Source organism: Tessaracoccus pujii (genome assembly GCF_055326215.1).
This window is the reverse complement of record NZ_JBUZNP010000004.1, coordinates 1-53,744: the sequence shown is the minus strand read 5'-3', so window position 1 is coordinate 53,744 and position 53,744 is coordinate 1. Positions and strand designations below refer to the sequence as shown.

Sequence of the window (53,744 nt, the reverse complement as noted above, 5' to 3'; positions counted from 1 at the left end):
ACCAGGCCAGGCCGACGCGCCAGTCGGTCAGCAGGTGCTTGGTCACGTAGCTGGCGGCGATCATCCGCACGCGGTTGTGCATCCGGCCGGTGGCGAACAGCTCACGCATGCCCGCGTCCACCATGTCCACGCCGGTGCGGCCGCGGCGCCAGAGTTCCGCGGACTCGCCGTCGCCGTCCCAGGGGAAGGACTCCCATTCGGGCCGCCAGCACCGCTCCCCGAGCGTGGGTGCCTCGGCGAGGAGGTCGCGGGCGAACTCGCGCCACGCCAGCTCGGAGAGGAAGGACTCCACCCCCGGCGCGCCGGCGCGCCACGCGGGCAGCGACGTGTGCCAGATCCGGCGGGCGCTGATCTCGCCGACGGCGAGGGCGTCGGAGAGCCCGGAGGTGGCGGTGCGCCACGGCTCGTCGCGCTGCACCGGGTAGTCGGTCACCGGCCCGTCGAGGAAATCGACGAGGCGACGCATCGCGGGCCCCTCGCCGGGCTCCACGGCGGCGGCCACGACGTCCCACCCGCGTCGCATGGCCTGGCGGGCCTCGGGCCAGTCCGGCCCCTCCGATGACGGCCAGTCGTCGGGGGAGGCGAGCTCCGGGGCTTCCAGGGGCGCGGTGATCGGGACCTGCTTGAGCGCCTTGAAGAACGGCGAGTAGACGCGGAACACGCCGCCGGACCCGGTGCGCACGGAGCCGCGGGGCACGAGGTCGGCCGCCGGGTGCAGGTGCAGGCGCGCACCGGACTGCCGCGCCGCGTCCTCGAGGCCATCGTCTGAGGAGAACGGGAAGCCGTGTGTGGTGTGGACCGATGACGCGCCGACCTCGCGGACGACGGCGCCGAGAACATCGTCGGGCCGTCCCCGGCGCACGATGAGCCGGCTGCCGCGGCGACGGAGTTCGGCGTCCAGGACGGGCAGGCTCATCACCTGCCGCTGGGCGGAGGCGGGGTGGGCGGCAGCCTCCTCCGGGTCGAGGATCACCAACGGCACCACGACGCCCTCCCCGGCGGCGGCCACCAGCGCCGGATGATCGTCGAGGCGCAGCACGCGCCGGAACCAGCAGATGGTGCTCATGAGGGCTCCTCGGCAGCCCGCCCGGACGGCGGGACGGTGGGGTCGGTGGGACTGTGGGGGTTCACGAGAGGCGCAGGAGGTGGCCGAGATCCCTGACCCCCAGCTCCTGGGCGAGCGCCAGGTACAGCTCGGCACAGGCCAGGGCGTCGACGACGGCGTCATGGCCGCGGTAGCGCGGGAGGCCCGCGCGGGATCGCAGCTTCCACAGGCGCAGGGCGTCGCGCGGGTGGTCCTCGTCGAACCCGAGGGCGCGGTGGCCCAGCACCATCGTGTCCACCGCGGGCACGTCGATGCTGACGCCGTGGAGCCGCCGCACCGCCGCGGTGAGGAAGCCCACCTCGATGGCCGCGTGGTGGGCCAGCAGGACCCGTCCGGTGAGCCGGTCGAAGATGGCCTCCACCGCCTCTGCGCTGGTTACGGCGTCGGCGAGTTCGTCGTCGGTGATCTGGTGGATGACGGCGGATTGGCCCACCTCCTGGCCTGGGTTGACGTAGAAGTTGGTGGCGGTTCCCATCGGGATGCTGAGTCCGGTCACGTCCACCATGCCCACAGAGAGCAGGTGATCCGTGCCGGGCGTGAGGCCGGTGGTCTCGAAATCCATGGCCAGCAGTGCCACCTCGGCCAGCGGCGTGTGGCGCGGCTGCGGCTCGGTGGTGAGGAAGCGGCGCAGCGCGCCCTCGGGCACCTTGGCCGCCGCGGCGGCGTTGGTGCGCCGGAACGGCCAGATCATGAGATGAACTGGGTCTGGAAGGTCACGGTGAGGGCGGACTGGGCCTTGCCGACGATGGAGAACGCGTCGCGCAGGTGGCGGCGTTCGAAGTCGGAGAGGTCCTCGGGGTCGATGTGGTTGTCGGGCTCCTGGCCGGCGGCCACCTGCCGGCCCTGGTGCTTGAGGCGCGTGTAGCCGAGGAACTCGTAGGCGTCGAGCAGATTGTCCACCTGGGCGCCGTGCTCGGCGGCCGCGAGGAGCCGCCCCCGGGTCGAGACCTGTGGCAGGCCCTTGTGGAGCGCGTGGATGCGGGCGACGTCGACGATGGGGTTGATGCCCCCGAGCTTGATGTCGAGCCGGGCGCGGTGCTGGCCCTTCTTCTCGACGACGAGGCCGCGCAGGAAGCCGATGGGCACCTCGGCGTCGTTGACGTGCTTGGCGAGGTGACCGAGGAAGCGCGTGGACGACGGCGCGGTCCGCAGGACGCGGTGCTGGAGCGCTGCGTAGAGGGTGTGGTCGCCGTGCACGGGCCGCATGTCGAAGAAGATCGACGAGTTCAGCACGGCCTCCGACGTGGGCGAGGCCAGCCAGGTGCCGAACTCACGGCTCCACGCCCCCAGCGTCTTGCGCCAGCGAGGGTTGGTGGCCATGGCCTCTCCCTTGCAGCGCGGGAAGCCGCATTCGACGAGCGCCGAGGTGACGAACTCGGCCAGCTGCCCGAAGTACCCGGAGTGCTCGTCGCGATAGTCGTCGCTGAGGATCAGCGCGTGGTCCTGGTCCGAGGCGAGCGCCTGCTCACCGCGCGCCAGCGAGCCGAGCGCCACCCAGCAGTAGGGAACGGGCGGCGGGCCGAGCCGCTCCTGGCCGAGGTCCAGCAGGCGCTGCCACAGCGCCTCGGTGGTCCGGCTGACGATGCGGGTGATGTCCTCGGCGGTGGCGTCCTGACGAAGCCGCCGGCCCACCAGTTTCGGCACGCGGGCCATGACCCGCGCCAGCCCGGCCGGGTCCGACTGTCGGGCGAGGTCGCCCACCACGTAGAGAGGGCTCGAGCGCTCGAGGCGCATGAGGTCGCCGGAGGTGACCATCCCGAGGATGGTGTCTCCGTCCATCACGGGCAGGTGGTGGATCCGGTGTTCCACCAGGTTCAGCAGCACGTCGAGCGCGAGGGCGTCGTGCGCGATGGTGTGCGGGGCCGTGGACATGGTCTCCGCGAGGGGTGAGGACGGCGGGACGGCCCGTGCCACCACCCGGCGCAGGTCCCGGTCCGTGAGGATCCCGACCAGCCGTTCCTCCTCGGTGACGAGGATCGCCGACACCCGGGCCTCGTCCATCGCCTGGGCGGCATCGCCCACGGTGGCGCCGGAGTGGATGGTGACGGGGGAGCGGGTGAGCATATCGGCCACCGGCATCTGCAGTACGGGGCCGCCCTCGGGGACCTGGCGGGTGACGTCGCTGAGCCGGGACTCGGTGAAGTACCGCCGCACCTCCGGCACGGCGACGAGTTCGCGCACCACGTCCGGGGCGAACGCCCAGAGCAGGGTGTCCTCGAGTGCGGTGAAGGTGAAGCGCGAGGGACGCTCCTCGATGATGGACGACTGGCCGAAGCAGGCGCCCTGCTCGTCGTGGTCGACGAGGTTGCCGCCGGCGTCGAGGATCTCGACGGCGCCCGAGCGGACCAGGAACATGGCGGTGGGCGCCGCGCCGGCGGCGAGTACCACGGTGCCGCGGCGGACGTAGCGTCCCTCGGCCCGCTGCGCGAAGGCGGCGATGCGCCCGGGTGGTAGGAGCGACCATGGCTCGCGGGCGGCGAGGAACGCGGTGATGTCGGCGAGCTCGGACACGGCGGATCCCCCTTGATCGGTCGGTGTCCGCAGCCTACCCCGGCTTGCGGTGGAGACCTCCGGTCTGTGGATAGGGTGAGGGGGCAGTCGAGCAGTGGAGGCAGAGAAGTGTCGGAGATCGTGTCGTTCTCACCTGGGTCGGGGAACCGGGTCCAGCCGCGGTCGCGGATCGCCTCGGATGCCCCCGAGATCGACCTGAGCGGCCGGTGGCGGTTCCGCTTCTCGCCGAGGCCGGATGCGGCCCCGCGGGGTGCCGCCGGCGTGGACTTCGACGACTCCGGGTGGGACGAGATCCCGGTGCCCAGCCACTGGGTGCTGCAGGGCCGAGACGACTGGGGCAGGCCCGCGTACACCAACGTCGACTTCCCGTTCCCCGTCGAGCCGCCGTTCGTGCCCGACGACAACCCGACGGGCGACTACCGGGTCGAGTTCGAGCTTCCGGCGGGCTTCGGCGAGCGCGTCCACCTCCGCTTCGACGGCGTCGAGTCGCTCGCCATCGCCTCGCTGAACGGGGAGCAGGTGGGCGTGGTGCGCGGCAGCCGCCTGGCGCAGGAGCTCGACGTCACCGCCCAGGCGAGGCCCGGGCGCAACGTGCTGCACGTGCGGGTGCACCAATGGTCGGCCGCGAGCTATGTCGAGGATCAGGACCAGTGGTGGCTGCCGGGCATCTTCCGGCCCGTGACCGTACTGGCCCGTCCCTCGGCCGGCGTCGACGACGTGTGGCTGCGCGCCGATGTCGACCCCGCCACGGGCGAGGGCCGCCTGATCCCCGAACTCCGCGCCTCCGCCGCGGCCTACCCGATCACCGTCACCGTCAAGGAGCTCGGCCTCGCCGCGACCTTCGCGTCCCAAGCCGACGTCGCCCCGATCCCGGCCGGGATCGTCGACCCGTGGAGCGCGGACCGCCCCCGCCTCTACGACGCCCAGGTGAGCAACGCCGCCGAGACCCGGACGCTGCGCGTGGGGTTCCGGCGGATCGAGATCGTGGGCCACGAGTGGCGCGTCAACGGCCGCAAGCTGCGCATCCGCGGCGTCAACCGCCACGAGTACGACCCGGATCACGGCCGCGTGTTCGACAAGGACTCGGTGCGCGCGCAGCTGCACCTCATGAAGCGGCACAACATCAACGCCGTGCGCACCTCGCACTATCCGCCGCACCCGGACTTCTTCGACCTCACCGACGAGATCGGGCTGTGGGTGATCGACGAGTGCGACCTCGAGACCCACGGCTTCGAGCGCGGCGGCTGGGTGGACAACCCCACCGACGACCCCCGCTGGCGAGACGCGCTGCTGGACCGGGCCGAGCGGATGTTCGAGCGCGACAAGAACCACCCGTCGATCGTCGCCTGGTCGCTGGGCAACGAGTCGGGGACCGGTGCCAACGCCGCGGCCATGGCCTCCTGGCTGCACCGCCGCGACCCCGAGCGCCCCGTCCACTACGAGGCGGACTTCGAGGGCCGCTACACCGACATGGTCTCGCGTATGTACGCCACCGTGGAGGAGATGGAGGACATGTCGGCCGGCATCGGGCGCAACCTGCACGGCTCGCCAGGACGCATGGCCGAGCTGGCCTCCCGGCCGATGATCCTGTGCGAGTACCTGCACGCCATGGGCAACGGCGCGGGCGCCGTCGTCGACTACGAGGAGCGCTTCGACACCCTCCCGCAGTGGCACGGCGGCTTCGTGTGGGAGTGGCGGGACCACGGGCTGCGCACCGCCACCGCCGACGGCACCCCGTACTTCGGCTACGGCGGGGACTTCGGTGAGGAGCTGCACGACGGGTCCTTCGTCTGCGACGGCATGGTGCTGGCCGACGGCACCCCCACCACGATGCTGGCGGAGTACGCCGCCGTCGTGACGCCGGTCAAGCTCACCATCACCGACGAGGAACTGGGTGTGGAGAACCGCCGACACGACGGCGACACCGCGGACCTGCGCATCGTGTGGCGCGACGAGGTGGACGGCCGCGAGGTCGCGTCCGGCGAGGTGGACATCCGCCCCGTCGCGCCCGGCGAGCTGGTGTGCGTGGAGCTGCCCCCGTTCCACCCGCCGGCGGCGGGCGAGTTGTGGCGCACCGTCGAGGCAGTCACCGCCGAGGACGGGCCGTGGGCCGGCGCCGGGCACGTGGTCAGCCGGGTCCAGTCGCTGCTCGCGGAGGCGCCCCGCGTTCCCCGCGCCCCGGTGACGGGCGAGCCGCCCGCTGCCGTCGAGGGTGTCTACGCGCTCGGGGCCGCCCGCTTCGACGCGCGTACGGGCGACCTCGTGGAGCTGGCAGGCCGCGACGTCCGGGGCCCCAGGCTGGAGCTGTGGCGCGCCCCTACCGAGAACGACTCGCTGACCGGGTTCAACTCCTACGTCGACGTCGAGGCCACCGCCTCCCGCGGCGTCGGAGCCCCGGCGCCCGCGTGGCTCGAGCAGTGGCGGGCGGCCGGCCTGGACCGCCTGCACCGCCGCGTGCTCTCGGTGACCCCCGGCCCGGGGCGCCTGACGGTGCTGCAGCGATACGCCCCGGCAGCCACCCGCCAGGCGGTGACACTGCAGCTCATCTGGAGCCTCGACGGCGACGCCCTGCGCCTCGACGCCTCCGCGGAGCCGACGCAGGGCTGGACGGGCACATGGCCGCGGATCGGGCTGCACTTCGAGCTGCCCGCCGGCCTCAGCCAGGCCGCCTGGTTCGGCACGGGGCCGCACGAGAGCTACGTGGATTCGGCCACCGCTGCGTACGTGGGCCGCTTCCAGTCCAGCGTCGCGGACCTCGTCGTCACCTACGCCGTGCCGCAGGAGAGCGGCCACAGGATGGACCTGCGCGAGCTTGCGCTGCCGGAACTCGGGCTCAGCATCCATGCGGACCGAGCGGCGGGCGAGCTGCCCGGCTTCACGCTGCGCGAGCACGACGCCCACCAGGTCACCGCGGCCAGGCATCCGCACGAGCTGCCGGCGTCCACCGCCACGCATCTGTATCTCGACGCGCAGCAGCACGGGCTGGGGTCACGGTCCTGCGGCCCGGACGTGCGACCCGAATACATGCTCCGGCCGAGGGCCGCAGCCTGGTCCGTGGGGTTCGTCGTCGGGTAGGTCGGACCAACGAGGGGGCGGGGTCGCGGCGGTTCCTACGAGGAGTAGTATCAATTCCATCGTTGGCGACACCGCGGTGGCCGGCTCCTGGACGGAACCGCCCGGTGGTCGGTCCGCGGTGCTGCCGCTCAGACACAACCGTCCGATATCTGGGAGCACCATGACGGCCTCGGCCACCCTCCACGCCACCACCTCCGCCGGCGATGCCTGGCGCGGATTCCAGCCGGGGGACTGGCAGCGCTCAGTCGACGTGCGCGGCTTCATCCTGGCCAACTTCACCCCCTACCTCGGGGACGCGAGCTTCCTGTCCGGCCCCACGGCGAAGACGCTCACGGTGTGGGAGACCCTGCAGCGCGACTACCTGAGCGTGGAGCGCGCCCGCCGCGTCTACGACGTGGAGACCCACATCCCCGGAGACGTCGACGCCTTCCCGGCGGGCTACATCTGCGCAGACGACGACGTCATCGTCGGCCTGCAGACCGATGTTCCCCTCAAGCGGCCCATGATGCCGGCCGGAGGGTGGCGGATGGTCGAGACCGCCATCAAGGAGGCGGGGCTCGAGCCGGATCAGCGGATCAAGGAGATCTTCACCCGCTACCGCAAGACGCACAACGAGGCCGTCTTCGACATCTACACCCCCCGCATCCGCAAGGCCCGCAGCGCCCACCTCATCACCGGGCTGCCGGACGCCTACGGCCGCGGGCGCATCATCGGTGACTACCGCCGCGTGGCCCTCTACGGGCTCGACCGGCTCATCGAGGCCAAGCGCATCGACCTCGACTCCGTCGCGGACCAGCCCTTCTCGGAGAACTGGGCGCGCTACCGCGAGGAGCACGCCGAGCAGATCAAGGCACTGAAGAAGCTGGGTAACCTCGGCGCCAGCTACGGCATCGACCTGGCACGCCCCGCGGCGACGTTCCTGGAGGCCGTCCAGTGGACGTACCTGGCCTATCTGGCCTCCGTGAAGAGCCAGGACGGTGCCGCCATGAGCATCGGGCGCCTCTCGGGCTTCTTCGACGTCTACGCCGAGCGCGACCTCGCCGCCGGCGCGCTGACCGAGGAGGGGGCGCAGGAGATCATCGACGCGCTGGTCACGAAGCTGCGCATCGTCCGGTTCCTGCGGACCGAGGACTACGATCAGATCTTCTCCGGAGACCCGTACTGGGCCACCTGGTCCGACGGCGGGTTCGCCGACGACGGCCGCACCCTGGTGACGAAGACGTCGTTCCGGCTGCTGCAGACGCTGCGCAACCTCGGCCCCGCGCCCGAGCCGAACATCACCATCTACTGGGACGCCGCGCTCCCGGCAGGCTACAAGGACTTCTGCTCGCTGATCTCCATCGAGACCTCGGCCCTCCAGTACGAGTCCGACGCCGAGATCCGGTGCCACTGGGGCGACGACACCGCCATCGCGTGCTGCGTCTCACCCATGGCCATCGGCAAGCAGATGCAGTTCTTCGGTGCGCGGCTCAACACCGCCAAGGCGTTCCTCTACGCCATCAACGGCGGGCGCGACGAGATGACCGGCGCGCGGGTGGTGGAGGGCTACGCACCGATCACCGGAGACGCGCCGCTGGACTTCGACACCGTCTGGGCGCGCTACGACGAGATGCTCACCTGGGCCGTCGAGACCTACGTCGAGGCGCTCAACATCATCCACTACTCCCACGACAGATACGCCTACGAGGCGATGGAGATGGCCCTGCACGACGATGAGATCGTCCGCACGCTGGGCTGCGGCATCGCCGGTCTCTCGATCGTCGCGGACTCGCTGGCGGCCATCCGGTACGCCACGGTCACGCCCGTGCGCGACGAGACGGGACTGGTGATCGACTACCTGACGGAGGGTGATTTCCCGCGCTACGGCAACGACGACGACCGGGCCGACGAGCTGGCCCAGCTCGTGGTGTCGACGGTGATGGACAAGATCCGCCGTATCCGGCTGTACCGCGACGCCGTGCCCACCCAGTCCGTGCTCACCATCACGTCCAACGTGGTCTACGGCAAGGCCACCGGCGCGTTCCCCTGCGGGCACGCGGCCGGCACCCCGTTCGCGCCCGGCGCCAACCCGGAGAACGGGGCGGACACCCACGGAATGCTCGCCTCCATGATGAGCGTCGGCAAGCTGTCCTACGACGACGCCCTCGACGGCATCTCGCTCACCAACACCATCACGCCCCAGGCGTTGGGCCGCACCGAGGCCGAGCGCGTGGCCAATCTCGTCGGCATCCTCGACGCCGGCATGGGGGAGGGGCTCTACCACGCCAACATCAACGTGCTCAACCGCGAGACCCTCCTCGACGCCATGGAGCACCCGGAGAACTACCCGCAGCTCACCATCCGCGTGTCCGGGTACGCGGTGAACTTCGTGCGTCTCTCGCGCGAGCAGCAGCTCGACGTGCTGTCGCGGACCTTCCACGAGGCCCTGTGACGCTGACCCTGACGGTCCCGGGATCCGTGGGCCCGAGGGTCGCGGCTCCGGTCGAACGGCGGCCGCGGGCGTCGGCGATGCTCGGCGGCATTCCGGTGGCGCACCACCTCACCCGCTCCGAGCTCCTGGCCGCCCAGCGGTCGGGGGAGGTGGGGTCCGTGCACTCGTGGGAGCTGGTCACCGCCGTCGACGGCCCGGGCACCCGGATGACCACGTTCCTGGCCGGGTGCCCGCTGCGCTGCCTCTACTGCCACAACCCGGACACGATGGCCGCCTCGCGCGGGCTGCCGGTGCTGGCCACCGACCTGCTGGCGCGGTTCCGGCGGTACCGCGGGGTGTTCCGGGCCGCCGGTGGCGGCATCACCCTCTCGGGCGGGGAGGTCCTGCAGCAGCCGGCCTTCGCCGCCCGGCTCCTGAGGGGGGCACGGGAGATGGGCATCCATACGGCGCTGGACACCTCGGGCTTCCTCGGCCGGCGCGCCACGGACTCGATGCTGGCGGACGTGGACCTGGTCCTCCTGGACGTCAAAGCCGGTGACGACGCCACCCACCGTCGGGTCACCGGACGCGAACTGGCTCCCACGCTCGAGTTCGGCCGGCGCCTGTCCGATCTGGGGATCGAGACCTGGATCCGGTTCGTCCTGGTCCCAGGGCTGACCGACGACCCCGTCACGATCGCCGGGGTCGCCGACTACGCGGCCACGCTCCGTGGCCTCACGCGGGTCGAGGTCCTGCCCTTCCACCAGATGGGCCGGGACAAGTGGGCGGAGCTGGGCATGGTCTACGCTCTCAGCGACACGCGCCCACCGTCGCCGGAGGACGTGGACGCGGCGCGGGCCGTCTTCCGGTCCCGCGGGCTCCTGGCCTACTGAGTCCCGGCGCGCGGCACGCCCCGATTTGGCAGCCCGCCCGGGCCGTGCCAGAATGGTCCGGTTGCTCCGCGAGGGGTCGGTGTCCTGTGACGCCATGCCCCACGAGCGAGGTCGAGCAGACGCCCAAGCGCGAGATGTGACCTTCCCACCCGGAAGGTGTACCTCAACTTGTGGCCGAGGCCCCGACACTCCCGACCTCGGGGGTTGGAGTGACAAGGGGTTATACCCCGCAGGAACGTGAAATTTCCACAGGGCTAGAGAAGAAGGAACGACGTGGCTGGACAAAAGATCCGCATCAGACTGCGGGCCTATGACCATGAGGTCATCGACAGCTCGGCGCGCAAGATCGTCGACACCGTGACTCGCACGGGCGCCAAGGTGGCCGGCCCGGTGCCGCTGCCGACGGAGAAGAACGTGTTCTGCGTGATCCGTTCGCCCCACAAGTACAAGGACAGCCGCGAGCACTTCGAGATGCGTACGCACAAGCGCCTGATCGACATCCTCGATCCGACGCCGAAGACCGTCGATTCGCTGATGCGTCTCGACCTGCCTGCCGGCGTTGATATCGAGATCAAGCTCCCGTGAGGTCTGAAGTGATGAGTGAACGAATTGTGAAGGGCATCCTGGGCACCAAGCTCGGCATGACCCAGCTGTGGGACGAGAACAACAAGATCGTCCCCGTGACCGTGATCCAGGCCGGTCCCTGCGTCGTGACGCAGGTCCGCACGCCGGACACGGACGGCTACTCAGCCGTCCAGCTCGGCTTCGGCGCGATCAAGGCCAAGAAGGTGACCAAGCCGTCCGCGGGACACTTCGCCAAGGCCGACGTGACCCCCCGCAAGCACCTCGTCGAGCTCCGCACCGCCGATGCGTCGGAGTTCACCCTCGGCCAGGAGCTGACCGCTGAGCTCTTCGCCGACGGCGAGATCGTCGACGTGACCGGCACCACCAAGGGCAAGGGCACCGCGGGCGTCATGAAGCGCCACGGCTTCCACGGCCTCAAGGCCTCGCACGGTGTGCACCGCAAGCACCGCTCGCCGGGCTCCATCGGTGGCTGCTCCACCCCCGGCAAGGTGTTCAAGGGGATGAAGATGGCCGGCCGGATGGGCAACGCGAAGGTCACCATCCAGAACCTCAAGGTCCACGCCGTCGACGCGGAGCGTGGACTGCTGCTGGTCCGCGGCGCCATCCCGGGTAACAACGGGTCGCTCGTCGTCGTCCGCAGCGCAGCCAAGAAGGGTGTCGTCTCATGAGCGACCTGACCGTTGACGTCGTCGACGCCAAGGGCAAGAAGGCCGGCAAGGCCGATCTCCCCGCCGCGCTGTTCGACACGCAGACCAACATTCCCCTGATCCACCAGGTGGTCGTGGCCCAGCTGGCCGCGGCCCGTCAGGGCACGCACTCCACCAAGACCCGCGCCCAGGTGCGCGGCGGTGGCATCAAGCCCTGGCGCCAGAAGGGCACCGGCCGCGCCCGTCAGGGTTCGCGCCGCGCCCCGCAGTGGGCCGGTGGCGGTGTGGTCCACGGACCGCAGCCCCGCAGCTACGACCAGCGCACCCCCAAGAAGATGATCGCGGCCGCCCTCCGTGGCGCGCTGTCGGACCGGGCCCGCGAAGGGGCCGTGTTCGTCATCTCCGAGATCGTCGCGGGCGAGACGCCCTCGACGAAGGGTGCCATCGCGGCGCTGACCGGTGTGGCCGGTGACCTGTCCAAGGTGCTCGTCGTGCTCGACCGTTTCGAGGACGTCGCCTGGCTGAGCCTGCGTAACGTCCCCACGGTGCACGCGCTCGCCGTCGATCAGCTCAACACCTACGACGTGCTCGCCAACGACAAGGTGGTCTTCACCTCCGCAGCCCTGGCCGCCTTCACCGCCGGTTCGCCGACGGGGAAGTCCGTCAAGGCCGTGGCGACCGAGTCCGAGGCCGCAGCCGAGGAGAGCCAGGCCGACGAGGCCCCCAAGGCCACCAAGAAGACTGAGGAGAAGGACCAGTGACGACATCGCTGAAGATCCGCGATCACCGCGACGTCATCCTGCGTCCCGTGGTGAGCGAGAAGAGCTACAACCTGCTCGATGACGGGAAGTACACCTTCATCGTCTCCCCGGACGCCAACAAGACCGAGATCAAGATCGCCATCGAGGCCATCTTCGACGTCAAGGTCACCTCCGTGAACACCCTCAACCGCACCGGCAAGCGTCGCCGCACGAAGTACGGGTACGGCAAGAAGGTCGACACCAAGCGTGCGATCATCACCGTCGCTGAGGGCCAGAGCATCGACATCTTCGGAGGCCCGGTCTCCTGACCGGCGAGCCACTGAGAGAAGGAACGAAAACTCATGGGTATCCGTAAGTACAAGCCGACCACGCCGGGCCGCCGCGGCTCCAGCGTGTCAGACTTCGTCGAACTCACGCGCTCCACGCCGGAGAAGTCGCTGCTCGCGCCGAAGCCGAAGACCGGTGGCCGCAACAACACCGGACGCATCACCACGCGTCACATCGGTGGCGGCCACAAGCAGGCCTACCGCATCATCGACTTCAAGCGCTATGACAAGGACGGCGTGCCGGCCAAGGTCGCTCACATCGAGTACGACCCCAACCGCACCGCCCGCATCGCGCTGCTGCACTACGCCGACGGCGAGAAGCGCTACATCATCGCGCCGAACGGCCTGACTCAGGGCACCGTCGTCACCGCCGGTGAGGGCTCGGACATCAAGCCGGGCAACAACCTCGAGCTGCGCCAGATCCCCGTCGGCACCACGGTGCACGCGGTGGAGATGCGCCCCGGCGGCGGCGCCAAGCTCGGCCGCTCGGCCGGCGCCGCCATCCAGCTCGTCGCCCGCGAAGGCAAGTTCGCCACCCTGCGCATGCCCTCGGGCGAAATGCGCCTGGTGGACATCCGCTGCCGCGCGTCGATCGGGACGGTCGGCAACGCCGAGCAGTCCAACATCAACTGGGGCAAGGCCGGCCGCAACCGCTGGAAGGGCATCCGCCCGACCGTCCGCGGCGTCGTGATGAACCCCGTCGACCACCCGCACGGTGGTGGCGAGGGCCGCACGTCCGGTGGCCGTCACCCCGTGTCGCCGTGGGGCAAGCCCGAGGGCCGCACCCGCGACAAGAACAAGGCGAGCAGTCGCCTGATCGTCCGCCGTCGCAAGACCGGTAAGAAGCGCTGATAGGGAGCCTGAGGAAAAATGCCACGCAGCTTGAAGAAGGGCCCCTTCGTCGACGACCACCTGCAGAAGAAGGTGGATGTTCAGAACGACAAGGGCACCAAGAACGTCATCAAGACCTGGTCACGTCGCTCGATGATCATCCCCGACATGCTCGGGCACACCATCGCAGTGCACGACGGCCGCAAGCACATCCCGGTGTTCGTCACGGAGGCGATGATCGGTCACAAGTTGGGCGAGTTCGCTCCCACGCGCACCTTCCGGGGTCACGTGAAGGACGACAAAAAGGCCCGTCGCCGCTGAGGCGCGAGATAAGGAACTGAATCAACTATGAGCAACGAAAACGGCAACAGCCGTCGTCGCGAGAACCTGCTCGGTGATCGTCCTGGCTCGTACGCCATCGCGCGCCACGTCCGGATGAGCCCCACCAAGGTGCGTCGCGTCGTCGACCTGGTCCGCGGCATGAGCGTCAAGGACGCCCTGGTCGCCCTCAAGTTCGCACCGCAGGCGGCTTCCGAGCCGGTCTACAAGGTTGTGGCTTCGGCCGTGGCCAATGCGGAGAGCGCCGAGGCACTGCGGTCCGACGACCTGTACATCTCCAAGGCGTTCGTCGACGAGGGCGTGACCCTGCGGCGAATCCGCCCCCGAGCGAAGGGTTCGGCCAGCCGCATCCTCAAGCGCGGTGCGCACATCACCGTGGTCGTCGAACCCCGCGAGACGAAGGGAGCCTGATTATGGGCCAAAAGATCAACCCGATTGGCTTCCGCCTCGGCATCACCACCGATCACACGAGCCGCTGGTACAGCGACAAGCAGTACTCGGAGTTCGTGGGTGAGGATGTCAAGATCCGCGGTTACCTCACCAAGACCCTCGAGCGCGCAGGGGTCTCGTCCATCGAGATCGAGCGTCGCTCGGAGCGCGTCACCATCTTCCTGCACGCCGCACGCCCGGGCATCGTCATCGGCCGTAACGGCGCCGAGGCGGAGCGGGTGCGCGCCGAGCTGGAGAAGCTGACCGGCAAGCAGGTCCAGCTGAACATCCTCGAGGTCAAGAACCCCGAGATCGATGCGCAGCTCGTGGCCCAGGGCGTCGCCGAGCAGCTCGGTGCCCGCGTGGCCTTCCGCCGCGCGATGCGCAAGGCTCAGCAGACCGCCATGCGCTCCGGCGCGATGGGCATCAAGATCAAGTGCTCCGGCCGTCTCGGTGGCGCGGAAATGTCTCGCTCCGAGGGGTACCGCGAGGGTCGCGTGCCGCTGCACACGCTGCGCGCCGACATCGACTACGGCTTCTTCGAGGCCCGCACCACGTTCGGCCGGATCGGCGTCAAGGTGTGGATCTACAAGGGCGACGTCGTGGGTACCCGCGCCGAGCGTGCTGCCCAGAAGGCCGCCCGCAACAACGCCCCCGGTGGCCGTCAGCAGCGTCCGGGCCGTCGCCCGGCTCGCGGCGAGGCTCGTGGGGATCGTCCCGAGCGCGGCGGTCGCCGTCGCGCCGACGCAGCCCAGGTTGAGGCCCCGGCTGCGCCCGCCACCGAGAACGCAGGAGCCTGATCATGCTGATTCCTCGTCGCGTGAAGTTCCGTAAGCAGCACCACCCCACGCGTGACGGTGCGGCCAAGGGCGGCACCAAGCTCGCCTTCGGTGAGTACGGCATTCAGGCGCTCGAGTCCTCGTACCTGACCAACCGTCAGATCGAGGCCGCTCGTATCGCCATGACCCGCCACATCAAGCGTGGCGGCAAGGTCTGGATCAACGTGTACCCGGACCGCCCCCTGACCAAGAAGCCTGCCGAGACCCGCATGGGTTCCGGCAAGGGTTCCCCCGAGTGGTGGATCGCCAACATCAAGCCCGGACGCGTGTTGTTCGAGCTCTCCGGCGTGCCGGAGGACGTGGCCCGCGAGGCGCTGCGTCTGGCCATCCACAAGCTGCCCTTCAAGGCACGCTTCATCAAGCGCGAAGCAGGTGACATCTGATGAGTAACTCTCTCGCCGCACACGACCTGCGTGGTCTGTCGCGTGATCAACTCAACGCCAAGGTCGTTGAGTTGAAGGAGGAGCTGTTCGGCCTTCGTTTCCAGGCTGCCACCGGCCAGCTGGAGTCGAGCAGCCGGATGCGCAACGTCCGCAAGGACATCGCACGCATCTACACCGTTCTGCAGGAGCGCAACCTCGGCATCGTCGACGAGCCGGTTGTTGAGGAGAAGTGAATATGAGCGAAGACATCACCACCACTGAACAGCGCGGCGCCCGCAAGGTCGTGCAGGGCGTCGTCGTGTCCGACAAGATGGACAAGACGATCGTGGTCCTCGTCGAGGACCGTGTGAAGCACCCGCTGTACGGCAAGGTCATGACGAAGTCCTCGCGCCTCAAGGCGCACGACGAGGAGAACTCGGCCGGCATCGGCGACCGGGTCCGTGTCATGGAGACCCGTCCGCTGTCCGCGCAGAAGCGCTGGCGCCTGGTCGAGATCATCGAGCGCGCCAAGTAAGTCAAGCGCACGCACAGATCGGCCCGTCCCCGTGGGGGCGGGCCGATCCGTGTGTCCGGAGGCTGCCGAGCTGCCGGTCGGTCAGTGCGGCACCAGCGCGAGCCCGTTGCTCACCACCCCGTCGATGGCAGCCCAGGCCGGGACTGCGGCGTCGTGACCGGTACCGGCAGTGTGGGCGTCGGAGCGGGCGTCGGGCTGGGCTGGGGTGGCGCGGTGATCAGCAGGGTCTGCGTGGGATGGCCGAGCTCATGGCGCACGACGATGGGGGCCCGGCTCGTGTGGGTGAGGGTGACCGTGGCCTCGGCGGAGTAGCAACCTGGTTCGGTCAGGTGGGCTCGCGCGAGCCCGGTGGTCACCGCCGTCTCCAGGGGACGTGCGTCATAACTCGCCACCGTCGGCGCCTGTGACCACTCCACCGCCTCACAGCTGGTGGACGCCCCCGCCAAGCGCGGTGCCACCGGGCCGACCAGGCGGCCGCTGGCGACGATGGTCACCTCGGACGAATCCGGAACCGTCCTCCCCGGCACCCCGTCGAGGCGCAGTGCGTCCGAGGCCTCCACACCCGCCTCAGCGGTCCCGTGGGGGCTCAGTTCCGTGGTGACCGACGGCGCGAGCACCAGACTCGTCTCGGGCTGCTGCGGCCACCCGGGTGCCGGGGGAGGGGCCACGAACTCGGCCGGGGCGAGCGCTTCTGCCCAGTGGTAGTACCCGGCCTCGGGAAAGGACAGGGACGTGGAGGCGACCTCCGCTGAGCCGTCCTCGCCGTAGCGCCCGGAGAAATGTGCTTCGCCCACCCGCCGCTCGTCGCTGGGCGTGGCAGCGGCGAGGTCGTCGAGGGATGTGAACGGGCCGTAGAGGGTGGTGGTGCCGGAGAACCGTGCACCGGGGCGACCACCGGTCAGGGTCACGATGTCCACGGCGGCCTCGCCGGCCAGGGCGACCACGTTGCGGGTGCGCGTGCTGACCGTGGGTGTGAAGCGTGGCGAGAGCGACGCCTCTGCGCCGGCCGCCACCGACACCCGGGCGGGCGCGAGCAGCAGACGCTGGACGGTCCGTTCGGAGGGCACGAAGACACGCGGGGCTGCGCCTGCGAGCCCGGAGAACGTGACGGTGACCCCGCCGTCGACGGGGTCCGACCCTGGCAGGGGCATCGTCACGCCGAACCTCGCAACGCCGGAGCCATCGGTGACGGACGGGGGTGCCGACACAGTGACCGCCCCGGTGCCGGCCACCGACACCGTGATGCCGGGCACAGCGACCCCGGAGCGGGAGGTCACCGATGCCCGCAGCAGCCCACTGGGCTCCGTGAGCGTCGGGCGCTCCACCCATTCCAGGTGGGCCGTGTACGGTCCCGCGAATCTGGCCGCCTCGCGTGTCAGCCTCTCGAACTCCGTGCGCGCCCCAGGATGGGCCGCGGTCACCGCCGACCAGCGCTCGGTTTCGCGGGCTGTCTGCTCGGCGCCGTCGACCGTGCGGAGCCGGACGAAGTGCTCGACGGCGGCACCGGTGTCCGCGGCGGGACTCTGCCCGGTGTGGGTGAGGACCCAGGCGAGGTCCGCCGCCTCCGCGTCAGAGACGGTCGTGGTGCCGTTCCCGTGGGGGACCGGGGCGCCGCCGGCAACCCCCGACTGCTTGGTCAGCGGCGTGCCGGCAGGCAGCTCGGTCCATCCGGTGGCGCGCCGCGGCGGCGCGGACATCAGGTCAGCGCAGTAGGCGGTGACCTGCCCCAGGTGGTAGGCGCCGTACCAGTCCCGCCCCGTGCGCGGCATGGACACGGTGTGCCCGGCGCCGGCCAACGGGCCGTCCTGGGGCCGGGCATCGGCCGGGGCGGGCGCGACGAGCAGGGTGAGGATGACGGTGATGAGCAGGACGAGGGCGGGGCGTGGTCTCATGATCAGGGGGCTTCCTGGTTGCGGTGGGGTTCGCACCACTCTTGGTGAGAGCACCGCGCCTTTCCCAGGTCAAGCCCGGCCTGTGGAGAACGGTCCGGCCGCCGTCCCTCGGGCTCAGGAGCCCTCGGGCCAGGAGTCCGGAGTGGGCTGGTTCGTGTCCTCCCCCGCCGGGGAGTGGTCCGTCCACGAGTCCCTGGGACGGTAGCCCAGCTCCAGCATGGTGTTGGTGAGATCCCAGCGACGGTTGGGGTTGTCCGAGACGGCGTAGTAGAGACCGAAGCGGACCGGTGCCTCGATGGCGCACCGCACCACCTCGACGGTGTCGTCCTCGCTCAACCACATCGCGCGCAGCAGATCGAGATCCGTGCCGAGGGTGTCCTTCGTGCTCCAGCCGATCCGCAGCGAGATGAAGTCCATGCCGTGCTGGTCGTGGTAAAAGCGGCCGAGCGCCTCGCCGAACACCTTCGACACCCCGTAGAGCGAGTCCGGGCGGGGGAGCATGTGTGGATACACGGGCCACTGCTCGTCGCGGTCGTACATCCCCATCGCGTGGTTGGACGAGGCGAAGACGAAGCGCCGCACCCCGGCCTCACGGGCGGCCTCCAGCGCGTTGCGCAGGCCTATGATGTTGGCGCTCAGCACGGCGTCCCACGTCGACTCGGGCGACGCCGCGCCCGCCATGTGGACGACGGTGTCCACCCCCTCCATGAGCGCGAGGGTGGCGTCGTAGTCCGTGAGGTCGGCGATGCGGATGGTGTCCGGGTCGTCGTCGTCGGGGTGGCGCCCCTGGAGGACGAGGTCGTACTCGCCGCGCAACCGGCGCGCCAGGAGCGCCCCGATCCCGCCGGTGGCGCCAGTGATGAGGAGTCTGCGCGGTGCCATGACGTCCATCCTGCCAGCGGGGACGACGCACGATGCGGCCTCTGCGGAACGCGTGGGGTAGAGTGATCCTCAGCACTCGGATCGTTCTGCTCTGAGTCCCCGAGCTTTTCTTTTCCTGATGCCATCGCGCTGCGGACGCCTAGTCCGCGCCGGGCAGAACCGCTGCATCACCCCCACACGGGAGTTTTTCTCATGTCTTCACTGTCTTTCGGCGCGCTCGGCGTGCCCTCCACGCTCGCCACCGTCCTCGCGGACCGCGACATCACCCTTCCCACGCCCATCCAAGCCGCGACGCTGCCTGACTCCCTGGCGGGCCGCGACGTGCTGGGCCGTGGCCGCACCGGATCGGGCAAGACCTACGCGTTCCTGCTGCCGCTGGTGGCGCGGCTCGCCGCGTCCGGGACGCGCCGCACCCCGAAGCGTCCCCGGGCGCTCATCCTGGCTCCCACCCGCGAGCTCGCCCTGCAGATCGATGAGGCGCTCGCGCCCCTGGCGGCCACTGCCGGACTCACGTCGCGCACCATCTTCGGCGGTGTCAACCAGAAGCCGCAGGCCCTCGCGCTGACCAGGGGCGTCGACGTGATCGTCGCCTGCCCCGGACGCCTCGAGGACCTCATTTCGCAGGGCGTCGCCTCCATGGGGGGCATCGAGATCACCATCATCGACGAGGCCGACCACATGGCGGACCTCGGGTTCCTGCCGTCCGTCAGGCGCCTCCTGTCGCAGACGCCGAAGGCTGGGCAGCGCATGCTGTTCTCGGCCACGCTCGACAAGGCGGTGGGCACGCTGGTCGACCAGTTCATGCACAACCCCGTCGTCCACGAGGCGGACTCGGCCGAGTCGCCTGTCTCCACCATGACGCACCACGTCCTGCACGTGGCCGACGACCGGCACCTACCGGTCCTCATCGACCTCACCGCGGCCCCCGGGCGCTCGGTCGTGTTCACGCGCACCAAGCACCGCGCCAAGAAGATCGCCAAGCAGCTCAACGCGGCCGGAATCCCGGCCGTGGAACTGCAAGGCAACATGAGCCAGAGCGCCCGCGAGCGCTCGATGGCCGCATTCCACGCAGGCACCGCGCAGACGCTCGTGGCCACGGACGTCGCCGCCCGCGGGATCCACGTCGACGACGTCGGCCTGGTCATCCACGCCGACCCGCCGGTGGAGCACAAGGCCTACACGCACCGCTCGGGCCGCACCGCCCGCGCCGGCGCCGAGGGCACCGTCGTCACGCTCATGCTCGACGCGCAGCGCAACGATGTCCGCGACCTCACCCGCAAGGCCGGCGTCAAGCCCACCGTCACCAGGGCCGACGAGCGGCACCCGGTGCTGCGTGAAATCGCCCCGGGGGAGCGCTCCTTCCCCGGCGGGATCATCAAGGCGGAGGCGCCGGCCCCCCAGGGCGGCGGCCGTCGGCGCGAGCCGGCCCGCGAGGGTCGCGGCAGGGGTGGCGAGCGTGGTCAGAACCCCCGTGCGGCGGGTCCCCGGGTCAACTCGGACGGCCGCCCGGCCCGCCCGGCGCGCCCCTCCGGATCCCGGACGAGCAACGGCCAAAGCGCCTCCGGAGGCGCTGCCGCCTTCTCCACGGCCACCGGCCGCGGGCGTCGTCGGGGCTGATTTCTCCCGTGGGGCACCACGGGGCTAGACTGTTCAAGTTGCCTTGGGTCTGTGCCCTTTCGAGGGGACCTTTCCCGGGTTCACATCGCTTCCTCTCTCTCGAGTTGGATGCCGCCTCCTGGCAAAATCCAGGGGGTTCGTTTCTAGTTCCACCAGGCCTCATGCATGGGAACCGGTGGATCAAGGAGAAGTCAATGATCCAGCAGGAGTCGCGACTGAAAGTCGCCGACAACACTGGTGCCAAGGAGATCTTGTGCATCCGTGTGCTCGGCGGCTCCAAGCGCCGCTACGCCTATCTCGGTGACACCATCGTCGCCACCGTCAAGGACGCGATCCCCGGCGGTAACGTCAAGAAGGGCGACGTGGTCAAGGCCGTCGTCGTCCGTACCGTCAAGGAGCGTCGTCGCGCCGACGGTTCCTACATCAAGTTCGACGAGAACGCCGCCGTCATCCTGAAGAACGACGGGGAGCCCCGCGGCACCCGCATCTTCGGCCCGGTGGCGCGCGAACTGCGTGAGAAGAAGTTCATGCGCATCGTCTCGCTCGCTCCGGAGGTGATCTGACATGGCATCGCTCAGCATCAAGAAGGGTGACCGCGTCAAGGTCCTCTCGGGCAAGGACAAGGGCGTCATCGCCGAAGTCATCGCCGTCGATCCGGCCACCGAGCGCGTCACCGTGCAGGGTGTCAACCTCGTGAAGAAGCACCGTCGCGAGTCGCAGACCGCGGCCGGCCGCAAGGTCGAGGGCGGCATCATCACCGTCGAGGCGCCGATCCACGTGTCGAACGTGCAGCTGGTGGTCAAGGTTGACGGCAAGGAGGTCGTGACGCGCATCGGTTACAAGCGCGTCGAGGTCACCAAGCGCCGTCCCGACGGCTCCGAATACACCAAGGAGCGCTCCGTGCGCATCGCCCGCAAGACCGGTGAGGAGATCTGATGACCGCCACCGTAACCCCCACCGCGATTCCGCGCCTCAAGGCCAAGTACCGCGAGACCATCGTCCCGGCGCTCCAGGAGGAGTTCCAGTTCGACAACGTCATGCAGATCCCCGGTCTGGTCAAGATCGTGGTCAACATGGGTGTCGGCGAGGCCGCGCGCGACTCGAAGATCATCGAGGGCGCCATCAAGGACCTCACCGCCATCACCGGCCAGAAGCCTTCCGTGACGAAGGCCCGCAAGTCGATCGCCCAGTTCAAGTTGCGTGAGGGTCAGCCCATCGGCTGCCACGTCACGCTGCGCGGCGACCGGATGTGGGAGTTCGCGGACCGGCTGCTGACGCTGGCCCTGCCCCGAATCCGCGACTTCCGTGGCCTCAACGGCCGCCAGTTCGACGGCAACGGCAACTACACCTTCGGTCTCTCGGAGCAGGTCATGTTCCTCGAGATCGACCAGGACCGGATCGACCGGGTCCGCGGCATGGACATCACGTTCGTCACCTCGGCCACCAACGACGTGGAGGGTCGCGCGCTGCTCAAGCTGCTCGGCTTCCCGTTCAAGGCCACCGACGATCCGACGAAGCAGAAGTCGAAGCGCGGCCCCGCGTTCTACGCCAAGAAGAAGAAGTGAGCTGACCCATGGCAAAGACAGCACTCAAGGTCAAGCAGTCCCGCAAGCCGAAGTTCGGTGTGCGCGCCTACTCCCGCTGCCAGAAGTGCGGCAGGCCCCATTCGGTCTACCGCAAGTTCGGGCTCTGCCGCATCTGCCTGCGCGACCTCGCGCACGCGGGCGAGCTGCCCGGCGTGACCAAGTCGTCCTGGTGACCGGACACACTTCCACCACGATTCCAAGTTGCGACAGGTCCGGGTCCCCGGAAACCGGCGCGAGAAAGAGGCAATAAGTCATGACGATGACTGATCCGATCGCTGACATGCTGACGCGTGTCCGCAACGCCAATCAGGCGTTCCTGGACTCGACGTCCATGCCGTCGTCGAAGATCAAGGTGGGTATCGCCGAGATCCTCAAGACCAACGGTTACATCGCGAGCTACGAACTGGCAGATGTCGAAGGCCAGGTCGGCAAGACGCTCAAGGTGACCCTCAAGTACGGCGATTCCCGCGAGCGTTCCATTGTGGGACTGCGTCGCATCAGCAAGCCCGGCCTGCGTGTCTACGCCAAGGCCACCGAGCTGCCGAAGGTGTTGGGCGGTCTGGGTATCGCCATCATCTCGACCTCCCAGGGGCTTCTGACGGACCGTGAAGCAAACGCCAAAGCCGTAGGCGGCGAAGTCCTCGCCTACGTCTGGTGACCGGGCGAAGGTAAGGAGAGAAACAGTTATGTCTCGCATTGGCAGACTCCCCATCGCCATCCCGTCCGGTGTCGACGTGTCGCTCGATGGCCGCAACGTCGGTGTCAAGGGCCCCAAGGGTGCCCTGACGCTGACCGTGGCCGAGCCGATCACGATCGACAGGAACGAAGAGGGCCTACTCGAGGTCGCGCGTCCCAACGACGAGCGCGAGAGCAGGTCCCTCCATGGCCTCACCCGCACCCTGGTCAGCAACATGATCGTCGGGGTGACCGAGGGCTACGAGAAGAAGCTCGAGATCGTCGGCGTCGGTTATCGCGTCATGGCCAAGGGCCCGCAGCAGCTCGAGTTCGCTCTCGGCTTCTCGCATCCCGTCGTCGTGAACGCCCCTGAGGGCGTCACGTTCGTCGTCGAGACCCCCACGCGCTTCAGCGTCCAGGGCATCGACAAGCAGCTTGTTGGCGAAACCGCGGCCAACATCCGCAAGCTCCGCAAGCCTGAGCCCTACAAGGGCAAGGGCGTCCGCTACGCGGGCGAGCACGTCCGCCGCAAGGCCGGAAAGGCTGGTAAGTAATGGCCATCTCGCTCAGCAACCGCAAGGGGCTGGCTCCCAAGACGGCGTCCCGCGCCCGTCGGCAGCTGCGTGCGCGCAAGAAGATCAACGGTTCGGCCGAGCGTCCCCGTCTCGTCGTCAGCCGGTCGTCGCGACACCTGTTCGTTCAGGTGATCGACGACGTCCAGGGCACGACGCTGGCGTCCGCGTCCACCATGGAGGCCGACCTGCGCGGCGTCGAGGCGGACAAGTCGGAGAAGGCGCGCAAGGTCGGCACACTGATCGCCGAACGCGCCAAGGCCGCCGGAGTCGAGCAGGTCGTCTTCGACCGTGCAGGTAACAAGTACCACGGTCGGATTGCGGCTCTGGCCGATGCCGCCCGCGAGGCCGGGCTCGGCTTCTAACTCGACGAAAGGAAAGGTTTTTCACGATGAGTGAGACCCAACAGCGCCGCGGTGGCGGCGCGACCGGTGAGCGTCGTGGCCGTGACGATCGTCGTGGCCAGGCTCCCAAGGAAGAAAGCAAGTACCTCGAGCGCGTTGTCACCATCAACCGCGTGTCGAAGGTCGTCCAGGGTGGTCGTCGCTTCAGCTTCACCGCACTGGTCGTCGTCGGCGACGGCGAGGGCATGGTCGGTGTCGGCTACGGCAAGGCGAAGGAGGTGCCGGCCGCTATCGCCAAGGGTGTGGAAGAGGCCAAGAAGCACTTCTTCCGCGTGCCGCTGATCCAGCGCACCATCCCGCACCCGGTCCAGGGCGAGAAGGCCGCCGGCGTGGTCATGCTGCGCCCGGCGTCCCCGGGTACCGGCGTCATCGCCGGTGGCTCGGCCCGCGCCGTGCTCGAGTGTGCGGGCGTGCACGACGTGCTCGCCAAGTCGCTCGGGTCGTCGAACGCCCTCAACGTGGTGCACGCCACGGTGGAGGCGCTCAAGCAGCTCGAAGAGCCGCAGGCCGTGGCGAATCGTCGCGGCATGCGGGTCGAGGACGTCGCCCCGGCGGCGCTCCTCCGCGCTGCCAGGGAAGGGGTGACTCACTGATGGCTGAGTTGAAGATCACCCAGGCAAAGTCTGGGGTGGGCGGCAAGCAGAACCAGCGTGACACGCTGCGGACGCTCGGGCTGAATCGCATCGGCGCCTCGGTGGTCCGCGAGGACCGCCCCGAGGTGCTCGGCATGATCCGCACCGTGGCCCACCTCGTTACCGTGGAAGAGGTGAAGTGATGACGCTCAAGCTGCATCACCTGCGTCCGGCACCGGGCGCCAAGACGGCGAAGACCCGTGTCGGCCGTGGTGAGGGATCCAAGGGCAAGACCGCCGGTCGCGGCACGAAGGGCACCGGTGCACGCAAGAACGTGCCGGCGAACTTCGAGGGTGGCCAGATGCCGTTGCACATGCGCCTCCCGAAGCTGAAGGGGTTCAAGAACCCCTTCCGGGTGGAGTTCCAGATCGTCAATGTCGGCCGTCTCGCCGAGCTGTTCCCCGAGGGCGGCTCCGTGGGCATCGAGGACCTGGTGGACGCCGGCGCAGTGCGCTCCGGCAACCTCGTCAAGGTGCTCGGCAACGGTGACGTGGACGTGGCGCTCGACGTGACCGCCCACGCGTTCTCCGGCTCCGCCAAGGCGAAGCTCGAGGCCGCCGGCGGCTCGGTGACCGAACTCTGAATCGGTTCCACCGCATATTCACCACCGACGGGGTGGGCTCGGACTCTCCGGGCCCACCCCGTCGGCCTTGTTCCCGAGCTGCTCACCGCGGCCTCCGGCGTTTTGGCGCCCGTGGCCCGCTTGATAGGCTTCCCTGGTTGCCGTGCCTCCTGCGCACTGTGCCGTGTTGTCAACGAACCGAAAGTAGGGCCGGATGATCTCCGCCTTGGCCAACGCGCTGAAGACCCCGGATCTTCGCAAGAAGATCCTCTTCACGCTGGGCATCATCGTCGTGTTCCGTCTGGGATCGACCATCCCGTCGCCCAATGTGAACATCTCGCGCATCGACCAGTGCCTGGCGCTGGCCGAGCAGGGGGACTCCGCCGGCATCTATTCGATGATCAACCTGTTCTCGGGCGGCGCGCTACTGCAGCTGACGATCTTTGCGCTCGGCATCATGCCCTACATCACGGCGTCGATCATCCTCCAGCTCCTGACGGTGGTGATCCCGAAGCTCGAGGCCCTCAAGAAGGAGGGCGGCACCGGTCAGCAGAAGATCACCGAGTACACCCGTTACCTCACCCTCGTGCTGGCCGTCCTCAACGCGACGGCGTTCGTCACGCTCGCCCGCACGGGGCAGCTGTTCCAGGGCTGTGACGGGATCCTCTACACCGATGAGCTCCTGCCCCTCATCACCATGGTCCTCGTGATGACAGCCGGCACCGGCATCATCATGTGGATGGGTGAGCTGATCACCGAGCGCGGCATCGGCAACGGCATGTCCATCATGATCTTCACGCAGATCGCGGCCAGCTTCCCCTCCGGCCTGTGGTCCATCAAGCAGAGCCACGAGGGCGTCACGGGCTGGTTCCTGTTCTTCCTCGTCATCGGCATCGGCCTGCTGGTCATGCTGGGCATCATCTGGGTGGAGCAGGGTCAGCGGCGGATCCCGGTGCAGTACGCCAAGCGCATGGTGGGCCGTCGCCTCGTGGGTGGGTCCACCACCTACATCCCGCTGAAGGTCAACCAGTCCGGCGTCATTCCGGTCATCTTCGCCTCCTCCATGCTGTACCTCCCGGTCCTGTACTCGACCTTCAGGCCCGACGGCGTCGTGTCTCAGTGGATCCAGGCGAACTTCACCGGCCAGGGTGCGCAGTCCTGGGTGTACAACCTGACGCAGTTCTTCCTGATCATCGCGTTCTGCTACTTCTACGTCTCCATCACCTTCAACCCGGAGGAGGTCTCGGACAACATGAAGAAGTACGGCGGCTTCATCCCGGGCATCCGTGCGGGGAAGCCCACGGAGCGGTACCTGGCCTATGTCCTGTCTCGGCTGACGGCTCCCGGCTCGCTCTACCTCGCCACCATCGCTCTGATCCCCACCATCGCGTTCATGGCGGTGGGTGCGCAGCAGAACTTCCCGTTCGGCGGCACCTCCATCCTCATCATCGTCGGCGTGGCCCTGGACACCGTCAAGAAGATCGAGAGCCAGTTGCAGCAGCGCAACTACGAGGGGTTCCTGCGATGAGGCTGCTGATCATGGGCGCCCCCGGTGCAGGGAAGGGGACCCAGGCCACGGCACTCGCCGAGCGCTACGGCGTCCCCGCCATCTCGACGGGCGACATTTTCAGGCATCACATCAAGACCCAGACGCCGCTGGGGATCAAGGTCAAGGAGATCATCGACGCGGGGGAGTACGTGCCCGACGATGTGACCGAGGAGATCGTCGCGGACCGGCTCGGCGACGCGGACTGCGAGCCGGGCTTCCTGCTCGACGGCTTCCCGCGCACGATGCACCAGGTGTACTTCCTGGACCGCTACCTCGCCGGCCGCGGCGAGCAGCTCGACGCCGTCGTCTCGCTGCACGTGGAGCCCGAGGCCCTGGTGCAGCGCCTGCTCGCGCGCGCGGAGAAGGAGGGCCGGGCGGACGACAACGCGGACACCATCCGCCGCCGCATGGAGGTCTACGCCGGCCAGACGGCGCCCCTGCTCTTCCACTACGAGAACAAGAACCTGCTCGTCGACGTCGAGGGCACCGGCACGGTCGACGAGGTGCAGCAGCGCATGTTCGACATGGTCGACGCCCACACCGGTACCACGCCGTGAGCATCGAGCTGAAGTCTGCCGCGGAGCTGCGCCTGATGCGTAAGGCCGGTCTGGTGGTCGCCGCTGGGCTGGAGGCCATGTGCGGCGCCGCTGACGTCGGCATCACCACGGGTGAACTGGACGCCATCGGCCGCGACGTCCTGGCCCGCAACAACGCGGAGTCCTCGTTCCTGGACTACGGCTCGGACTGGGGTAACGGGTTCCCCGGGGTGGCCTGCATCTCCGTCAACGACGTGCTCGTCCACGGTATCCCGGGCGAGCGGGTGCTCGCAGACGGCGACGTCGTGTCCATCGACTTCGGCGCGATCGTGGAGGGCTGGCACGGTGACGCGGCCCGCACCGTCGTCGTCGGCGCGCCGGCCCCGGAGGACGTCGCGCTGATCGAGGCCACCCGCGAGGCGATGTGGGCGGGAGCCCGCGCCATGCGGGCCGGTGGGCGGGTGGGTGACGTCTCGCGCGCCATCGAGGACTACGTCAAGACGCTGCCCGTGCGCTACGGCACGCTGCGCGAGTACACGGGCCACGGCATCGGCTCGGAGATGCACATGGAACCCGACGTGCCGAACTGGCACCGCCGCCGCCCCACCCCGAAGCTGGCGGTGGGGATGGCTCTGGCCATCGAGCCGATGCTCACCACCGGTCTGCATCAGACGCTGGAGCTGGACGACGGCTGGACCGTGGTGAGCAGGGATGCGTCGCGGGGTTCCCACTGGGAGAACACGGTGGCGCTCACGGAGCACGGCCTCTGGGTGCTGACCGAACCCGACGGCGGTGCCGAGCGGCTGGGCGACCTGTTCGGGCCGCTGGCGGACTGAGCGCCCCACCCCGTCGGACGCGGGCCCGGTGCTTGCGGCGCGGCCTATGATGGCCCCATGGCGCTCCCTCCGTCCTCCAAGTACCTGCAGCGGGCAGCGGACCCCGTCGACGAGCGGGAACGCGAGTCGCTGACCGCTCGCCTCAACGGTGCGTTCGCGGACGGGCGCATCACCCATGAGCAGTACGCCGAGGCGATGGATGTGGTCTACGCCGCCCACTCGCTGGGGGACCTCGTGCCGGTCATCGAACGGCTGCCCGCCGCCGTCGCCGAGGTGCCGGCCATCGTGGCGCGGGGCGGCAGCACTCCGGCGGGGCGGGTCTCCGAGTCCCGGAACCTCCTTCCTCTGGCCGTCGGTGTCGGTGTCGTCGGGGTGGCGCTGGTGAGCATCCTCGTGCTGCTGCTGATGGTCGCCTTCCTCTGAGCAGGTGCCGTGACGCAGGAATGGCATCACGAGCCGCCCGAGCCGGGCATGACGCCGGCGATGAAGGTGGGGGTCGCGGCACTGGCCGTGACGGTCGCCGCCGCGCTCACCGTCGCGGGTTTCACCGTCGCGTCCCGCTCGTGGCCCTCGACGGACGCGGCACCTGCCGCCACGTCGCCGTCGGCGACCGTGATCGCGTCCCCCGCCCCGCTGCCCGGAGCAGCCGAGTGGATGTTGCCCGACCGGTCCTGGGCGCCCCTGCCACCCGCGGACCCCGCGTCCCCCTGGGCGGCGGCGCAGCGGACCGCCCTCGATGACGTGCGGCCCGCGACCTTGATCGGATGCCCACCGCCGGGTGTCGCGGCGTCGCGGGAGGCCTGGCAGGCCGCCGTCAGGAGCCAGTGGGAGTGCCTCCACGCCGCGTGGCAGCCCACCCTCCGGCAGATCGGCTGGCCCGACGCGCAGCCGGCCCTGGAGTTCTTCGACGGCGCCGGCACGGCCAGCGACTGCGGCTACCTGGAGGCCCCGGCCTTCTACTGCTCCACCGGCGAGGGGACCGTCCACTTCGGAGACGGCCACTTCCACATGGCCCAGACCTGGGATCTGGCCGTCAACGAGATGGTCAACCACGAGTACGGGCACCATCTGCAGCACCTCGCTGGGATCACGGCCGTGAAGATCAGCCTCGATCCGTCGGCCGAGATGGAGCGCCGCGCGGAGCTCCAGGCCACCTGCTGGTCGGCCCTGATGACCATCCACAACCCGGCGGTGCCCTTCAACGACGTGACTCTGGCGTCCTGGCAGGCCCGGCTGGACACCATGCTCGTGGACGGGGTCCACGGCAGCCGGGACTCGATGCGGCACTGGGGGGCCCGGGGGCTCTATGCCGAGACGCTCGGAGACTGCAACACGTGGGTCGCGGCGCCGGAGCTGGTGTCGTGACGCCCGGAGGGTGGCCACCGCCGCAGCCCCGACGGTCCCGCACCGGCGGGGTGCTGGTGGTGGTGCTCCTTGTGTTCGCCGGGGTGGGTCTGCTGGCGGTCGCGTCCGTGATGGGGGCCCTGTCGGATCTCGTCTCGGCGCGGCCTCCCTCGGCGGTGCAGTCGGATCCTCCCGAAGAGCCCCCGCCGCCCAGCGCGGCGCCCACCGTCGCACCGTCGCAGCCCGACGAACGCGGCCTACCCGCCCGGGAGTGGCCGCAGCTGCCCGCCCCCGATTCGACGGACCCGGACTGGGTCACGCTGCAGCAGAACCCGTTGTACGCGACAGCGGTTCCCCCGATGCGCGGGTGCCCCGAACCCTCCAGCGTGACCACCATGACGGCACTGGAGGAGGCGGCGGTGGCCCAGATGGACTGCATCCAGGCGGCATGGAGGCCCGCGATGGCCTCCCTCGGCCACAGCACGGGCGATGTTCCGGTCTACTTCTACGGCGGCGACACCGTGGACACGCCCTGTGGTGAGGTATCCGCCCCGGCCCTCTACTGCTCCGCCCAGGGCGGCGCCATCTACTTCGGCGAGGCCACCCTGAACGGGGCCAGCTGGCACGACTTCGGGGTCAAGGACATGGCCGGCCATGAGTACGGGCACCACCTGCAGTCAGAGGCGGGGATGTTCGTCGCCGAAGTCAATGTGGCCGGTGGCAACGAGGCCGCGCGGCGCCTGGAACTGCAGGCCACCTGCTTTGCGTACGCGATGATCGCGCGGGACTCGTCCTTCACGATGACGCGCGAGGTCTACGACTCCTTCGAGCCGTACCTGCGTGCCGTCATCGAGGACGGCATCCACGGCTCACGGGACTCGATGGCCTCCTGGGGGATGCGAGGGCTCTACTCGGACACGTTGGGCAACTGCAACACCTGGACGGCTGACCCGGCCGACGTCGACTGACCCTCAGTGCGGGTGTCTCGCCCCCGCGTCGGATGCCATCGCGAACGTGCCGCGCGCCCTCCTGACGCCCTGGACGGGATGGTCCGGCAGCAGATCGTGGAGGAAGCCGTAGTCGCGCAGCACGTAGGCGGCCTTGAGGTCGCCGTCGGCGGCGCGGGCGGAGTTGAGCCGCCACCAGTCCGCGATGTCGCCCCAGCCTGGCGCCGCCAGCGATCCGCCGAACTGCCTGACCGCCAGGGACGAGCTCAACGCCGCGAAGCGTAGGCGGTCCTCGAGCGGCCACCCCGCGAGGGTGCCGAGCAGGATGGAGGCTGCGAAGACGTCCCCGGCACCGGTGGGATCGATGGCGTCGACCGCGACGGCGGGGCAGTACGCCTCCTCGCCGGATGCCTGGTCGATGGCGAAGGAGCCCCGCACGCCGTCGGTCACCACCGCGAGGGGCACGAGATCGGCCAGCCTGCGGACGGCGTCGGTGGGCCTGTCCGTGCGCGTGTAATGCAGGGCCTCGACCGCATTGGGGGTGAAGGCGTGGCAGTCCTCGAGCAGGCGCAGGACGGACTGGTCCCAGTGCCCCGTCTCGTCGAACCCCACGTCGGCGAAGATCAGCGTGCCGCGGTCCTTGAGAGTCTTCCACCAGGGGGCGGGACTCCTGAGATCGACGGTGGCGGATCGGGCCGCCGGTGCGGCCAGCAGGTCCGCCTCCAGCGACTCCGGCAGCGGATGCATGTGGGTGACCATGCCACGGTCGTCGTGGAAGGCCATGGACACCGTGAGCGCGGAGTGGAAGTTGGAGAACCGACGCGAGGCGCTGAGGTCGATCTTCTCCTGCCCGCTCAGCGTGTCCCACATCCAGTCTCCGTACGCGTCGTCACCGAAACCGGCCACCAGCCCTGTGCGCAGGCCCAGCCGGGCCGCCGCCGTCGCGAGGTTGGCGATCCCGCCCGGGCAGGAGCCCATGCCCGCGCTGTACAGTTCCTCCCCCGGCTCCGGCAGCCTGGGGAGACCGGTGAAGATGATGTCGAAGAAGATGGTGCCGGTGGTGAGGACGTCCAGCGGGGGATCGCCGGCGCTGCGCCGCGCCTCGAGCGGATCCCAGGGGGAGCACTCCTCGCACACGGTGACGTCGCTGCTCAGGGGGTGGTCGTGCTCGGTCATTCCTTGGCCGCTCCTTCCAGCATGCCGGTGATGAAGTAGCGCTGCAGCAGGAGGAACACGATGATGATGGGCGCGGCGATGATGACCCCGGCCGCCGCGATCAGCGCGTTGTCCGCGGTGTACTGGCCCTTGAAGATGGCCAGCCCGAGCGGGGCGGTGCGCCACCGGGCCCCCGGGCTCATGATCAGCGGAATGAGGAACTCGTTCCACGTCCACATGAACATCAGGACCGCGACAGTGGCGATCGACGGCAGCGACGGCGGCACGACCACCCGCCACAGGGTGCTCATGCCGGTGACCCCGTCGATGGCGGCCGCCTCGATCAGATTGGGTGGAAGGGCCCGGAACTGGGCGCGCATCCAGAACGTGCCGAACGCCACCGACTGCGCGATCTGGGGAAGCGCGACGGCCCAGATCGTGTCCGTGAGGCCCACGGTCCGCAGGTCGAAGAACAGCGGGATGATGATGGCCTCGGCCGGCACCATGAGGCCGAGCAGGAAGAGGTAGAACAACGCAGTCGAGCCGGTGAAGCGCATGGTGCCGAACGCGTACCCGGCCAGGACCGACAGGGTCAGCGCCGCGCCCATGACCAGTACCGCGACCATGAGTGAGCGGGTGAGCGCCTCGGCGAAGCCGCCGATCTCCCAGGCGTCGGCGATGTTGGAGAAGTGGGGGCCAGGCGTCGTCACGCGGCTCTGTGGGCCCAGCGCGGTGAGCGCGATCGTCAGGATGGGAAACAGCGCGTACGCCGCGAAGAGCGTCAGGACCACGTAGTTGAGCACCTTCTCACCCGCACCGACCCTCATCGCCCGATCACCCTCTCCTCACCGATGCGCGAGATGACGACGTTGATGCCGAACACCAGGAGGGTGAGCACGATGGCCACGGCGGATGCGGAGCCGACCTCCTTGAGGTTGAATGCCCGGTTGTACACCTCGTAGGACGGCACGGTGGTGGCGGTGCCCGGACCGCCGGAGGTGGTGACGTAGACGAGGTCGAAGGTCTTGAGCGCCGCGATGACCGTGAGCACCAGGGCTGTGGTGATCTCGGCCTTGACGCTGGGGAGGCTGATCGCGAAGAACTCACGCACGGGCCCGGCCCCGTCGAGCCGCGCCGCCTCGTACAGGTCGTTGGGGATTCGGCCCATGCCGGCCAGCAGCAGGAGCATCACCAGGCCCGTCGACAGCCAGAACCCGATCATGCCGACGGCGGGCAGGGCGAGGGTGGGATCACCCAGCCAGCCGCGGGCCAGGTGGCCGAGGCCGAGCAGTGCGAGGGCGTCGTTGAGGATGCCGCTGGGGGAGTAGATCTGGTGCCAGGCGACCGCCACCACCACCAGGGCGATGACCTGGGGCATGAAGATGACCACGCGGAAGAAGCCCAGGCCCCGCACCTGGCCGCGTCGCAGGATGGCGGCGAGGACCAGGCCGACCGCCAGCGGCATGATCGAGTAGAAGAGGATCAGCGTCAGGGCGTGGGCGATCGCGTCGAGGAAACGACTGTCGCCGAGGAGGTCGGCGTAGTTGCCGAGCCCCACGAACCGGGAGGGTCCGAACCCTGGCCAGTCGTACAGGGAGAACTGAGCGGCCCTGACGAGGGGGTACAGCAGGAAGAGCCCGTAGACCAGGAAGGCGGGCAGGATGTAGAGGTACGGTGTCACCCGGCCCTGGACGACCGCCGACGGCCTGCCCCGCCTCCTCGTCGCGGCTCGCATGCTCAGCCGCCGACGAACGCCTGATAGTCGGCCTCGAAATCAGCCAGCACATCGGTCGGCGACTTCTGCCCACCGAGGACCTCCTGCAGTCCGGTGCCCGCGGTGTCGCTGAACGACGGGGTCGCGTAGTCGAGGTAGGGCAGCAGGGTGCCCTCCTGCGAGACCTTGTCGAAGGCCTCGTAGATGTCCTTCTGCACGCCCGACGCCGGCGCGAGCTCGGCGGTGCGGAGCACCGGCATGCCTCCGTTGTCGGCGATGACCTGCATCGCCTCCTCGCTGGTGATGAAGTCGATGTAGGCGGCCGCGGCGACGGGGTTCTTCGCCTTGGCGGGGATGGAGAAGGGGATGCCGGTGCCGCCGGTGGTGGCCAGCGTCCCGTCGACCGCAGGTGGCGGGGCCATGAAGCGCAGATCCTCACCCACGACGGCCTCCATGTCGGTGGCCAGCCAGGAGCCGCCGGGGAGGAAGACGCCAGTGCCCTGGGTGAACTCGGTCCACGCGGCGTCGTAGTCCAGGCCGTTGGGGGAGGTGCCGAAGTTGCCCTCCGCGCCCCAGGTGGCGAACTGCTCCATGGCGGCGACGTTGGCCTCGTCGGTCCAGGTGGCGCCCGCGTTGCCCATGCCGAGCTGCACGATCGTGTCGGGCTCCACGTAGTGGGCCTGCAGGGGGCCGAACACGTGCAGCGCGGGCCATTTCTCGATGTTGCCCAGCACCATCGGCTGCTCGCCGGCGGCCTTGGCCGCGTCGAGGAGGGCGAGGTAGTCCTCCCACGTCTCCGGGGCCTGGCCGCCGATGGCGTCGAGCTTTGCCTGCGAGTAGAACAGTCCGACGATCTCGCCGGTCTGCGGGAGGCCGTAGAGGTTGCCGTCACCGAAGGTCGTGGCGTCGGTGGAGTAGCGCACCTTGCCGAGCACGGAGGCGGGGAAGCGGTCCTCCCAGCCGTACTGGGTGGCGTAGGGGCTGAGGTCCAGCAGTTGTCCGGCCTTCACGAACTGGCCCATGTCGCCCCGCGCGTTGTTGACCTGCACGACGTCGGGGACGTCGTTGCCGCTGAGCGCGAGCGACACCTGGGCCTTGAGGTCGTCGAACGACTGGCTGGTGCGGGTGATCGTGATGTTGGGGTACTTCTCCTCGAACGCCGCGATCAGCGCGACGAGGGCGTCGTTCTGGCTGCCGCGAACCTCCTGGTCCCACACCACGAGCTCGACGTCGCCCAGCGCGGCGGGGTCGGTCTGCGCGGGAGCCGGTGCGCTCCCGGAGGCGGTGGTGGCGGGAGCGGGTGAGTCTCCCGGGGCGCACGCGGCCAGCACAGCGGCACTGGCAAGTCCGGCACCGTGGAGAAAGTGGCGGCGGTTGATCGGGCGAAGCGTCATGGTCCCTCCTCGGACATCTATATGCTCGATACTGCCACTAAAGACATGGTTGTGAACCCCGCATTGGCGAGTCTCCGGGCGGGAGGCCATGCGCGATCGGGAGGTCCACACCGTCATGAAACTCGTGATCCTGGGTGGCGGCGGCTTCCGCGTGCCGCTGATCTACGACGCCGTGGCCACCAACGCCCTGGCGGCCGCCGGTCGGCCCGCCGTCGACATCACGGAGGTGGTGCTCTACGACACGTCGGCCGCCCGGCTGGACGCCATCGGGCGCGTCGTCGCCGAACAGTCCCGGGGCCTGGTGGACCCGCCGCGCGTGCGCGTCACCACGGACCTGCGTGACGCCCTCGCCGGCGCCCACTTCGTGTTCGCCGCCATCCGGGTGGGCGGGGCGGAGGGGAGGATCAGCGACGAGCGCGTCGCGCTCGATCTCGGCCTGCTGGGGCAGGAGACGGTCGGACCCGGCGGCCTGGCGTACGCGCTGCGCACCGTCCCCGTGATGAGGCACGTGGCGGAGGTCATCGCGCAGGTCGCGCCGGAGGCGTGGACGATCAACTTCACCAACCCCGCGGGCATCGTCACCCAGGCCATGCGGGCGGTTCTCGGTGACCGGGTGGTCGGCATCTGCGACACGCCCATCGGGCTGGTGAAGCGGGTGTCGCGGCTGCTGGGGGTCTCCCTCGAGCACGACCGCGACCGTGTGGACTACGACTACGTGGGGCTCAACCACATGGGGTGGCTGCGGTCGGTGAGCGTCGACGGCGTGGACAGGCTTCCCGGGCTCCTGGCCTCGGACGAGGCGCTGGAAGGCGTCGAGGAGGCCCGGCTTCTCGGCAAGCCGTGGGTCCGGGCGATGGGCGCCCTGCCCAACGAGTACCTGTACTACTACTGGAAGACCGACGAGGCCATCCGCACCATCCGGGACTCCAGCCAGACCCGCGGCCAGTACCTGCACCGCCAGCAGGGCCGGTTCTACGACGAGGTGGCGTGCTGCGAGTCCCCCCTCGGCCTGTGGCGCGAGGCGCTCCGCGAGCGGGAGGCCTCCTACATGGCCGAGGCCCGCGATGCCGACGAGGCCCGGCGCGACGAGGACGTGGCCGGAGGCGGCTACCAGGAGGTGGCCCTGCGGCTCATGACGGCGCTGGCCACGGGGGAGCCCGAGCGGATGATTCTCGACGTGGCCAACCGCACCGACGGGGTCCGCACCGCGGCCGGCCTGCCTGACGACGTGGTCGTGGAGGTGGGGTGCGTCGTCGACGCGTCGGGCGTCCATCCCCTGCCCGTGGCCCCGCTCACCCTCCAGCAGCTCGGCCAGATGGGCACGCTGCGGGCATCCGAGCAGGCGATCGCCGAGGCTGCGCTGACCGGGAGCCCCGAGAAGGCGTGGGAAGGATTCTCCATCCACCCGCTGGTGGGGTCACCGCGGCTCGGGAGGGCGCTCCTCGAGGGCTACACCGCGGCGCACCCGTCGATCGCGGCCCTGCTGCAGGGCTGATCAGCCCGCGGAGAGACTCCCCAGGACCGGGCTCCATTCCTCGACGGAGCGCTCCGCGACGAGCCCCGCCGTCCAGAACGGATCGCGGTCCAGCAGCGCCTCGAGCTCGTCCGCCGACTCCGCCCTGAAGATCAGCAGCGCGCCGGGGAGGCTGCTGCCGACGTAGGGCCCGCTGGTCACCAGGGCCCCGTCGAGGAGCGTGGAGAGGTAGGCGCGGTGGCTCGGGCGCTCGGCGTCGAGGCCGGCGGTGTCGTCTGCGTAGGTGTACTGCACGGCGAAGTAGCTCATGGGCACAGCGTATCCACCAACGGAGACGGCGATGTTTGGCCTAGCGAGGGCGGCAGCGTAGAATGTCCGATTGGTACTGTCCGGCGCGCAGTGGGTGAGCCGGGGTAATGAAAGAGAGTACATGGCGAAGAAAGAAGGAGCCCTCGAGCTCGAGGGCACCGTGGTCGAGGCCCTGCCCAACGCGATGTTCCGCGTGGAGTTGGCCAATGGCCACAAGGTCCTGACGACCATCAGCGGCAAGATGCGCCAGCACTACATCCGCATTCTGCCCGCGGACCGCGTCGTCGTGGAGCTGTCCCCCTACGACCTGACGCGCGGTCGCATCGTCTACCGTCACAAGTGAGCGCTGCGGCCACGGCCGCACCCCACTGGGAAGGGCATCGCCGGTGACGGCGGCGCCCTTTTTTTCATGCCCGGGCCGCGCAGGCGGGGGAGACCGTCCCGGCACCACCCGTTTTGGCGAACCGTGACCCCGTCGCGTAGAGTGGTGCGTCGGTCGTCTATGCCCGGTCACGCACGCGTGCCCGGCTCTGCGGCCAAGCACATCCACCACAAGATTGGGCGCGTCCGCGCTCCCAGTCGCCGATTGAAAAGGTTGCTCGAATGAAGGTTCAGCCGAGCGTCAAGAAGATCTGCGACAAGTGCAAGGTCATCCGCCGGCACGGTCGTGTGATGGTGATCTGCGAGAACCCGCGCCACAAGCAGCGTCAGGGCTGACCCGGGGCCACCAGGCCCCTGGTACGCAGAACACCGCGGGACGGGTCGATCGCCCACTCCGCCGACAACTGAAATCAACGTGATTGCAAGGACCCTCCGGGGTCCCCACCCCTGGGCGAAGGCCAGGGCCCCGTCGGTGCACAGAGCACCACAGGCGGCGGGGACGCGTCACGCCACACACCTTCGCGGTCCGCGACCGGGCTCAGCAGTGAGTCAGGACCGAAACTTGAGAAAGGTAACCGCCTGATGGCACGCCTCGTCGGTGTTGATCTTCCGCGTGAAAAGCGCCTGGAAGTCGCACTCACCTACATCTTCGGTCTCGGTAAGACCCGGGCCGCTGAAACCCTCGCCGCCACTGGAGTCAGTGGCGACACCCGAGTCCACCAGCTGACGGAGGACCAACTCGTCGCCCTGCGCGACCACATCGAAGGCAACTACGAGATCGAGGGCGACCTCCGCCGTACGGTTGCCGCCGACATCCGCCGCAAGGTGGAGATCGGCAACTACCAGGGCCGTCGCCACCGCAGTGGTCTCCCGGTCCGTGGTCAGCGCACGCGTACCAACGCGCGCACTCGCAAGGGCAAGAAGAAGGCCGTCGCTGGCAAGAAGAAGGCGCGCTAACCGCGCCCCTCTGCAGGACTTAGGAGAGAGACTCAATGGCTACTGCAAGCCGCAAGGCGGCCGCCTCCAAAACAAAGGTGCGCCGCAAGGAAAAGAAGAATGTGCTGGCCGGACAGGCGCACATCAAGAGCACGTTCAACAACACCATCATCTCGATCACCGATCCCACCGGTGCCGTGATTTCGTGGGCCTCTGCCGGCACCGTCGGCTTCAAGGGTTCCCGCAAGTCCACGCCGTTCGCCGCGCAGATGGCCGCCGAGGCCGCTGGTCGTCGTGCCATGGAGCACGGCATGAAGCGCGTCGACGTGTTCGTCAAGGGCCCCGGCTCCGGTCGTGAGACCGCGATCCGCTCGCTCGGCTCCGTCGGCCTCGAGGTCGGCGCCATCTCTGACGTGACCCCGACGCCGCACAACGGCTGCCGCCCGCCCAAGCGCCGTCGCGTCTGATCGCCTGAGAGAGAAAAGGACACATAGATAATGGCTCGTTACACCGGCCCCATGACCAAGAAGTCCCGTCGTCTCGGGACTGACCTGGTCGGCAATGACAAGGCCTTCGAGCGCCGTCCGTACCCCCCGGGTGTGCACGGCCGCGGCCGAACCAAGGACTCCGAGTACTCGCTGCAGCTCAAGGAGAAGCAGAAGGCCCGGTTCGCCTACGGCGTCCTGGAGAAGCAGTTCCGCCGCTACTACGAGGAAGCCGACCGTTCCCCCGGCAAGACCGGTGACCGTCTGCTTCAGATCCTCGAGTCGCGTCTGGACAACGTGATCTACCGCGCCGGCTTCGCCTCCACGCGTCGGCAGGCCCGCCAGCTCGTCGTGCACGGTCACTTCCTGGTCAACGGCCAGCGCGTGAACATCCCGTCGTTCCGCGTCCGCGCGCACGACATCATCGATGTCGCCGAGAAGTCGCTGACCATGACGCCGCTCGTGATCGCACGTGAGACCCACAGCGACCGTTCGGTTCCCGCATGGCTGGAGGCGCGTCCCAACCGGATGCGCATCCTCGTGCACCAGCTCCCCGTCCGCGAGCAGATCGTGGTGGACGTCCAGGAGCAGATGATCGTCGAGCTGTACTCCAAGTAACGCACGGGGGCTTCGCCCCCGTGGGCCCCAACGTGCTCGCTCCGCTCGCGCGGCTAGCTGTTCCGGTGAACCAGGCGACTTCGTCGCGGTTCACCGGGCTCCGCGAGCGGAGCGGTCACAGGGGTGCCACTGTCGGAAACAAGTGAATACAGGCCGCGCTGCATGGTGCAGCGTGGGCGCACGGCGGCCGTAGCCCCCGTGCTTCGCACCCTCAAATTGCGGTCGGTGCGGGAAGGATTAACGAATATGCTCATTGCACAGCGCCCCACCCTCGCCGAGGAGGTCGTCTCCGAGTACCGGTCGCGGTTCATCATCGAACCGCTGGAGCCCGGATTCGGCTACACGCTCGGCAACTCGCTGCGACGCACCTTGCTCTCCTCCATCCCTGGCGCCGCGGTGACCAGCATCAAGATCGAGGGCAACCAGCACGAGTTCTCCACGTTGGCGGGCGTCGTCGAGGACGCCACCGAGATGATCCTCAACATCAAGAGCCTCGTGCTGTCCTCCGAGGAGGACGAGCCGGTGGTCATGTACCTGCGCAAGGCAGGTGCCGGCACCGTCACCGCCGGTGACATCCAGCCCCCGGCCGGTGTCGAGATCCACAACCCGGAGCTGCACATCGCCACGCTCAACGACAGCGGGAAGCTCGAGATGGAGCTGGTGGTCGAGCGCGGCCGCGGTTACGTCTCCAGCGTGCAGAACAAGAACCCCGACGCCGAGATCAGCCGCATCCCCGTGGACTCGATCTACTCGCCGGTGCTCAAGGTGACCTACAAGGTCGAGGCCACCCGTGTTGCGCAGCGCACGGACTTCGACCGGCTGATCATCGACGTCGAGACCAAGCCGTCGATCGCGCCCCGTGACGCCATGGCCTCCGCCGGCCGCACCCTCGTGGAGCTGTTCGGCCTGGCCCGCGAGCTCAACACGGACGCCGAGGGCATCGAGATCGGTCCGTCGCCCGTCGACGAGCAGATCGCGGAGTCGCTGAACCTCCCCGTCGAGGATCTCGAACTGTCGGTGCGCTCCTACAACTGCCTCAAGCGTGAGGGCATCCACACCGTGGGTGAGCTCGTGGCCCGCAGCGAAGAGGACCTGCTCGACATCCGCAACTTCGGCTCGAAGTCCATCGACGAGGTCAAGGAGACCCTGGCCGGACTCGGCCTCGCTCTGCGTGACTCGCACCCCGGTTTCGACCCGATGCAGGCCATCGAGCGGTACGACGAGGACAACGACGAGGACGTTGACTTCGCCGAGACCGAGCAGTACTGACCGCCCACACACCGCACACAACTGGAGATTGACTCATGCCCAAGCCAACCAAGGGCGCTCGTCTGGGCGGCAGCCCCACCCACGAGCGCATCATCCTGCGCAACCTCGCCACCCAGCTCTTCGAGCACGGCCGCATCACCACCACGGAGACGCGCGCCCGCCGCATGCAGCCGCTGGCCGAGAAGCTGCTGACCAAGGCCAAGCGCGGTGACCTCCACGCCCGCCGCCTGGTGCTCACGTCCATCACGGACAAGGACGTCGTGCGTCGGTTGTTCGACGAGATCGCGCCCACCCTTGAGGGACGTGAGGGTGGCTACACCCGCATCACCAAGATCGGCAACCGCAAGGGCGACAACGCGCCCCTCGCGGTGATCGAGATCATCACCGAGCCCGTCGTGGCGAAGCCGAAGGCCGCCAAGGCCGAGGCCAAGCCGGCAGCTGTGGCCGCCGAGCCCGAGGTCGCGGAGTCCGAGGACGCTGCTGTCGACGAGGCCGCCGAGGCCGAGGTCGAGGAGGCCGCTGCCGACGAGGTCGTGGTCGAGGATGCGGCGGACGAGGCTGAGGTCGCGGAGACCGACGCGAAGTAGTGGCTGAGCGTTGAAGGGGTCCCTCCGGGGGCCCCTTCAACGCTGTCCGGGGTCCGGCCAACCGGGCCCGGTTTCAGTCCCGTCGCTCCGCGCCGATAAGGTTGAGCGACCTGTCGAGAGGAGACGCGATGTTGCGACGTGCGGTAGCGGGTGCTGCCCTGGCCGGAGTGCTGCTGATGAGCGGGTGCGCCGTGGGCGCCACACCGGCCGTCACCGGCTCGGAGCCGGCGCCGTCGGTCTCCGGGAGCGCGGCGTCGGAGAAGCCGTCGGTGTCCATCGGGGCCGTGACCATCGTGTCGCACCCCTCCCTGGACCTCGTCTACGAGGGGATCCGGGAGGGACTCGCCCAGGCCGGCTACGTCGAGGGCGAGAACCTGACGCTGGACTTCCAGAACCCGCAGGGGGACCAGGCCACGCTCACCTCCATCGCCAACACGTTCGCCGCGTCGGACAAGGACCTGTTCGTGGCAATCGCGACGCCCCCGGCCCAGGCGCTGGCCCAGGTGATCCAGGACCGGCCCATCGTCTTCGCCTCCGTCACCGACCCGGTCGCCGCCGGCCTGGTCGAATCCTTGGAGGCGCCCGGAGGTAACGTCACCGGCACCAGCGACCAGCTTCCCACCGGCGAGCAGCTCGCCGTCATCCAGCGGATCCTGCCCGAGGTGCAGTCCGTGGGCATCGTGTACTCGTCGGCGGAGGTCAACGCGCAGGTGCAGGCCCAGGCCGCCATCGAGGCCGGGGCCGAGCTCGGCATCGAGGTGAAGACCGCCACCATCACCAACTCCTCCGAGGTGCAGCAGGCCGCGGAATCCCTCGATGTCGACGCGTACTTCGTGCTGGTGGACAACACGGTGGTCTCGGCGATGGAGTCCATGATCCAGGTGGCCGAGCAGCGCCAGCGCCTCCTCGTCACGTCGGACCCGGACTCCGTGGAGCGCGGTGCGGCCGCGGCGCTGGCCACCGACTACAAGGCCCAAGGGGTGCAGACCGCCGGCATCATCGCCCGCATTCTCGAGGGGGCCGATCCGGCGGAGACCCCCGTCGAGCTGCAGCAGACGCTTGAGCTCGTCGTCAATCCCGGGGCCGCGGAGCGGATGGGCATCACCCTCCCCGACGACGTGCTCGACGACGCCGCCACCACCTACTGACACGTGGACGGCGTCGGAGCGATCCGCGCCGGAAAACTACGCTTAGCCATCTGCGAACCCCCTCCAAGGAGAATCATGAAGCTCAAGGCCCTCGCGATGGGTGCCGTCGGCGCCCTCGCCCTCACCGCCTGTGGTGGCGCCTCCACCACGCCCACCTCGTCCTCTGACGGCTCACCCGCCGCATCGGCCGCCTCCAGCTCGGCCGCCGCGTCGACCCAGGCCGCGCCGGAGTCGATCAAGGTCGGCGTGGCCACCATCGTGGCGCACCCCGCGCTCGACGCCGCCCAGCAGGGCTTCATCGACGCGCTGGCCGAGGCCGGTTACGTCGAAGGTGAGAACGTGGAGTTCGACCTGCAGAACGCGCAGGGAGACCAGTCGACGCTCACCAGCATCGCCAACACCTTCGCGTCGTCGGACTACGACGGGTTCCTCGCCATCGCCACGCCCACCGCGCAGTCGTTGGCCAACGTGATCACCGACCGGCCCATCGTGTTCGCCGCAGTGACGGACCCGGTCGCGGCCGGCCTCGTCACCTCCTGGGAGGCACCTGACGCCAACATCACCGGCGTGTCGGACCTCAACCCCATGAAGGAGCAGCTCGAGCTGATCAAGGAGGCGCTGCCCGAGGTGGCGTCCGTCGGCATCGTGTACTCCTCCGGCGAGGTCAACTCCGAGGTGCAGGTCGCCGAGGCGGAGGAGGCGGCCGCGGAGATGGGAATCGAGATCATGACGGCCACCGTCACCAACTCCTCGGAGGTGCAGCAGGCCGCCGAGTCGCTCGACGTCGACGCGTACCTCATCCCCACCGACAACACGGTGGTCTCCGCTGCCGAGTCGCTCATCCAGGTGGCCGAGCAGAAGCAGAAGCCCGTCTTCGCCTCGGATGAGTCGACGATGGAGCGCGGCGCCGCCGCCGGGCTCTCGGTGAACTACACCCAGCAGGGCAAGGACGCCGCCGCGGTGTTCCTGCAGCTGCTCGAGGGCACCCCTGCCTCCGACATCCCGGTGGAGACCCAGAAGGAGTTCGACCTCTTCGTCAACGTGGATGCGGCCCTGAAGCAGGGCCTCACGCTGCCCGAGGCCATCGTCTCGCGCGCCACCAAGCAGTTCTGAGACGACCAGCACGATGATCATCGCGTCTGAGATCGGGCTCCTCTACGCCGTCATGGCGTTGGGGGTGTACCTCACCTACCGGGTCCTGGACTTCCCGGACCTCACGGTGGACGGCTCGTTCACGACGGGGGCGGCCACCTGCGCCATCCTCATCGTGAACGGGGCGCCGATCCCACTCGCGATGGTCGCGGGCGTGGTGGCCGGCATGATCGCCGGAGCCGTCACGGGCCTCCTGCACGTCTGGGGGAAGATCAACCCGCTGCTGGCGGGCATCCTCACGCAGATCGCTCTCTACTCCATCAACCTGCGGATCATGGGCAACAAGGCCAACGTGCCGCTGCTGCGCCAGGAGACCCTGTTCTCCGGGCTGCGGGCGGATCGGGTCCTCGGGACGTGGGTGTCCGTGGCGCTCTTCGCCGTCGTGGTCGTCGTCATCGGCGCGCTGGTCTACTGGTTCCTGGGCACCAGCTACGGCGTGGGCATGCGCGCCACCGGCGACAACGAGCTGATGGCACAGTCCCAGGGCATCAACACCGGCATGACCAAGATCGTGGGCCTCATGCTCTCCAATGGGCTGGTCGCGCTCTGCGGCACCCTCGTGGCGCAGTATCAGGGGTTCTCCGACATCTCGATGGGCATCGGCCTCATCGTCGCGGGCCTCGCCTCAGTCATCGTCGGTCAGGCCATCTTCGGCCTGACGGCCGTGTGGCAGGCCGTGATGGCGGCAGCGCTCGGCTCGCTGATCTACCGCGGGGTGATCCAGATCGCGCTCAACAACGGCTTCAACCCCAACGACATGAAGCTGGTCTCGGCTGTCCTCGTGGTGCTCGCGCTCGTGGTGCCCGCGTCCGGTCCGCTGCGGCGCTTCCGCTCTCAGCGTCGGCGCGGCAAGGCGCTGGCAGAGGGGGCGGTGGCCTGATGCTCAAGCTGGTAGGCGTCACCAAGCGGTTCTTCCCGGGCACCGTCAACGAGCGCGTGGCGCTCGACGATCTCACGCTCACGCTCCACGAGGGAGACTTCGTCACCGTCATCGGCTCCAACGGCGCCGGCAAGTCGACCATGCTCAACGTCGTCGCAGGACGCTACCTGGCAGAGGGCGGCCAGGTGGTCATCGACAACCGCGACGTCACGCGGATGCCGGAACACAGCCGGGCCCGCTGGGTGGCGCGCGTGTTCCAGGACCCGATGGCCGGAACCTCCCCGCATCTCACCATCGAGGAGAACCTGTCCATCGCGTTCGAGCGCGGCAAGCGCCGCGGCCTGGGCATGGCCGTCACCAAGCCCAAACGCGCGCTGTACCGCGAGGCTCTGGCGACGCTGGAGCTCGGCCTCGAGGACCGGTTGCAGATGCGCGTCGGCATGCTGTCCGGCGGGCAGCGGCAGGCGCTGAGCCTGCTCATGGCCACCTACGCCCAACCGTCGATCCTGCTGCTCGACGAGCACACGGCCGCACTGGACCCGTCCCGGGCGGAGCTGATCACCCGGCTGACCGGAGAGGCCGTGGCCCGGCATCGGCTGACCACTCTGATGGTCACCCACAACATGCACCAGGCCATCGAACTGGGCAACCGGCTGATCATGATGCACGAGGGCAAGGTGGTGCTGGAGGTGGACGAGGCGGAGAAGAAGCACATCACCGCCGATCACCTGCTCGCAGAGTTCTCCAAGATCAAGGGCGCGACGCTGGCTGACCGCACGTTGCTCGACTGAGGCACGACAAGGCGAGGAGGGGCCCCGGGGATCTCCCCGGGGCCCCTCCTCGCGTGCGACGGTTCGCGTCAGGCGAGTGCGGCCGAGGCCGCCTGCGCCTTCGTGAAGCGCTCGGTGACGTCGGCCCAGTTGACCACGTTCCACCAGGCGTTGACGTAATCGCCCTTGACGTTCTTGTACTGCAGGTAGAAGGCGTGCTCCCACATGTCCAGCTGCAGCAGCGGGATCTGGCCGGCCGGCAGGTTGCCCTGCTGGTCGAACAGCTGGTTGATGTTCATCCGCTGGCCGAGCGTGTCCCACACGAGCATCGACCAGCCGGAGCCCTGGATGCCGTTGGCCACCGCGTTGAAGTGCTTCTGGAAGGCGTCGAAGCCGCCGAAGTACTCGTCGATCGCGGACGCGAGCTCGCCGTCGGGGCGGCCGCCGCCGTCGGGCGACATGTTCTTCCAGAACACCGAGTGGTTGATGTGGCCGCCGAGGTGGAACGCGGCGTCCTTGCTCAGCTTGTTGACGGCGCCGAGGTCGCCCTTGTCGCGCGCGGCGGCAAGCTGCTCGAGCGCGTCGTTGATGCCTTTGACGTAGGCGGCATGGTGCTTGCTGTGGTGCAGCTCCATGATCTCGGGGGCGATGTGGGGCGCAAGCGCGCTGTAGTCGTAGTCGAGGTCCGGGAGGGTGTAGGTCATAGCTCGCTCCTTCAGCTGAAGACTCGCGCCCTGGGGCGCGCTGACAGAGCCATCCTATGCCGTAAAAATAGTTCGTGCTTCAACTATGCCGCGGACGGTCAGTCGAGGCAGAACTCGTTGCCCTCGGGATCCCGCATCACGATGAAGCCGTGGCTCATCGGCGGGTCCGGTTCGAAACGCTGGACCTGGGAGGCGCCCAGACCGACGAGCCGACTCGCCTCGGACTCGAGGACGGCCATGCGCTCGTCGCCGCGCAGGCCCTCGCCGGCGCGGACGTCGATGTGGAGGCGATTCTTGGCCGTCTTGGGCTCCGGCACCTTCTGGATGAAGATGCGGGGGCGGGCGCCGTCCGGGTCCACGAGGGCCATGGCGTCGTCCCAGCGCTCCTCGGGAAGCCCGGAGACGGCCAGGAAGTCCAGCCATGCCGCGACAGTCACGTCCGCCGGGCCGATGCTGCCTCCCGGCGGGGGGTCGACGGCGTATCCCAGGGCCTCCACCCAGAAGAGGCCGAGCCGCCTGGGCGAGGTGGCGTCGAACGTGAGTTGCAGCGCTGGCCGGTACATGAGTTGCTCCCTCCCCGCACCAGCCTGCCACGCCGGCGGCGGGCGGGAGGTCACTCGGGCGGAGAGGCGTGTGACACCTCGAGGATCCGGAAGCCCTTCGCCGAGGTGATCCGCTCCGTCGGGTACCCCTGGTCGATGAGCCAGCGCTGCAGCGAGTCCCCACCGAGGTTCTTGCTCACCACCAGCCGGGCCACACCGTCGGGCGTGAGGCGGGGAAGCCAGGTGAGCAGCAGCGCGTGCAGGGCCTCCTTGCCGATGCGGATCGGGGGGTTGGACCAGATCTGGGTGTAGCGGGCCTCCGGTGCGACGCCCTCAGGGACGGTGGCGCGTACCCGGTCCGCGACCCCTGACTGGGCCGCATTGGTGGTGGTGAGGTCGACGGCGAGCGCGTTGACGTCCACGGCGTCCACCGTGACGTCCGGCGACGCGACGGCAAGGGCCACCGCGATGGGCCCGAACCCGCATCCGAGGTCCAGGAGGTGGCCCGTCTCGGGCGGCTCGAACGCGCGCAGGAGCACGGCCGTGCCGGGGTCGAGCCGGGCGCCGGAGAACACCCCGCCTGCGGTGGTGAACGTGAGGGTGTGGTCCCAGATGGTCGCGGTGATCTGCCTCGTCGTGACCGGTCCGGTCGGCGTGTGGAAGTAATGGCTCACTCGTCCTCCAGGGTGCGCATGGCGCGGGACGCGAGAGCACGCGCCGCGAGATCCTGATCCGGCGGATAGCCGACCTCCTCCAGCGTGAGCCCGCGCGCGGGCATCACCAGCACCTCGCCGTGCCGGGCGCGCTGGGAGGCGACGCGGTGCAGCCAGGCGAGGTCGCGGCGGCCTCCGGCGACGGCGCTCAGCGCACCGACCAGGGACCGGACCATGGAGTGGCAGAACGCGTCGGCCAGGAGGTGTACCTCGATCAGCCCGTCGGCGTGCCGGACGGCGCTGAGCTGCTTGAGGTCGCGGATGGTGGTGGCGCCGGCCCGGGGTTTACAGAAGGGCGCGAAGTCCCGCAGCCCCAGGAGCGACGCGGCGGCGGTGTTGAACGCCTCCATGTCCACGGCGTGACGCAGGGCGACGACGTGCCCGCGGAGCAGCGGGTCCGGGGGCGTGGTGGCGTCCAGCATCCGGTAGCAGTAGCGCCGCCAGATCGCCGAGAAGCGGGCGTCGAATCCGGCCGGGGCGGGGGAGACGGATCGGAGGACGACATCGGCGGGGAGCGCGCGGCGGAGGCGTCGGAGGAGCTCGTCGTAGAAGCGGTCTGGCGCCTCCCCGGGGAGCGCGCGCACGTCGGTGCGCCTGCGCCGCGCGGGGAGCCCGGTCTCGATGACTGCGGCTGGGAGATCCACGTGGCACACCTGGCCGCGGGCGTGGACGCCGGCGTCGGTGCGCCCCGCCGCCATCACCAGGGGCGGCGCGGGGAGGCGCAGCACCTGCCCGATCCACTCCTCCACCACGCCCTGCACGGTCCGGAGGCCGGGCTGCGTGGCCCAGCCGTGGAAGTGCGTGCCGTCGTAGGCGACGTCCAGCCTAAGCCGCATCGATCCTCCGATAGGTGAGGTCGTACACCCGGCGGCCGGCCGCGAGTCCGCGGGCCTCGTACTTCGTGAGGGGTCGCTCGGCCAGCCGCGGGGCCCAGCCGTCGTGGACGTTGGCGAGACCGGGCGCGGCGTCGAGGTGGTCCCGCATCCAGAGGGCGTAGTCCTCCCAGTCCGTCGCCAGCCGCCACAGCCCACCGGGAGCCAGCTTGGCCGCGACCACGTCGGCGAAGTCCGGGCCCACGAGCCGCCGCTTGTGGTGGCGCTTCTTGTGCCAGGGGTCTGCGAAGAAGGTCCACAACTCGCCCACGGAGCCGTCGGCGAACAACTGCCGCAGGCCCTGGGCTCCGTCAGCGACGACGATCCGCACGTTGCTGACGTCGTCGCGGGCGAGGCGGCCCAGGGTGGAGGCGACCGCCGGTTCGAACACCTCGAAGGCCACCACGTCCGAACCCGGGTGCCGCGCAGCCATGGCTGTGAGCGACTCACCGGCGCCGGAACCGATCTCCACGATCAACGGCGCCTCGCGCCCGAACTCGGCCGCCCAGTCGACGGTGGCGCCGTCGGCGAGGGAGGTGGACAGGTGGCCGCGGGGCACCTCGATGACGTAGTGCCCGCGGTGTCGTTCCCAGGACTTCGCCTGCGACTCGTTCATCCGGGCGCTCCGGCGGACGAAGCTGACCACGTCACGGCGCAGGCGAGGGGGCAACGGATCCACCGGACCAGCCTAGTGGTCGTCTCCCACTACCCGCCGCGGGGTGCTCCGGGCAGCGCCTACCCTTGTGGTGTCACCGTCCACGCAGCAGGAGAAGGATCATGCGCACACTGCTCAACATCATCTGGGTCGTCCTCGGAGGGTTCTGGCTCGCGCTGGGCTACTTCCTCGCGGGCGTCATCGCCTGCATCTTCATCATCACCATCCCCGTGGGCGTGGCGTCCTTCCGGATGGCCCGCTACGTGTTGTGGCCGTTCGGCAAGAGCGTCGTCCCCAAGCCAGGGTCCGGCGCCGGCTCCGCCATCATGAACGTGATCTGGTTCCTCATCGCCGGATGGTGGCTCGCGTTGGCCCACGTGGCCGCGGCGCTGGCGCAGGCGCTGACCATCGTCGGCATCGCCAACGCCTACGTGAGCCTCAAGATGATCCCCGTGACCTGCTTCCCGTTCGGCAAGCGCATCGTGGACAACGGCGGCATCTTCTGAGCGGACCCGGACCGGGCCGCCCTGGGCGCGGCTAGACAACCCGACTCAGCGCCCCGCCCTTCTCAGAGGCGCGGCTGGTTCCACCGGCCGGGACGCGTCAGCGTGTCCGTCGAGACCGTGACCCCGTCCCCGTCCACCGAGGCGACGGCCACCAGCAGGCTGAGCGTGGGGTATCCGTGGGGACGGTTGTCGCGGATGATGGCGCGGTCGTCGCCGGCGTCGAGCCGGGCGCTGTCCTCCAGCACCGCCATCCATCCGGACCACCATGGGCCGGCGGGGGCGTCGACGGTGGGCGTGGCGGCGAAGGCCCCCAGCCAGGCGGCGATGCGCGCCGTGGCGGGATCGTCGACGTCGTCGTGGGCCACCATGTGTGTGCCCGGCACCAGGTCCGTCACCCGGGGCTCCCCGCCCTCCCACGAGGTGACCCGTGCGCCTGCGGCGTTCGCCTCCACGAGGTTGAACCCCAGCGTGGTGAGCGGACGGGGGAGGGGGCGTCCTGCCAGGGAGTCCAGCACCAGTGAACCGCGGGAGGTGGGCCGCTCCACGTCCGTGCCGCCGGCGCGGTTGAGGAGGACGGCGAGCCGGTGGTCATCAGCGGCCAGCCAGGCGCCGCCGGCCAGCTCGTCCATCACCCCGCGTACCTGCGGCCGGCCCGGCCACCAGGCGCCGAGGGGGCGCCACGGCCGGAGCGGGTCCTCGTCGCGGACCGCCAGTACCCGGACCGGGCCGACTCCTGGCTCCGGGACCCTGATCACCACCGTGCACATGCCGCGAAGCGTACCGGGGGTTAGACGAGACCCACGGTACGGGCGTCGAACCTGAGAGAATCGGCGCATGGTCATCGTCGTGGGAGTCACGGGCGGCATTGCCGCCTACAAATCGGTCCACCTGGTGCGGCTGTTCGTCCTCGACGGTCACGAGGTGCACGTCGTCCCCACCGAGGATGCCCTGCGTTTCGTCGGCCTGCCCACCTGGGAGGCCATCTCGCGCAACCGGGTCACCACGTCGGTGCACGACGACGTTCCGGAGGTGCGGCACGTGGCGCTCGGGCAGCGCGCCGACCTGGTGGTGGTGGCTCCCGCGACCGCCAACACCATCGCATCCATGGCTGCGGGCCTGGCCTCGGACCTCCTGGGCACCACCCTGCTGGCAACGCGCGCGCCGGTGCTCGTCGCGCCGGCCATGCACACCGAGATGTGGCAGCACCCGGCGACGGTCGCCAACATGGCGACGCTGGCCTCCAGGGGCGTGCACGTGGTGGGGCCGGCCGTGGGTCCGCTCACGGGCGGTGACTCCGGACCGGGCCGGATGAGCGAGCCGGAGGAGATCCACGACCTGGCTAACGCGCTGCTGGCGTCCGGCCAGGACCTGGCCGGCATGACCGTCGCAGTGTCCGCCGGCGGGACCCGGGAGCCCATCGATCCGGTGCGGTTCCTGGGCAATCGGTCGAGTGGACGCCAGGGCGTGGCGCTTGCCGCCGCGGCCGCCGCCCGCGGGGCCAGAGTGCTGCTGGCGGCCTGCAACATCGAAGGCGAGGTGTTGCGCGAGGCGCGCCGACCGGGGATCGAGATCGCGACGGCGGGGTCCGCGGCCGAGCTGTCCGCCGTGATGACGGGGGCGTCGACGGACGCCGACGTGGTGATCATGGCCGCCGCGGTGGCCGACTACCGGGTAGCGGAGGTATCGGAGGGGAAGCTGACCAAGGAGGCGGGCAGCGCCCCCGTCCTGACGCTGGTGGAGAACGAGGACATCGTCGCAGGGCTGGCGGCCCGACGCCGTCCGGGGCAGGTCGTGGTGGCCTTCGCGGCGGAGACGGCCACGGGCGGGGAACTGCTGGCGCGGGCCGTGCGGAAGCGCCGTCGCAAGGACGTGGACCTGCTCGCGGTCAACGAGGTGGGGTGGGAGAAGGGCTTCGAGGCGGCCGACAATCGGCTGATCATCCTCGACAGCGACGACCGTGTCGTGGCTGAGACGGCGGGCAGCAAGCGTGAGGTCGCCGACGCGCTGCTCGACGCCGTCGCGGTGGCGTTGTCCCGGCGACGCTGAGGCGGGTGCCGCGTCCGGCTCGACGAGGGGTGACCCCAGCGTCGAGCCGGACCAGCGTCACTGTTTCGGCCAGAGCTCCTGAGGCATCAACTCGTAGCCGTGGAACTCGCGGGTGAAGCTGCCCGTGCCCTGAGCGACGCCACGCAGGTCGATCGGGTAGGTCACCAGCTCGCTCTGCGGAACCAGCGCCTCGATGGTGGCGTGGCCGTGCCCGTCGAGGTCGCTGCCCTGCACCTGGGCCCTGCGGCCGGCGAGATCCGTGAGCACCGAGCCCATGAACGAGTCGCCCGTGGTGACCCGCACGCGGTCGATGGGCTCCAGCAGGCCCACCTTCCCGGGACCGGCCGCGTCCCGGAGGGCGAGTTGGCCGGCCACCTGGAACGCCATGTCGGAGGAGTCCACCGAGTGCGACTTGCCGTCGTGGAGGGTCACCCGCACGTCCACCATCGGCATCCCGAAGGTGGTGCCGTGCGCCAGTTGCTGCTCAAGGCCCTTCTGGACGGAGCCGATGTAGGCGCGCGGCACCGAGCCACCGACCACCTTGTCCACGAACTCGAAGCCGCCGCCGCGGGGGAGCGGCTCCACCTCGACGTCGCAGACCGCGAACTGCCCGTGCCCGCCGGACTGCTTGACGTGGCGGCCCTTACCCCTCGACGGCGCCACGAACGTCTCCCGCAGCGCCACCCGTACCGGCTCCTCCTTGAAGCCCACCTGGTAGCGGTCCCGGAGCCGCGCCAACAGCAGTTCCTTGTGTGCCTGGCCCATCACCCACAACAACTGCTGCTCGGTGCCCGCGTTGCGCTCCAGATGGACCGTGGGGTCTTCCAGCGCGAGGCGGTGCAGCGCGGAGGCGAGCTTGTCCTCGTCGCCGCGGCTGGCCGCATGGATGGCGACAGGCAGCTGGGGCGTGGGCAGCGACCAGGGCGGCAGCAGTGCGGGGCGGGCGGGATCTGACAGCGTGTCCCCGGTCTCCGCCTTCGAGAGCCGGGTCACCGCGACGATCTCGCCCGCGACAGCCACGGGCTTGGCGAGAATCTCGCCGCCCAGGGTGATGCTCATCGGGCCGATGCGCTCGTCGTCGTCGTGGTCGGGATGCATCGGGTCGGCGTCCGCGCCGAACAGCTCGCGGTGCCCCGAGACGTGGACGACATCGTCGACCCGCAGCGACCCGCTGAAGATCCGGACCAGGCTGGTGCGGCCGGCGAAGTTGTCCGACGTGGTGCGGATGACCTGGGCGATCAACGGGCCCTGGGGATCGCCGGTGGCAGCGGGCAGGGTGGCGCCGTTGGGGGTGGTGATCTGGGGAATGTGGTGCGACGCGGGGGCCGGGAACCCGCGCTCGATCCAGCGCAGCAGCTCCTCGGTTCCCTTGTCGGAGGTGGTGTGCGCGGGGAGGACGGGGAAGAAGCGCCCCGACTCGACGGCGGCCAGCAGGGCGGCGTGCACCTCCTCGGCGGCCAGCTCCTCGCCCTCGAGGTAGCGCTCCATCAGGTCTTCATCCTGGACCTCGGTGATGATGGCCTCCAGAAGGGGGGCGCGGCGCTCGTCGATGAGTGCCAGCTCCTCCTCGGTGGCGTCCCGCGACGTCCTGGTGCCCGACGAGTAGTCGTGGGCGCGCTTGTTGAGCAGCGACAGGTTGCCGACGTTCTCCCCGCCCACCTCGAGGGGGATGAGGGCGGGGATGATGTTCACGCCGAAGGTGTCCTGGACGATCGAGACCATGTGGTCGAAGTCCGCACGCCCCTGATCCAGCTTGGTGATGGCGATGATCCGGGGCATCTCGACGCTCTGGCACTCGTGCCACAGCGCGACGGTGCTGGCGTCGATGTCCTCGCCGGCCGCGACGACGAAGATCGCCGCGTCCGCGGCCCGGAGGCCGGCGCGCAACTCACCGATGTATTCCGCGTGCCCGGGCGCGTCGAGCAGATTGATCTGCACGTCGTTGGTGGGGATGGCGGCCAAGGTCAGCGATGCCCCCCTCTCCGGTGTCTCCTTCTCCCCGCGGTAGCCCTCGATGCGGGCGCGCAGAAGATGTTCGAACAGGGTTGTCTTGCCCGAGCCACTGGCTCCCACGAGGACGACGTTACGGACGTCGCTGGGTGCCGTGATGGCGATCTGGGGACTCGTCTTTGAGGCCATGGCCAATACGTTAGACCCCCTGTGGTGTCCCGTTGGGCGGACCCCCTCAAATCCACCGTCCTCAAGGCGTAGTCAGGCGCTAGGGTTGGGATGGACGGGGCCGACGCAGGCGCCCGGGGGCCTCGCGTGACCCGGCCCGTGCGCAAGGCGCCGGGCGCGCCTTCGCCTGATCGTGGTGCCTCACTGTCAAGTCCCCGGATAGTGGGGGGCCGTGCCTCACATAGTTTTCCCCGTGTAACGGGTTAGCTGGCTCGGGTCTTGAGGACACCGGGGGTGGGTGCTTTCCAGGTGATCTGGTCTTGGAGTCGCCGTGTTTTCCCGGCGGCGAGTCGGGTGAGTTCGTGTTGGATCTCGGTGATGGCGCGGGCGATCGCGGCGGGTTGCAGGGTGGCTTTGTAGGCGGCGAGTTCGGCTTCTTGGGCGGAGCTGAGGACGCCGGCGGCCAGCAGCCGCTGATACGGGGAGCGGGGCTGGTCGTAGAGCCTCTTGCGTCGCCCGATGGTGTCGGTGGACCAGCCGACGGGTTTCTTGGTCGGGGTGAAGAAGTTGAGTCGGTCGTTGACCAGGGTCCAGAGCTGGTTGAGCAGCGTCAGCTCGGTAGGGGTGTCGTAGCGGTGGTAGAAGCCGTAGCGGCGCACGAGGTGGTTGTTCTTCGACTCGATGGTGGCCTGGTCGTTCTTCTTGTAGGGCCTTGAGCGGGTGAAGAACACGTCGCGTTGGCCGGCCCAGTCGATGAGTTGGTGGTTGATGAACTCAGAGCCGTTGTCGCTGTCGATGCCGGTCACGGCGAACGGTACCTGGTCGATGAGCAGGTCGAACGCGCTCCGGATGTGGATGTGGGCGTTGTTGCGGATCGCGTGGGTGAAGGTCCAGCCGGTGTGCATGTCGGTGAAGTTGACGCTGCGGGCGAACTCTCCTTGCAGGGTGGGGCCGCAGTGGGCGACGGTGTCGACCTCGAAGAACCCGGGTTCGGCTTCGACCTCGTCACCGGCTTTGCGGATCTGGATCGAGTTGCGAAGCAGGCTTCCCTGCCTCGTGGCGGACTTCCCGCGGAGTGGGTCTGTGGCTCGGGCAGGGGCCAGGTAGCGGTCGATCGTGGCCGGCGACATCGACTCGAGTTCGGCTCTGACCTCAGCGCTGTACCGATCCTGGCCGGAGACCAGGGAGCCTTCGGTTTCCATTGCGTCGAGCCAGTCGGTCATCGCAACAGCGAGGTACTTGCCGCAGCTGCCCCCGGCAGTGGCCCAGACCAGTTGAAGGACCTTGATCGCATCGTAGGAGTACTTCCGCGGTTTGGTCTTGCGGCGGTCGATCACTGCGACGGTGGCAACCGCCCGACCGGGGGCCTGTTTCAGCCGGGCGACCAGCTGTTGACGGGCGTGATCACGGTTCCAGCCGGTGACCTCGACCACGTGGTCCAGGATCACGCTCTTGCCCTTCCTCGGGGCCGCGGCGTAGGCCTGGGCGTACTTCTTCGTGACTTCGAACCGGGCTGCCATCGACAGCTTCTCCTCAACCTCCACACCCCATCGTGGCCAGCCTCCACGTTCGCGGGGAAAAGTGTGTGAGGCACGGCCCCTACGTACGCGGGGACTATGTGTGAGTCTCGTCGC

63 protein-coding genes (1 of these 63 running past the window's edge) are annotated in these 53,744 nt (G+C 69.2%); 45 read left to right on the top strand and 18 right to left on the bottom strand.

The window, feature by feature from the left end; all coding sequences use genetic code 11:
* The 3 genes from ACZK5N_RS06645 to ACZK5N_RS06635 all read right to left on the bottom strand — a co-directional run.
* A protein-coding gene (locus ACZK5N_RS06645; protein WP_463624711.1) for a cryptochrome/photolyase family protein crosses the window boundary here: on the bottom strand, positions 1-1,066 show its 5' portion. 320 nt of this gene lie to the left of the window's left edge; 1,066 of the gene's 1,386 nt are visible here — the first part of the coding sequence; its start codon is at positions 1,064-1,066; its stop codon lies off the left edge, out of view.
* Positions 1,067-1,127: 61 nt separating this feature from the next.
* Positions 1,128-1,796 carry an exonuclease domain-containing protein gene (locus ACZK5N_RS06640; RefSeq protein WP_459020290.1) on the bottom strand — a complete coding sequence of 223 codons (669 nt, stop codon included), beginning with the start codon at positions 1,794-1,796 and terminating at the stop codon, positions 1,128-1,130.
* Positions 1,793-3,616 carry a DUF294 nucleotidyltransferase-like domain-containing protein gene (locus tag ACZK5N_RS06635; RefSeq protein WP_463624710.1) on the bottom strand — a complete coding sequence of 608 codons (1,824 nt, stop codon included), beginning with the start codon at positions 3,614-3,616 and terminating at the stop codon, positions 1,793-1,795. Before ACZK5N_RS06635 ends, ACZK5N_RS06640 begins: the two co-directional genes overlap by 4 nt.
* Before the next feature lie 108 nt (positions 3,617-3,724).
* On the opposite strand from ACZK5N_RS06635, the gene ACZK5N_RS06630 reads away from it, so the two are divergent.
* From ACZK5N_RS06630 to rpsQ, 14 genes are all read left to right on the top strand, one after another.
* On the top strand, positions 3,725-6,691 hold the full coding sequence (locus tag ACZK5N_RS06630) for a glycoside hydrolase family 2 TIM barrel-domain containing protein (RefSeq protein WP_463624709.1): 2,967 nt from the start codon (positions 3,725-3,727) through the stop codon (positions 6,689-6,691).
* Positions 6,692-6,851: 160 nt separating this feature from the next.
* Positions 6,852-9,122, top strand: a complete 2,271-nt coding sequence (gene pflB / locus ACZK5N_RS06625) for a formate C-acetyltransferase (RefSeq protein ID WP_463624708.1) — start codon at positions 6,852-6,854, stop codon at positions 9,120-9,122.
* Positions 9,119-9,994, top strand: coding sequence for a pyruvate formate-lyase-activating protein (gene pflA, locus ACZK5N_RS06620; RefSeq protein WP_459020286.1), 876 nt, complete (start codon positions 9,119-9,121; stop codon positions 9,992-9,994). The genes pflB and pflA overlap by 4 nt, the downstream gene beginning before the upstream one ends.
* A 273-nt stretch (positions 9,995-10,267) precedes the next feature.
* The gene (gene rpsJ / locus ACZK5N_RS06615; RefSeq protein WP_015071250.1) at positions 10,268-10,579 is read left to right on the top strand and encodes a 30S ribosomal protein S10; all 312 of its coding nucleotides are present in this window, start codon (positions 10,268-10,270) and stop codon (positions 10,577-10,579) included.
* Between the two features lie 8 nt (positions 10,580-10,587).
* Positions 10,588-11,247, top strand: a complete 660-nt coding sequence (gene rplC / locus ACZK5N_RS06610) for a 50S ribosomal protein L3 (RefSeq protein ID WP_459020285.1) — start codon at positions 10,588-10,590, stop codon at positions 11,245-11,247.
* Entirely contained in the window at positions 11,244-11,987 is a 744-nt protein-coding gene (gene rplD, locus ACZK5N_RS06605; RefSeq protein ID WP_459020284.1) for a 50S ribosomal protein L4, read from the top strand. Before rplC ends, rplD begins: the two co-directional genes overlap by 4 nt.
* Positions 11,984-12,295, top strand: coding sequence for a 50S ribosomal protein L23 (gene rplW / locus ACZK5N_RS06600; RefSeq protein WP_459020283.1), 312 nt, complete (start codon positions 11,984-11,986; stop codon positions 12,293-12,295). Before rplD ends, rplW begins: the two co-directional genes overlap by 4 nt.
* A 33-nt stretch (positions 12,296-12,328) precedes the next feature.
* The gene (gene rplB / locus ACZK5N_RS06595) at positions 12,329-13,165 is read left to right on the top strand and encodes a 50S ribosomal protein L2 (RefSeq protein ID WP_459020282.1); all 837 of its coding nucleotides are present in this window, start codon (positions 12,329-12,331) and stop codon (positions 13,163-13,165) included.
* A gap of 18 nt (positions 13,166-13,183) precedes the next feature.
* Entirely contained in the window at positions 13,184-13,465 is a 282-nt protein-coding gene (rpsS, locus tag ACZK5N_RS06590) for a 30S ribosomal protein S19 (protein WP_459020281.1), read from the top strand.
* 27 nt (positions 13,466-13,492) lie between these two features.
* Positions 13,493-13,894: a 50S ribosomal protein L22 gene (gene rplV / locus ACZK5N_RS06585; protein ID WP_459020280.1), complete on the top strand. Its 402-nt coding sequence runs from the start codon at positions 13,493-13,495 to the stop codon at positions 13,892-13,894.
* Positions 13,895-13,896: 2 nt separating this feature from the next.
* Positions 13,897-14,712, top strand: a complete 816-nt coding sequence (gene rpsC / locus ACZK5N_RS06580; RefSeq protein WP_459020279.1) for a 30S ribosomal protein S3 — start codon at positions 13,897-13,899, stop codon at positions 14,710-14,712.
* Positions 14,713-14,714: 2 nt separating this feature from the next.
* The gene (gene rplP / locus ACZK5N_RS06575) at positions 14,715-15,134 is read left to right on the top strand and encodes a 50S ribosomal protein L16 (RefSeq protein ID WP_459020278.1); all 420 of its coding nucleotides are present in this window, start codon (positions 14,715-14,717) and stop codon (positions 15,132-15,134) included.
* Positions 15,134-15,367 carry a 50S ribosomal protein L29 gene (gene rpmC, locus ACZK5N_RS06570; RefSeq protein ID WP_182782377.1) on the top strand — a complete coding sequence of 78 codons (234 nt, stop codon included), beginning with the start codon at positions 15,134-15,136 and terminating at the stop codon, positions 15,365-15,367. The genes rplP and rpmC overlap by 1 nt, the downstream gene beginning before the upstream one ends.
* Positions 15,368-15,369: 2 nt before the next feature.
* Positions 15,370-15,648 (top strand): 30S ribosomal protein S17, encoded by a 279-nt coding sequence (gene rpsQ, locus ACZK5N_RS06565; protein WP_459020277.1) that lies wholly within the window; start codon positions 15,370-15,372, stop codon positions 15,646-15,648.
* Positions 15,649-15,758: 110 nt separating this feature from the next.
* Here the strand turns inward: rpsQ and ACZK5N_RS06560 are convergent, their stop codons facing one another.
* Both ACZK5N_RS06560 and ACZK5N_RS06555 read right to left on the bottom strand, forming a co-directional pair.
* Complete coding sequence (locus ACZK5N_RS06560; protein WP_463624707.1) at positions 15,759-17,540, bottom strand: Ig-like domain-containing protein; 1,782 nt, start codon at positions 17,538-17,540, stop codon at positions 15,759-15,761.
* Positions 17,541-17,654: 114 nt separating this feature from the next.
* Positions 17,655-18,422: an NAD-dependent epimerase/dehydratase family protein gene (locus ACZK5N_RS06555; protein ID WP_459020275.1), complete on the bottom strand. Its 768-nt coding sequence runs from the start codon at positions 18,420-18,422 to the stop codon at positions 17,655-17,657.
* A 192-nt stretch (positions 18,423-18,614) separates the two neighbouring features.
* Between ACZK5N_RS06555 and ACZK5N_RS06550 the strand changes: the two genes are divergently transcribed.
* The 17 genes from ACZK5N_RS06550 to ACZK5N_RS06470 all read left to right on the top strand — a co-directional run bounded on the left by ACZK5N_RS06550 (position 18,615) and on the right by ACZK5N_RS06470 (position 29,703).
* Entirely contained in the window at positions 18,615-20,039 is a 1,425-nt protein-coding gene (locus ACZK5N_RS06550) for a DEAD/DEAH box helicase (RefSeq protein WP_463624706.1), read from the top strand.
* A gap of 194 nt (positions 20,040-20,233) precedes the next feature.
* A complete protein-coding gene (gene rplN / locus ACZK5N_RS06545) occupies positions 20,234-20,602 on the top strand; it encodes a 50S ribosomal protein L14 (protein ID WP_068749476.1) in 369 nt (122 codons plus the stop codon).
* Between the two features lies 1 nt (position 20,603).
* Positions 20,604-20,975: a 50S ribosomal protein L24 gene (gene rplX / locus ACZK5N_RS06540; RefSeq protein WP_459020273.1), complete on the top strand. Its 372-nt coding sequence runs from the start codon at positions 20,604-20,606 to the stop codon at positions 20,973-20,975.
* A complete protein-coding gene (gene rplE, locus ACZK5N_RS06535) occupies positions 20,975-21,604 on the top strand; it encodes a 50S ribosomal protein L5 (RefSeq protein WP_459020272.1) in 630 nt (209 codons plus the stop codon). Before rplX ends, rplE begins: the two co-directional genes overlap by 1 nt.
* A gap of 8 nt (positions 21,605-21,612) precedes the next feature.
* On the top strand, positions 21,613-21,798 hold the full coding sequence (locus ACZK5N_RS06530; protein ID WP_459020271.1) for a type Z 30S ribosomal protein S14: 186 nt from the start codon (positions 21,613-21,615) through the stop codon (positions 21,796-21,798).
* Between the two features lie 80 nt (positions 21,799-21,878).
* The gene (gene rpsH / locus ACZK5N_RS06525) at positions 21,879-22,283 is read left to right on the top strand and encodes a 30S ribosomal protein S8 (protein WP_459020270.1); all 405 of its coding nucleotides are present in this window, start codon (positions 21,879-21,881) and stop codon (positions 22,281-22,283) included.
* A gap of 28 nt (positions 22,284-22,311) precedes the next feature.
* Positions 22,312-22,854 (top strand): 50S ribosomal protein L6, encoded by a 543-nt coding sequence (gene rplF, locus ACZK5N_RS06520; RefSeq protein ID WP_459020269.1) that lies wholly within the window; start codon positions 22,312-22,314, stop codon positions 22,852-22,854.
* Positions 22,854-23,237 (top strand): 50S ribosomal protein L18, encoded by a 384-nt coding sequence (rplR, locus tag ACZK5N_RS06515; protein ID WP_459020268.1) that lies wholly within the window; start codon positions 22,854-22,856, stop codon positions 23,235-23,237. Before rplF ends, rplR begins: the two co-directional genes overlap by 1 nt.
* Positions 23,238-23,263: 26 nt before the next feature.
* Complete coding sequence (rpsE, locus tag ACZK5N_RS06510) at positions 23,264-23,869, top strand: 30S ribosomal protein S5 (protein ID WP_459020267.1); 606 nt, start codon at positions 23,264-23,266, stop codon at positions 23,867-23,869.
* A complete protein-coding gene (gene rpmD, locus ACZK5N_RS06505; protein ID WP_459020266.1) occupies positions 23,869-24,051 on the top strand; it encodes a 50S ribosomal protein L30 in 183 nt (60 codons plus the stop codon). The genes rpsE and rpmD overlap by 1 nt, the downstream gene beginning before the upstream one ends.
* Positions 24,051-24,491: a 50S ribosomal protein L15 gene (rplO, locus tag ACZK5N_RS06500; RefSeq protein ID WP_459020265.1), complete on the top strand. Its 441-nt coding sequence runs from the start codon at positions 24,051-24,053 to the stop codon at positions 24,489-24,491. The genes rpmD and rplO overlap by 1 nt, the downstream gene beginning before the upstream one ends.
* Before the next feature lie 193 nt (positions 24,492-24,684).
* Positions 24,685-25,998, top strand: coding sequence for a preprotein translocase subunit SecY (gene secY / locus ACZK5N_RS06495; protein WP_459020264.1), 1,314 nt, complete (start codon positions 24,685-24,687; stop codon positions 25,996-25,998).
* Entirely contained in the window at positions 25,995-26,576 is a 582-nt protein-coding gene (locus ACZK5N_RS06490) for an adenylate kinase (RefSeq protein WP_459020263.1), read from the top strand. The genes secY and ACZK5N_RS06490 overlap by 4 nt, the downstream gene beginning before the upstream one ends.
* Positions 26,573-27,391 carry a type I methionyl aminopeptidase gene (gene map, locus ACZK5N_RS06485; protein ID WP_459020262.1) on the top strand — a complete coding sequence of 273 codons (819 nt, stop codon included), beginning with the start codon at positions 26,573-26,575 and terminating at the stop codon, positions 27,389-27,391. Before ACZK5N_RS06490 ends, map begins: the two co-directional genes overlap by 4 nt.
* A 57-nt stretch (positions 27,392-27,448) precedes the next feature.
* The gene (locus ACZK5N_RS06480; protein ID WP_459020261.1) at positions 27,449-27,814 is read left to right on the top strand and encodes a DUF1707 SHOCT-like domain-containing protein; all 366 of its coding nucleotides are present in this window, start codon (positions 27,449-27,451) and stop codon (positions 27,812-27,814) included.
* 9 nt (positions 27,815-27,823) lie between these two features.
* Positions 27,824-28,756, top strand: a complete 933-nt coding sequence (locus tag ACZK5N_RS06475; RefSeq protein ID WP_459020260.1) for a neutral zinc metallopeptidase — start codon at positions 27,824-27,826, stop codon at positions 28,754-28,756.
* On the top strand, positions 28,726-29,703 hold the full coding sequence (locus tag ACZK5N_RS06470) for a neutral zinc metallopeptidase (RefSeq protein ID WP_459020259.1): 978 nt from the start codon (positions 28,726-28,728) through the stop codon (positions 29,701-29,703). The genes ACZK5N_RS06475 and ACZK5N_RS06470 overlap by 31 nt, the downstream gene beginning before the upstream one ends.
* Before the next feature lie 3 nt (positions 29,704-29,706).
* Here the strand turns inward: ACZK5N_RS06470 and ACZK5N_RS06465 are convergent, their stop codons facing one another.
* Genes ACZK5N_RS06465 through ACZK5N_RS06450 form a run of 4 tightly spaced genes read right to left on the bottom strand, consistent with a single transcriptional unit; the run spans position 29,707 to position 33,945 of the window.
* The gene (locus tag ACZK5N_RS06465; RefSeq protein WP_459020258.1) at positions 29,707-30,858 is read right to left on the bottom strand and encodes a carbohydrate kinase family protein; all 1,152 of its coding nucleotides are present in this window, start codon (positions 30,856-30,858) and stop codon (positions 29,707-29,709) included.
* Complete coding sequence (locus ACZK5N_RS06460; protein ID WP_463624705.1) at positions 30,855-31,664, bottom strand: carbohydrate ABC transporter permease; 810 nt, start codon at positions 31,662-31,664, stop codon at positions 30,855-30,857. The genes ACZK5N_RS06465 and ACZK5N_RS06460 overlap by 4 nt, the downstream gene beginning before the upstream one ends.
* A complete protein-coding gene (locus tag ACZK5N_RS06455; protein ID WP_463624704.1) occupies positions 31,661-32,572 on the bottom strand; it encodes a carbohydrate ABC transporter permease in 912 nt (303 codons plus the stop codon). Before ACZK5N_RS06455 ends, ACZK5N_RS06460 begins: the two co-directional genes overlap by 4 nt.
* A 2-nt stretch (positions 32,573-32,574) precedes the next feature.
* Complete coding sequence (locus ACZK5N_RS06450; RefSeq protein ID WP_459020255.1) at positions 32,575-33,945, bottom strand: ABC transporter substrate-binding protein; 1,371 nt, start codon at positions 33,943-33,945, stop codon at positions 32,575-32,577.
* A gap of 115 nt (positions 33,946-34,060) precedes the next feature.
* Here ACZK5N_RS06450 and ACZK5N_RS06445 point away from each other — a divergent pair, with 115 nt between their 5' ends.
* On the top strand, positions 34,061-35,440 hold the full coding sequence (locus tag ACZK5N_RS06445; protein ID WP_463624703.1) for a family 4 glycosyl hydrolase: 1,380 nt from the start codon (positions 34,061-34,063) through the stop codon (positions 35,438-35,440).
* On the opposite strand, the gene ACZK5N_RS06440 is transcribed toward ACZK5N_RS06445, so the two are convergent.
* Positions 35,441-35,728: a YciI family protein gene (locus ACZK5N_RS06440; protein WP_459020253.1), complete on the bottom strand. Its 288-nt coding sequence runs from the start codon at positions 35,726-35,728 to the stop codon at positions 35,441-35,443. It abuts the gene before it with no gap.
* A gap of 121 nt (positions 35,729-35,849) precedes the next feature.
* Between ACZK5N_RS06440 and infA the strand changes: the two genes are divergently transcribed.
* The 11 genes from infA to ACZK5N_RS06385 all read left to right on the top strand — a co-directional run bounded on the left by infA (position 35,850) and on the right by ACZK5N_RS06385 (position 43,975).
* Positions 35,850-36,071: a translation initiation factor IF-1 gene (infA, locus tag ACZK5N_RS06435; RefSeq protein ID WP_068749455.1), complete on the top strand. Its 222-nt coding sequence runs from the start codon at positions 35,850-35,852 to the stop codon at positions 36,069-36,071.
* A 260-nt stretch (positions 36,072-36,331) separates the two neighbouring features.
* Entirely contained in the window at positions 36,332-36,445 is a 114-nt protein-coding gene (rpmJ, locus tag ACZK5N_RS06430) for a 50S ribosomal protein L36 (RefSeq protein ID WP_020575560.1), read from the top strand.
* Between the two features lie 246 nt (positions 36,446-36,691).
* The gene (rpsM, locus tag ACZK5N_RS06425) at positions 36,692-37,066 is read left to right on the top strand and encodes a 30S ribosomal protein S13 (protein WP_459020252.1); all 375 of its coding nucleotides are present in this window, start codon (positions 36,692-36,694) and stop codon (positions 37,064-37,066) included.
* 35 nt (positions 37,067-37,101) lie between these two features.
* Positions 37,102-37,512, top strand: coding sequence for a 30S ribosomal protein S11 (gene rpsK / locus ACZK5N_RS06420; protein WP_459020251.1), 411 nt, complete (start codon positions 37,102-37,104; stop codon positions 37,510-37,512).
* Between the two features lie 30 nt (positions 37,513-37,542).
* Entirely contained in the window at positions 37,543-38,148 is a 606-nt protein-coding gene (gene rpsD / locus ACZK5N_RS06415) for a 30S ribosomal protein S4 (RefSeq protein ID WP_459020250.1), read from the top strand.
* Between the two features lie 246 nt (positions 38,149-38,394).
* Positions 38,395-39,417 (top strand): DNA-directed RNA polymerase subunit alpha, encoded by a 1,023-nt coding sequence (locus ACZK5N_RS06410; protein WP_459020249.1) that lies wholly within the window; start codon positions 38,395-38,397, stop codon positions 39,415-39,417.
* A gap of 35 nt (positions 39,418-39,452) precedes the next feature.
* Complete coding sequence (gene rplQ, locus ACZK5N_RS06405) at positions 39,453-40,004, top strand: 50S ribosomal protein L17 (RefSeq protein WP_459020248.1); 552 nt, start codon at positions 39,453-39,455, stop codon at positions 40,002-40,004.
* Between the two features lie 128 nt (positions 40,005-40,132).
* A complete protein-coding gene (locus tag ACZK5N_RS06400) occupies positions 40,133-41,152 on the top strand; it encodes an ABC transporter substrate-binding protein (RefSeq protein ID WP_459020247.1) in 1,020 nt (339 codons plus the stop codon).
* 75 nt (positions 41,153-41,227) lie between these two features.
* Positions 41,228-42,265, top strand: coding sequence for an ABC transporter substrate-binding protein (locus ACZK5N_RS06395; RefSeq protein WP_459020246.1), 1,038 nt, complete (start codon positions 41,228-41,230; stop codon positions 42,263-42,265).
* A 13-nt stretch (positions 42,266-42,278) separates the two neighbouring features.
* A complete protein-coding gene (locus ACZK5N_RS06390) occupies positions 42,279-43,184 on the top strand; it encodes an ABC transporter permease (RefSeq protein ID WP_459020245.1) in 906 nt (301 codons plus the stop codon).
* Positions 43,184-43,975, top strand: coding sequence for an ABC transporter ATP-binding protein (locus ACZK5N_RS06385; RefSeq protein WP_459020244.1), 792 nt, complete (start codon positions 43,184-43,186; stop codon positions 43,973-43,975). The genes ACZK5N_RS06390 and ACZK5N_RS06385 overlap by 1 nt, the downstream gene beginning before the upstream one ends.
* Positions 43,976-44,043: 68 nt before the next feature.
* Here ACZK5N_RS06385 and ACZK5N_RS06380 read toward each other — a convergent pair whose 3' ends face one another.
* The 5 genes from ACZK5N_RS06380 to trmB form a co-directional block, all read right to left on the bottom strand.
* Positions 44,044-44,658: a superoxide dismutase gene (locus ACZK5N_RS06380; protein ID WP_459020243.1), complete on the bottom strand. Its 615-nt coding sequence runs from the start codon at positions 44,656-44,658 to the stop codon at positions 44,044-44,046.
* 98 nt (positions 44,659-44,756) lie between these two features.
* A complete protein-coding gene (locus ACZK5N_RS06375; protein ID WP_459020242.1) occupies positions 44,757-45,221 on the bottom strand; it encodes a VOC family protein in 465 nt (154 codons plus the stop codon).
* Positions 45,222-45,271: 50 nt separating this feature from the next.
* Positions 45,272-45,874 carry a class I SAM-dependent methyltransferase gene (locus ACZK5N_RS06370; RefSeq protein WP_459020241.1) on the bottom strand — a complete coding sequence of 201 codons (603 nt, stop codon included), beginning with the start codon at positions 45,872-45,874 and terminating at the stop codon, positions 45,272-45,274.
* A complete protein-coding gene (truA, locus tag ACZK5N_RS06365; RefSeq protein ID WP_459020240.1) occupies positions 45,871-46,749 on the bottom strand; it encodes a tRNA pseudouridine(38-40) synthase TruA in 879 nt (292 codons plus the stop codon). The genes ACZK5N_RS06370 and truA overlap by 4 nt, the downstream gene beginning before the upstream one ends.
* Positions 46,739-47,464 (bottom strand): tRNA (guanosine(46)-N7)-methyltransferase TrmB, encoded by a 726-nt coding sequence (trmB, locus tag ACZK5N_RS06360; RefSeq protein ID WP_459020239.1) that lies wholly within the window; start codon positions 47,462-47,464, stop codon positions 46,739-46,741. Before trmB ends, truA begins: the two co-directional genes overlap by 11 nt.
* A 98-nt stretch (positions 47,465-47,562) precedes the next feature.
* Here trmB and ACZK5N_RS06355 point away from each other — a divergent pair, with 98 nt between their 5' ends.
* Entirely contained in the window at positions 47,563-47,946 is a 384-nt protein-coding gene (locus tag ACZK5N_RS06355) for a YccF domain-containing protein (protein ID WP_459020238.1), read from the top strand.
* Positions 47,947-48,008: 62 nt separating this feature from the next.
* Here ACZK5N_RS06355 and ACZK5N_RS06350 read toward each other — a convergent pair whose 3' ends face one another.
* On the bottom strand, positions 48,009-48,713 hold the full coding sequence (locus ACZK5N_RS06350) for an NRDE family protein (protein WP_459020237.1): 705 nt from the start codon (positions 48,711-48,713) through the stop codon (positions 48,009-48,011).
* 67 nt (positions 48,714-48,780) lie between these two features.
* Here ACZK5N_RS06350 and coaBC point away from each other — a divergent pair, with 67 nt between their 5' ends.
* Complete coding sequence (coaBC, locus tag ACZK5N_RS06345; RefSeq protein WP_459020236.1) at positions 48,781-49,992, top strand: bifunctional phosphopantothenoylcysteine decarboxylase/phosphopantothenate--cysteine ligase CoaBC; 1,212 nt, start codon at positions 48,781-48,783, stop codon at positions 49,990-49,992.
* Positions 49,993-50,049: 57 nt separating this feature from the next.
* Here coaBC and ACZK5N_RS06340 read toward each other — a convergent pair whose 3' ends face one another.
* Entirely contained in the window at positions 50,050-52,131 is a 2,082-nt protein-coding gene (locus tag ACZK5N_RS06340) for an elongation factor G-like protein EF-G2 (RefSeq protein ID WP_459020235.1), read from the bottom strand.
* 242 nt (positions 52,132-52,373) lie between these two features.
* Positions 52,374-53,630 (bottom strand): integrase catalytic domain-containing protein, encoded by a 1,257-nt coding sequence (locus ACZK5N_RS06335; RefSeq protein ID WP_459017860.1) that lies wholly within the window; start codon positions 53,628-53,630, stop codon positions 52,374-52,376.
* Positions 53,631-53,744: the final 114 nt, after the last annotated feature.

What these genes read in the sequence shown, in the direction of transcription:
- ACZK5N_RS06640 (WP_459020290.1), bottom strand. Translation starts at nt 1,796, where the DNA reads ATGATCTGGCCGTTCCGGCGCACCAACGCCGCCGCGGCGGCCAAGGTG.
- pflB (WP_463624708.1), top strand. Translation starts at nt 6,852, where the DNA reads ATGACGGCCTCGGCCACCCTCCACGCCACCACCTCCGCCGGCGATGCC.
- rplD (WP_459020284.1), top strand. Translation starts at nt 11,244, where the DNA reads ATGAGCGACCTGACCGTTGACGTCGTCGACGCCAAGGGCAAGAAGGCC.
- rplB (WP_459020282.1), top strand. Translation starts at nt 12,329, where the DNA reads ATGGGTATCCGTAAGTACAAGCCGACCACGCCGGGCCGCCGCGGCTCC.
- rpsS (WP_459020281.1), top strand. Translation starts at nt 13,184, where the DNA reads ATGCCACGCAGCTTGAAGAAGGGCCCCTTCGTCGACGACCACCTGCAG.
- rplV (WP_459020280.1), top strand. Translation starts at nt 13,493, where the DNA reads ATGAGCAACGAAAACGGCAACAGCCGTCGTCGCGAGAACCTGCTCGGT.
- rpsC (WP_459020279.1), top strand. Translation starts at nt 13,897, where the DNA reads ATGGGCCAAAAGATCAACCCGATTGGCTTCCGCCTCGGCATCACCACC.
- rplP (WP_459020278.1), top strand. Translation starts at nt 14,715, where the DNA reads ATGCTGATTCCTCGTCGCGTGAAGTTCCGTAAGCAGCACCACCCCACG.
- rpmC (WP_182782377.1), top strand. Translation starts at nt 15,134, where the DNA reads ATGAGTAACTCTCTCGCCGCACACGACCTGCGTGGTCTGTCGCGTGAT.
- rpsQ (WP_459020277.1), top strand. Translation starts at nt 15,370, where the DNA reads ATGAGCGAAGACATCACCACCACTGAACAGCGCGGCGCCCGCAAGGTC.
- ACZK5N_RS06560 (WP_463624707.1), bottom strand. Translation starts at nt 17,540, where the DNA reads ATGAGACCACGCCCCGCCCTCGTCCTGCTCATCACCGTCATCCTCACC.
- ACZK5N_RS06555 (WP_459020275.1), bottom strand. Translation starts at nt 18,422, where the DNA reads ATGGCACCGCGCAGACTCCTCATCACTGGCGCCACCGGCGGGATCGGG.
- ACZK5N_RS06550 (WP_463624706.1), top strand. Translation starts at nt 18,615, where the DNA reads ATGTCTTCACTGTCTTTCGGCGCGCTCGGCGTGCCCTCCACGCTCGCC.
- rplN (WP_068749476.1), top strand. Translation starts at nt 20,234, where the DNA reads ATGATCCAGCAGGAGTCGCGACTGAAAGTCGCCGACAACACTGGTGCC.
- rplX (WP_459020273.1), top strand. Translation starts at nt 20,604, where the DNA reads ATGGCATCGCTCAGCATCAAGAAGGGTGACCGCGTCAAGGTCCTCTCG.
- rplE (WP_459020272.1), top strand. Translation starts at nt 20,975, where the DNA reads ATGACCGCCACCGTAACCCCCACCGCGATTCCGCGCCTCAAGGCCAAG.
- ACZK5N_RS06530 (WP_459020271.1), top strand. Translation starts at nt 21,613, where the DNA reads ATGGCAAAGACAGCACTCAAGGTCAAGCAGTCCCGCAAGCCGAAGTTC.
- rpsH (WP_459020270.1), top strand. Translation starts at nt 21,879, where the DNA reads ATGACGATGACTGATCCGATCGCTGACATGCTGACGCGTGTCCGCAAC.
- rplF (WP_459020269.1), top strand. Translation starts at nt 22,312, where the DNA reads ATGTCTCGCATTGGCAGACTCCCCATCGCCATCCCGTCCGGTGTCGAC.
- rplR (WP_459020268.1), top strand. Translation starts at nt 22,854, where the DNA reads ATGGCCATCTCGCTCAGCAACCGCAAGGGGCTGGCTCCCAAGACGGCG.
- rpsE (WP_459020267.1), top strand. Translation starts at nt 23,264, where the DNA reads ATGAGTGAGACCCAACAGCGCCGCGGTGGCGGCGCGACCGGTGAGCGT.
- rpmD (WP_459020266.1), top strand. Translation starts at nt 23,869, where the DNA reads ATGGCTGAGTTGAAGATCACCCAGGCAAAGTCTGGGGTGGGCGGCAAG.
- rplO (WP_459020265.1), top strand. Translation starts at nt 24,051, where the DNA reads ATGACGCTCAAGCTGCATCACCTGCGTCCGGCACCGGGCGCCAAGACG.
- secY (WP_459020264.1), top strand. Translation starts at nt 24,685, where the DNA reads ATGATCTCCGCCTTGGCCAACGCGCTGAAGACCCCGGATCTTCGCAAG.
- ACZK5N_RS06490 (WP_459020263.1), top strand. Translation starts at nt 25,995, where the DNA reads ATGAGGCTGCTGATCATGGGCGCCCCCGGTGCAGGGAAGGGGACCCAG.
- ACZK5N_RS06480 (WP_459020261.1), top strand. Translation starts at nt 27,449, where the DNA reads ATGGCGCTCCCTCCGTCCTCCAAGTACCTGCAGCGGGCAGCGGACCCC.
- ACZK5N_RS06465 (WP_459020258.1), bottom strand. Translation starts at nt 30,858, where the DNA reads ATGACCGAGCACGACCACCCCCTGAGCAGCGACGTCACCGTGTGCGAG.
- ACZK5N_RS06460 (WP_463624705.1), bottom strand. Translation starts at nt 31,664, where the DNA reads ATGAGGGTCGGTGCGGGTGAGAAGGTGCTCAACTACGTGGTCCTGACG.
- ACZK5N_RS06455 (WP_463624704.1), bottom strand. Translation starts at nt 32,572, where the DNA reads ATGCGAGCCGCGACGAGGAGGCGGGGCAGGCCGTCGGCGGTCGTCCAG.
- ACZK5N_RS06450 (WP_459020255.1), bottom strand. Translation starts at nt 33,945, where the DNA reads ATGACGCTTCGCCCGATCAACCGCCGCCACTTTCTCCACGGTGCCGGA.
- ACZK5N_RS06445 (WP_463624703.1), top strand. Translation starts at nt 34,061, where the DNA reads ATGAAACTCGTGATCCTGGGTGGCGGCGGCTTCCGCGTGCCGCTGATC.
- ACZK5N_RS06440 (WP_459020253.1), bottom strand. Translation starts at nt 35,728, where the DNA reads ATGAGCTACTTCGCCGTGCAGTACACCTACGCAGACGACACCGCCGGC.
- infA (WP_068749455.1), top strand. Translation starts at nt 35,850, where the DNA reads ATGGCGAAGAAAGAAGGAGCCCTCGAGCTCGAGGGCACCGTGGTCGAG.
- rpmJ (WP_020575560.1), top strand. Translation starts at nt 36,332, where the DNA reads ATGAAGGTTCAGCCGAGCGTCAAGAAGATCTGCGACAAGTGCAAGGTC.
- rpsM (WP_459020252.1), top strand. Translation starts at nt 36,692, where the DNA reads ATGGCACGCCTCGTCGGTGTTGATCTTCCGCGTGAAAAGCGCCTGGAA.
- rpsK (WP_459020251.1), top strand. Translation starts at nt 37,102, where the DNA reads ATGGCTACTGCAAGCCGCAAGGCGGCCGCCTCCAAAACAAAGGTGCGC.
- rpsD (WP_459020250.1), top strand. Translation starts at nt 37,543, where the DNA reads ATGGCTCGTTACACCGGCCCCATGACCAAGAAGTCCCGTCGTCTCGGG.
- ACZK5N_RS06410 (WP_459020249.1), top strand. Translation starts at nt 38,395, where the DNA reads ATGCTCATTGCACAGCGCCCCACCCTCGCCGAGGAGGTCGTCTCCGAG.
- rplQ (WP_459020248.1), top strand. Translation starts at nt 39,453, where the DNA reads ATGCCCAAGCCAACCAAGGGCGCTCGTCTGGGCGGCAGCCCCACCCAC.
- ACZK5N_RS06400 (WP_459020247.1), top strand. Translation starts at nt 40,133, where the DNA reads ATGTTGCGACGTGCGGTAGCGGGTGCTGCCCTGGCCGGAGTGCTGCTG.
- ACZK5N_RS06395 (WP_459020246.1), top strand. Translation starts at nt 41,228, where the DNA reads ATGAAGCTCAAGGCCCTCGCGATGGGTGCCGTCGGCGCCCTCGCCCTC.
- ACZK5N_RS06390 (WP_459020245.1), top strand. Translation starts at nt 42,279, where the DNA reads ATGATCATCGCGTCTGAGATCGGGCTCCTCTACGCCGTCATGGCGTTG.
- ACZK5N_RS06385 (WP_459020244.1), top strand. Translation starts at nt 43,184, where the DNA reads ATGCTCAAGCTGGTAGGCGTCACCAAGCGGTTCTTCCCGGGCACCGTC.
- ACZK5N_RS06380 (WP_459020243.1), bottom strand. Translation starts at nt 44,658, where the DNA reads ATGACCTACACCCTCCCGGACCTCGACTACGACTACAGCGCGCTTGCG.
- ACZK5N_RS06375 (WP_459020242.1), bottom strand. Translation starts at nt 45,221, where the DNA reads ATGTACCGGCCAGCGCTGCAACTCACGTTCGACGCCACCTCGCCCAGG.
- truA (WP_459020240.1), bottom strand. Translation starts at nt 46,749, where the DNA reads ATGCGGCTTAGGCTGGACGTCGCCTACGACGGCACGCACTTCCACGGC.
- ACZK5N_RS06355 (WP_459020238.1), top strand. Translation starts at nt 47,563, where the DNA reads ATGCGCACACTGCTCAACATCATCTGGGTCGTCCTCGGAGGGTTCTGG.
- ACZK5N_RS06350 (WP_459020237.1), bottom strand. Translation starts at nt 48,713, where the DNA reads ATGTGCACGGTGGTGATCAGGGTCCCGGAGCCAGGAGTCGGCCCGGTC.
- coaBC (WP_459020236.1), top strand. Translation starts at nt 48,781, where the DNA reads ATGGTCATCGTCGTGGGAGTCACGGGCGGCATTGCCGCCTACAAATCG.
- ACZK5N_RS06340 (WP_459020235.1), bottom strand. Translation starts at nt 52,131, where the DNA reads ATGGCCTCAAAGACGAGTCCCCAGATCGCCATCACGGCACCCAGCGAC.
- ACZK5N_RS06335 (WP_459017860.1), bottom strand. Translation starts at nt 53,630, where the DNA reads ATGGCAGCCCGGTTCGAAGTCACGAAGAAGTACGCCCAGGCCTACGCC.